The organism is Streptomyces niveiscabiei (genome assembly GCF_001419795.1).
Classification (GTDB): domain Bacteria; phylum Actinomycetota; class Actinomycetes; order Streptomycetales; family Streptomycetaceae; genus Streptomyces; species Streptomyces niveiscabiei.
Genome location: NZ_LIRL01000193.1, coordinates 1 through 57,671 on the forward strand (window position 1 = coordinate 1; position 57,671 = coordinate 57,671).

Here is a 57,671-nt window from a genome sequence, read left to right on the forward strand (position 1 = left end):
GCGCTGGAGCTGAGGGCGGTGCCTGAGGGCGGTGGCGGTTGGCGGCTCGTGGGGGAGAAGTGCTGGATCTCCAACGCCCCCGAGGCCGACTTCTCCACGGTGTTCGCCCGTACCGGGGGCGCGGGCGCGCGGGGCATCACCGCGTTCCTCGTGCCCGCCGACCGGCCCGGGCTCGGCGGTGAGCACCTCGACATGCTGTCCCCGCACCCCATCGGCACGCTCACCTTCGACGGCGTACCCGTCGGGCCCGAGGACGTCATCGGGGAGACCGGCCGGGGGTTCCGGGTCGCGATGGGGACGCTCAACCGGTTCCGGCCGAGCGTCGGCGCCTTCGCCGTCGGGATGGCGCAGGCCGCGCTGGACGCCACCCTCGACTGGACGTCCCGACGGGACGCGTTCGGCGGCAAGCTGAGGGACCTCCAGGCCGTGTCCCACCAGGTCGCCGAGATGGCCGTACAGGTCGAGGCGGCCCGCTCGATGGTCCGCGCGGCGGCCTCCGCGTACGACGCCGGCGGCGCGGACGTGCCCCGGCGCGTGGCGATGGGCAAGCTCTTCGCGACCGAGGCCGCGCAGTACGTCGTCGACAGGGCGGTGCAGTTGCACGGGGCGCGGGCGTTGCGGCGGGGGCATCTGCTGGAGCACCTCTACCGGGAGGTGCGGGCGCCCCGGATCTACGAGGGGGCGAGCGAGGTGCAACGGGGCATCGTGGCGCGGGAGTTGTACGCGGAGTGGGACGAGGCGAGGGCGGCGGAAGGGGCCGGGGGAGGAGGCCGGGTGAGCGGGACCGGCGGCCGGGAAGGACGTACCCCATGAGCCTCGAACGCGTGAACCCCGCCGAACTGTCGCCCCCCTCCGGCTTCTCCCACGCCGTCGTCGCCACCGGCACCCGCCTCGTCCTCCTCGCCGGGCAGACGGCGCTCGACGGGGACGGGAAGGTCGTCGGGGTGACGCTGGCCGAGCAGTTCGAGACGGCGCTGCGCAACCTGCTGGGCGCGCTCACGGCGGCGGGGGGCTCGGCGGCCGACCTCGCGCGGGTGACGGTGTACGTCACGGACGTCGCCGCGTATCGCGCCGCCGCGCCTCGACTGGGCCGGATCTGGCGGGAGTTGGCGGGCCGGGACTATCCGGCGATGGCGGTCGTCGGCATCGTACGGCTGTGGGACGAGGAGGCGCTGATCGAGCTGGACGGGTTCGCCGTGCTGGAGTGAACCCGTCGTGGGTTCAGGCCGCGACCAGCCGCCTGGCCGGTGCCACGACGCTGCCGTCCGGGAGCAGTTCGCCGGAGTCGTCGAAGACGATCGTGCCGTCGCACAGCAGGGTCCAGCCCTGCTCCGGGTGGGCGGCGACGACGTGTGCGGGACCCTCGGCGGTCCCGGAGACGGTGTGGGAACACATGGCGCACCTCCATGACGGGGGGGTCGGCCCGAGCGGGCCGTCCCGCATATACAGACCATGCTCCCGCCGCGAACTCATCGGAACGGCTCCGCCGCGAGCGTGACAACACCAGGACAACTCCGGGACGGTTCCCCGACGCCGGTCACCGGCCGGTGGAGACGCGGTCACGGGCGGTCGCGCGGACACCGCCGTACGGTCGTATCCGCGTCGACCGATGGCATGGACTCACCCCGCGCCCCCGCCCTCCACCCCGAACCGGGTCGCGCACCCCGGTATCGCTGGTCGGGAACATCCCGAACCAGGAGGTACCCCATGTCCTTGCGCTCCGCACTCGGCACGGCAGCCGGCGCCGCGCTGCTCCTGCTGGCCGTCCCCACCGCGCAGGCGGACCCCGCCGAGACCGTGACCGTCGACCCGGTGGGCCGTATCGCCGCCGACGGCACGGTCACCCTGACCGGCACGTACCGCTGCCTCGGCAGCGAGGGCCCCGTCTTCGTGAGCAGCTCCGTGAACCAGGACTCCGGCGACGTCAGCCACGGCATCGGCGGCACCGCCGCGGTGTGCGACGGCGCCGAGCACACCTGGGAGAACACCGGCAGACCAGCCCCCTCCGCCCTCACCCCCGGCACCGCGAGAGTCGAGGCGACGCTGATGGAACTCGCCCCCGAGGGCGGCCTGCCCCTGCCGCGCTTCCACGCCCGCGAGACCGGGGCGGTGACGCTCACACAGGGGTGACCGGCGCGCCGGCGGCGGGGTGACCGGTACGCCGGCGGCCCCGCTCAGCCCGGCCGCGGGCCAGGACAGTTGGGGGAGCGTGCGCTCCTCGCTGCCGGCGTACGCCTCGGGCTCCAGGCGAACGGGTGTTCACCTGGAGCGCCGCGAGTCGGTCAGATGTCCCGGAAGAGACCACTGGGTCCGCTGACCTGGGGTGCTGTGTGCTTGTGGGTCGCTGACCTGTGTAAATGACCTTTCGGCTGTTTCACGGTCGTACCCGGTGATGGAGCCGGAAGTCCCAGGAAAGTCCCAGAGGACTCCCATTGGCAGGAGTCGCTTTTTCGGCTCTAACCATGGCATGCGAGTAGGGCTGGCTGGTGACCGAATGAACCCACCAGGCCATCAGCCGACTACGTCGTTTCGCGCTGGACGACGGCGAGGATATCGTCCGCGCCGGGCGCACTCGGCGCTGCCGGGGCCGGAGCGCCGGCCAGTGAGAGGACGCTTGTGGTGAGGTTGCCGGCCGCCACGGTAAGGTCCATCCGGATGGTGGTCAGGGCCGGGACGGCAAGTGAGCTGACCGGGAGGTCGTCGACGCCGATGAGGGCCAGGTCGTCCGGGACGTCGATGTGCTGCGTGCGGCAGCTCGCCAGGACGGCGAGGGCGATCAGGTCGTTGAAGGCGGCGACCGCTGTGACCGGGTTGGCGCCCTGGGTCCACTGCGTGACGGCCTCCCGGGCACTGGCCCGCGAATAGCGCATGCTGACGACCTGCGGCAACGGCAGACCCAGGTCGACGCAGGCCCGGGTAGCCCCTTCCAGGCGGGGCGGGCAGAAGGGGCGCTCCCGGGGATCGTCCAGCGCGGCGTAACCGATGTGCCGGTGCCCGCGTGACGCGAGGTGCTCGATCTGCATGCGTCCGACCTTTTCCTGGCTCAGCCCGGTCAGGCCGGCACGGCCCGGCGTGAATACATCCTCCAGCAAAGGGATTTCAGCCCGAAGCAGTGACTGCGCATCGGTGGCCGGCAGACCACCGAACGCGACGACCACCGCCGGCTGGACGTGCTGCCAGAGCTCGGCCAGCGGCGTGGTCGTCCCGACGTGGTGCAGGTACACACAGGTGTAGCCCGCCTCGCCCAGCGATCGGCCGAGGGCCAGCTTGAACTGCTCCATAGCCTCGGCGACGGGGAGATCCGGCACCACGCAGAGCACGACGTTGCTGCGGCCCTTGCGCAGTGCACGGCCGGCTCCCGACGGTACGTAGCCGAGACGCTCCGCCGTCTCCAGCACGCGGCGACGGGTCTCCGCAGAGAGACCGTGCTCCTCCCTCCCGTTGAGCACGAAGCTCACGGTGGTCTGTGAGACCCCGGCCTCTCGCGCCACGTCCTTGCTGGTGACCCTCGGCAATGCCCCTCCCGACCTCTTGCCACACCCTCCGGCACAGGCTACGGTACGGCGATCAGCGACCTAATACGTATTAGAGCGTATGGGGACGCCGTTTCGGTAGCCGCAATGGCCTGTAGGGGGACGCCCCGCACCCGCTCTGCCCGAGCCGCCCATCCCCGTCGAACACCGTCCCCACGCGCGCCGACCGGGCGGAATCACACGAAGAGAGATCTGTCATGGACGACACGATCCCCGTCAGCACCGACACGACGCCCGGCCGGGGCGTCGCCTCCCCCGCCGACCCGGTCCGCCTTTCCCGTCTGCTCACCTGCGTGTTCCCAGCCACCACCGCGACGTACGCCCTGTTCAACGCCATCGGGGCGATCCTCCTCCCCGCACAGGTGGCGCGACTCGCGCCCGACTCCAAGGTCGGCGTCCTAGCGCTGCTGACCACGCTGGCCGCGGTGGCCTCGATGATCGCCCTCCCCACCGGAGGAGCGCTGTCGGACCGCACGCGGTCCCGGTTCGGACGACGCGCCCCCTGGCTGATGGTGATGGCCTGCGCCTCCGCGCCTCTGACGATCGCCATGGGCCTGAGCGAATCGCTGGTCGTCCTCGCGACCCTGCTCACGGTCTTGTGGTTCACCATGAACTTCTACGGAGGGGCGCTCGCAGCGATCCTGCCCGACCGCGTGCCCGTGACCCGCCGTGGCATCGCCTCCGCGGTCATCGGCCTGGGCACGCCCGTGGGCATCCTCCTCGGCGTCAACCTGGCCAGCCGGGTCAGCCAGGTCTGGGCGTACACGGCTCTCGGGCTGGTGCTGCTCGTCACCACGCTCGCCCTCGTCGCCGGTGCGCGCGAACCGTCTTCGCTCGACCTGGTCACGGAAAGACCGAAGGACCGGGGCAACGCGGCCGCGGCTGTCCGGGCGTTCTTCCGCGCGTTCGGCCACCGCGACTTCGCGCTGGCCTTCGCCAGCCGGTTCGGCCTGTTCCTGTCCTACTTCACGGTCTCCGGTTACCTGTTCTTCGCCGTCCAGGACTACGTCGGCGCCGAGAACGTCCCCGGCGGCAATGTCGCCGTCGCGGTGAGCACCCTCTCGACGGTGTCGTTCGGCACCTGGATCGGCGTCGCCACGCTCTGCGGCTGGCTCGCCGACAAGCTCGACCGGCGCAAACTGTTCATCGCGATCAGCGCCGTCGGGCTGGGACTGTCCCAGCTCATACCGATCGTCAGCCACAGCTGGGGCGCGATGCTCGCCTACTCCGCGGTTTCTGGTGCCGCCCTGGGCACGTACTTCGCGGTCGACCTCGCCGTCATGTCGCTGGTCCTGCCGGACAAGGAGAGCGAAGGGCGCGACTTCGCCATCCTCAACGTCGCCACCGGTCTGCCCCAACTCGCCGCCCCGGCCATCGCCGGCGCGCTCATCAGCCTCGGCGGCTACGGCTCACTGTTCATCGTCGGCAGCGCGTGCGCCCTGGTCGCCGGTGCGCTGGCCATGTGCATCCGCTCGATCCGCTAGCCGACGGAGGCTTCCATGATCATGATCACCACGCCCGCACGGGTGGCGCTCTGCTACGACACCTTCGGCGATCCCGGCCACCCCCCGCTGCTGCTGATCCAGGGCCTCGGGGCCCACATGCTCGGTTGGCACGCCGCTCTGCGCCGCCAACTCGCCGACGCGGGCTTCCATGTCGTCCGCTTCGACAACCGGGACGTCGGCCTCTCGCAGAAGTTCCCGCAGGGCGGCTACACCGTGGCCGACATGGCGAACGATGCGGCGGGCCTCCTCACCGCCCTCGACATCCCCGCGGCGCACATCGTGGGCCAGTCGATGGGCGGCATGGTCGCCCAGCAGCTCGCCCTCGACCACCCCACCCGGGTGCTGAGCCTCGCCCTGATCTACACAGCGCCCAGCACCGACTTCATCGCCGGCCGCGACCTGGTCGACGAGCGCACCCAGCGCCCCCGTGCCCGCGACGAGGACGAGGCGATCGCGCTCTACCTCGACAACGAAGCGGCCTGCGCCTCACCCGGATTCCCCCAGGACACGGCCTGGCTCCGCGAGCTCGGCGGTCGGATGTATCAGCGGAACTACGACCCCGACGGCGTGGTCCGCCAGGTGGAGGCACTCGACAACTCCCCCGACCGCACGCCCCACCTGCACCGCATCACGGCACCCACCACGATCATGCACGGCGACGGCGACCGCCTGATCGATCCCGGCGCGTCCCGGGCCATGCACGAGCTGATCCCGGATTCGACGCTGACCATCCATCACGGGATGGGCCACGAGCTTCCCCGAGCGCTCTGGCCGCAGATCGTCACCCAGATCCGGGACAACACCGCACGAGGGAGCGCGTGACATGGCCGAGGGAGCACATGTGGGCCGGGCCCGGCCCACGACCCGGCGGATGGTGCTGATGCTCGCTTCGGCACTGGTCCTGTTCGTCGGCGTAGCAGCCCCGAGCCCGGCCTCGGCGGCTGACAGCCCGTTTTGCGTAGTCCGGACCGCCGAGCCCGAGGTCGGACTGACTCTGGTCTCGGTCGAGCGTATCGACGCCCGCACACGGATGTACGCGTTCCGTTCGAAGGCGGTCGGCGACGCCAGGTCCGACGGGCTTGTCCGGGTGCGCGTCATCCTGCCCGCCGACTACGACCGCTCGGCCGGCAAGCGCTACCCGGTCATGATGCACCTGCACGGCACCAACGACTCGCCCACCACCTTCCCCGCCGGCGAGGTGGAGCAGGTGCTGGGCGACAACGATGTGATCTTCGTCGAGCCCGACGGAGGCCCTGCCGGCTTCTACGCCGACTGGTACGGCACTCCCGTCACCGGCCGCGATCTCTTCAACGGACCGGTGCCGTTCCCGCCCCCGGCGTGGGAGACCTTCCACATCCGCGAGCTGCTCCCGTGGCTGGACAAGACCTTCCGCACCACAGGCCGGCGCGCGATCACCGGTACCTCGATGGGCGGCTTCGGCGCGATGGCGTACCCCGCCCGCAACCCGGGAGTCTTCGCCGCCGCCGGCTCCTTCTCGGGCGCCGTGGACCTCGACACGCTGTACCCGATCGGTCCTGCGCTGATCACCCTGGCCTGGGACCCGTGCATCTTCGGCGACCGAACGCTGCAGGCCGAGAACTGGAAGGCGCACAATCCGGTCGACCTGGCTGCCGAGCTGCGCGGAGTGTCCCTGTTCGTCGCCAGCGGCAACGGGCTGCCCGGCCGCTACGACGACCCCGTGAGCGCCATCGCAGGAGCACCCATGGAGATCCTGGTGCGCCAGAGCGCCGAGAACCTCGTCGCCGCACTCGACCGGAACCAGGTGCCCGTCACCACCTGGTTCTACGGCAACGGTGCTCATGGCACGCGGTTCTACATCTACGACGATCTGCGCCGCTTCCTGCCCCAGGCGATGAGCGCACTCAACCGCAGGTAGCCGATGTGAGAAGGCGAGGCGCACGCAGAGCAGTGCCGCTGACTGACCGCTGAGCCCAGGCCCGTGCACGACCTGATCCCGGATGCGACGCCGACAACACCACACGAGGAAGTGCGTGACATGACAGCAGTACAGGTGCAAGGCCGCGTGGACAGCGGCTTCGAACCGATCGCGGACGCCTTCGCCGACAACTTCCGTCGGCGCGGCGACACAGCCGCCTCCTGCGTGGTGTACGCCCAGGGAGCCCCGGTCGTCGACATCTGGGCCGGACGGACCGCCCGGGGCACTTGGACACCCGACACTCGCACCGTCGTGTTCTCGGTGAGCAAGGGTGTCACCACCCTTTGCCTGCTGATGGCCGCCGAGCGCGGACTGATCGAACTCGACGCCCCGGTGGCGAAGTACTGGCCGGAGTTCGCCGAGAAAGGCAAGGAGACGACGACGGTACGGCAACTCCTCTCGCACCAGACCGGCCTGGTGGCGCCCGAGGCGGATGTGACGGTGGAGAACCTGCGCGCCTGGAAGTCTGTGGCGGACGCGCTGGCCCGGCAGGCACCGACCTGGCCTCCGGGAACCGCCTACGCCTACCACACGCTCACGTTCGGCTGGCTGGTCGGCGAGGTGCTGCGCCGGACCACGGGGCTGCGCCCCGGCCAGTGGCTGCGCGAGCACGTCGAGGCTCCCCTGAACCTGACGATGACGTACGGCGCCGACCCCACGGCCGCCGATTTCCACCCCCTGGCAGACCCGCTGCCCCACACCGACCCCGAAGCCGCCGCGTTGATGGCCAACGCTCTCGCCTCACCGTTGATCGAACGCTCGATGAGTCTGGGGGGCGTCTTCGACACCGCCGACCTCATCCAGACCGCCAATGGGGAGGTGTGGCTGTCGGTCGAGATCGCTGCGGGCAATCTCGTGACCAGTGCCCGCAGCCTGGCACGGCTGTACGCGGCCACGGTGGGAGAGGTCGACGGAGTCAGGCTGCTGGGCCCGGACACCGTCCGTGATGCCCGCGTGCCGCGCTGCGAGGGCCGGCCGTTCGTGGGGCCCGACGAGGGCAACCGCTGGGGCACCGGCTTCATGATCAGCTCAGCGCACCGGCCGATGGCCGGCCCGGGCAGCTTCGGCCACGACGGCTTCGGCGGCGGCCTCGCTTTCGCACACCTGGAATCGGAGATCGCCTTCGCCTACCAGACCGCACAGCCCGGGGGCCTTCCCGACGACCGATCCGACGCCCTCTGCCGCGCGCTGCGCGCCTGCCTGTGAACCGACCCCGGCACCTCAGGTCCCGACCCCGCCCATGAAAGAACCGGAAAGCAGGCCATGCCCACCACGCTCCCCCCGCCGGCGCCCCCGAGCCTGACCGCTCGCACGACGGACCGGATCCTGACCCGCCTGATGCGGCTGCCGGGCCCGCGATACGGCTACCGGGTCGAGCGGAACCTGCCAACACCCGCGCGCGATGGCGCCGTTCTGGTCACGGACCACTACGCCCCCGTCACCGACCGGCCGAAGGGCACCGTCCTGCTGCGCACACCGTACGGGCGCGGCTTGCCGCACGACCTGGAGGCCAGGGTCTACGCGGGCCACGGATTTCACGTCGTACTGCAAAGCTGCCGCGGCACGTTCGGCTCCACGGGAGACTTCTACCCGATGGCGAACGAGGCCGACGACGCCCAGGACGCGGTGGCCTGGCTGCGGACCCGGCCGTGGTTCGACGGGCGGCTCGCCACCGCCGGGGGGTCGTATGTGGGGTGGACCCAGTGGGCGCTGCTGATGGACCCGCCCCCCGAGCTGCGCACCTGCCTGATCGCCGTCGCCCCCCACAACATGCACGAGACGGTGTACGGCGCCGGAGCGTTCCAGCTCGGCGACTTCCTGTCCTGGGCGGCGATGATGGCCGGCCAGGAACGATTCACCGGGCTACGCGGTGTGGCCCGTGTGCTGACGATGAACCGGCGCCTGGCCCCGGTCTTCGGCTCTCTTCCGTTGGCCGATGCCGCCGACGCGGCGACAGAGCACCGCACCCCGTGGTTCCGCGAGTGGCTGACGACACCCGACCCCGACGATCCCCTGTGGGACGGCCTCAAACTTGACGACGCCCTTCAGCGGGCGAACGTACCGGTGCGGCTCACCGCCGGCTGGCAGGACCTCTTCCTCGACCAGACCCTCCACCAGTACCGGACGCTGCGTACCCGTGGAGTCGACGTCTCGCTCACCGTCGGACCCTGGACCCACCAGGAACTGAGCCAGAAGGGTATGGGACGCCTGCTCCGCAGTAATCTCGAATGGCTCCGGACACACCTCGCCGACGACGAGACACCGGCACCCCCACGGCCCAACTTGCCAGTAGAGGTGTACGTCACGGGCCAGGGCGCATGGCGACGGCTTGAGGAATGGCCGCCTGCGGCCGCCGAAACCGTGCGCTACCTGCAGCCGGACGGGAAGCTCCTGGCCGATGAGCCGAGTGGCGGCGCGCCGTCCACGTTCGTCTACGACCCGGCGAACCCCACACCGACCCTCGGTGGCCCTCTGCTCACCCTCGACAGTGGCGTCAAGGACAACGCCGACCTGCAGGACCGCCTCGATGTGCTCACCTTCACCACGCCCCCGCTGACCGCACCGCTGGAGATCATCGGTACACCCGTCGTCGAACTGGCGCACACCAGGAGCAACCCGCACGCCGACGTCTTCGTACGGCTCTGCGACGTCGACCCGAAAGGCATCGCCCGCAACTTCGCCGAAGGACTCCTGCGCCTCGATTCCACCTCGCCCATCGACCAGGTGCAGTACGTGCGTGTGCGGCTCGACGCCTGCGCACACGAGGTCAGGCCCGGGCACCGGATACGGTTGCTGACAGCCGGCGGTTCCCACCCGCGTTACGCACGCAACGAGGGCACTGGTGCAGCGCCCGGCACCGGGCACGAGTTGCGGCCGTGTACACACACCATCCACCACGACACCGGCGCGGTCTCCCGCGTGTTCCTTCCCACGCCCGCCCCCAACAGACCCGTCCGGCCCGGCCTCACCGATTCGACGGTGTCGTAGACGCCACCCCGCACACCATCAACCGCATGCCGAGTCATGCACATCAAGCTAAGCCCGGCCAGCCTGGCAGCCCGTGCACTCGGCGACTTGGAGCGCCTGCTCCGCAGGCCACACATGGCGCTGTAGTACCGGGACAGCATTCTCAGCGGACTCTTCGCCAACACCGGCTTCGCACTCGACAGACCGAACGGACCCCAACTCGCAGTCAAGATCCATTGATTGCCTCCTCACTCCTCGATACTGGGCGCATCACATGACTGTCCTGACAGCGGCTCGATCAGCACGGTTCACCACCCTCCTGCACGACATGCGGCGCATCACAGGCGTGGACGCGGTCATGGGGTCTCTGACCGCGGCCGATTCAGACCACTTCGTCATAGATCAGCTGGTCGGCGTCACCACAGAGGGTTTGCGCAACCTCCGCGTCGCCATCGGTACGGGACTGGGCGGCAAAGCGATGGCCCTGAAGCGGCCGATGCAGGTGCCGGACTACTGCCGGGCGGGCGGCATCAGCCACGAGTACGACCCGGTCGTGCGCCGAGAGCAGATCCGTGCCGCGTTCGCCGTCCCGATCCGGGTTCCGGTCCCCGGCGGTCTCCGTGGCGTGGTCTACGGAGCAAGGCGCCACGAGTACGTCTTCGGCGACCGTGTCTTCGGCGATGTCACGGTCCTGGTGCGCGCCCTGGAACGGGAGCTCGCCGAGGATCTGGAATTGGATCGCCGATGGGAACACCTGCGGGTGGCGGCCGGGGGCAGCACCTCTGCCGCGAGCACGGGGATGAGCGCGGCCGAGCGCCGGATGCTCGTCGACGTCTGCTCCGAACTCGTGCACATTGCGGCAGAGATGGCCGACGGCTCTCAGCGACGGCAGATCGAGGCTCTCGTGCGCCGTCTGGCCGGTCGGACGGCAGAACTCCCCGAGGCGGCAGAGGTGACCCGAGGAGCCCTCACGGAGCGCGAACGGGAGATCCTGGCCAAGGTCGCCACGGGTGCGACGAACCGGGAGGTCGCTGCCGCGTTGGGTATCAGCGCCGAGACCGTGAAGTCGAGTCTCACTTCCAGTATGCGCAAGCTCGGCGCGCGCAACCGTGTCGCTCTCGTGGCCGCGGCACGTGCGCAGGGTTGTCTGCGTTGAGGACATGGCAGCACAGGGCGTCCGCACCCCCCGAACGGGGGGCTTACGTCTCGCCGAGACGAGGTCTCGTCACGACCCATCCATACTGACAATCCGATGGTGCGCGCCATTTCCCCCTTTCCCCACTTCTGACGGGACCCGCCGGCCATGCGCAACGACCTCGAAGAACCAGGCCCCGACATGCCCGCCGCGTCCCCCGACGTATCCGCCCCGGCGCCCGACCCGTCGGACGGTGGGGCGGGCACTGGCCCACGCCTCGTGCGCATCGTCCTGCTGGCGGTGACCGTTCTCCTCGGCCTGTTGGCCCTTGTGAACCAGTTGCTGGCTGTGATGCCCGTTGGTTGGATCTCCCCGGTGCTGCATGTCACGTGGCTGCAGGCGGTTGTGCTTGTCATAGGCGGCGTGCGCGACACGGTCGGCGTCTGGAACATCGTCCTCGCGGCCCTCGCCCTGACCACAGCCGTGTACGCCCTGCGCAGAAGTGGCGCACGCAGGCGTACGGCCCGTACCTTCGTGGTTGTGGGCGGCGTGGGCTTGGCGCTGGCCCTGCTCACCACCACGGTCCAGATCCTTGCCGTACACGGAGCCACCGGCAGGTGGTTCCCCTTCGCGCCGACCACTCTCACCGCTGAGCTCGGGCGGGGCCCCGACAAGACCGTCACCTACGCCACGCTCGACGGCGAGAAGATGAAGGCGGACCTGTACCTGCCCGACCACGCTTCCGCTGCTTCGGCCGCCCCTCTGGTCGTCAGCATCCACGGCGGCGGCTTCGTACAGGGCAGCCGAGGCCGCACCCCCTACACGAGCTGGCTGGCCGACCGCGGGTACGTGGTACTGGACGTCGACTACCGCCTGTCCACCGCGACCGAACACCGCTGGAACACCCAGGACGCCGACGTCGCCTGCGCCATGACCTGGGCCACCGCTCACGCCGACGAATACCACTGGGACCTGGACCGGGTCGCCACCTTCGGCGGCTCGGCCGGCGGCAACCTGGCCATCAACGTCGCCTACAAGATCGATGCGGGCACCATGAAGCCCTCGTGCGGCACCGCCGCCGAACTGCCCCGCGTGAAAGCCGTCATCGCCTCGTTTCCCGCTGTCGACGTCACGGCCGGTGAGTCCGACAGTGCGCTGGGGCACCAGGTCGGCCAGTGGCACATAGGCGGTACCCCCGCCCAGCATCCAGACCGCTACCGCGCCACTGACTCCGCGACCCACATCACCGGGAGCGCCCCGCCCACGCTGATCCTCCACGGTGGCGCCGACCACCTCGTCTTCGCAGGGCACTCGAAAGCGTTCGCGGACAAGCTCACCGCTGCGGGCATCACCCACCGGTACGTCCAGTTGCCCTTCATGGAACACGGCTACGGCGGCTCCGTCGCCACCATAGGCATGCAGACCACCCGTGCCCTGGCTCTGCCCTGGCTGCGGGACCACCTCCGCGGCTGACTGCGGGAGGTGGGATGGCCGACGGCCCGACACCCCACCTGGTCCGCAGCCGGCGCCGTACGTCAAGTCGTCGAGCAGTCGAGGGGAGTGCCCCTCGTCGACGTGATGGGCCGCTTCCTGGACCGACTCGTCACCACTTCGACCGCAAGGTGCACCTTGTCGTGGACCGCTACCCGGGGACAGGCCCCGGTGTCCCCCGGCGATCGGTGCCCGTCCACGGCCTGGTGCTGGTGGCCGGTCGCGCGTACGGCCGGGCTCAGAGCGTCGTTCGGGGCGATGCGCAGTGTGCCGGCCCCTGCCTCCAACTGGCGTGGGCCCCGTGCATGTTCTTCACGGCTGGGCATGGCAGGTGATGTCGCCGCTGGGCAGGCGGCCTGTGACCAGGTAGGTGTTGACCGTGTTGGTGGCGCAGGCGGGAGTGCTGGGGATGCCGTACACGCCGTGATCCCGTCCGCCCTGGACCTGGACGAGGCGCGAGCCGCGCAGGGCGCGGTGCATGGCCCGCCCGCTCGCCGCGGGTGTCTGGGAGTCCCACTGGTTCTGCAGGATGAGCGAGCCCACCGTGTTGTTGACCCGGGTGGCCGGTTCGGCGCCGCGCGGCCAGAAGGCGCAGGGTGTGATGTTGGAGGTGAAGTCCCCGTAGAGGGGGAGGCGAGCGCCGTCGCGGAGGGCGTCGTGCCGGTAGCGCGACGGGTCGCTCGGCCATGAGGCGGAGTTGTCGGCGCAGACGACCGCCCAGTGGAGTGCCTGGAAGTTTGCGTCGAAGGGGTCCGCGGGTTCGTCGGAGGGCCGCGGATCCGGGCGGGTGGCCGGCGCCTTGCGGAGGCCGACGACATCGCGCGCGGCCTGGTAGGGGTCGTAGAAGAACATCGGCCGCAGCGACTCGCGGATGTCGGCACCGGTGACGGCGCGGTCCTCGAAGTCGGGGTCGCTGCCGTTGTACTTGAGTGGCGTGCGGTCGGCGCGGGCGAGCAGCCGGAAGAACGCGGCGCGAACCTTCGCGGGAGTGCCACCGAGGTGGTAGGTGCTGTCCCGGCGGGCGACCAGACGGGTCCAGTCCCGGAACGCGGGCTCGACGCCCTCGGCCATGGCCTGGTACACGCCCCGGCCGAAGCGGTTCGGGTCCACCGAACTGTCGAGGACGACGCGGTCGCTGCGGGCCGGGAACATCTGGGTGAAGACGGCGCCGAGGTAGGTGCCGTAGGACACGCCCATGTACGAGATCCGCTTCTCGCCCAGGACGGCGCGGATGACGTCCATGTCCCGTGCGGTGTTACGGGTGGTGAGATGCGGCAGCCGGGTGCGGTCCCGGGCGACGCACTTCGCGGCGAAGCCGCGGGCGAAATCGGTGGTTTGGCGGAAGGACGCCGGCCGGTACACGCGCGGCCAGTCCGTCTCGTTCGTGGTGAGGCCGCAGTTCAGGGGGCTGCTGGCACCCGTACCTCGCGGATCGAAGCCGATGAGGTCGTACCGGTCCAGGACGCTCTTGGGCATGATCTCCTTGTACGCCGAGGGATTCCCCAGCCCTCCGGCCCCCGGCCCTCCCGGGTTGGACAGCAGCACACCGCGCCGTTTGCCGGGCACGCTCGTGCGGAGCCGGGAGATCTCCATGCGCAGTGTGGGTCCGGAGGGCCGTGTGTAGTCGAGAGGTACTTTGAGGGTTGCGCACCGTAGGTCGGCGGGGTACTCGCCCTTGATGCCGCAGCGGTGCCAGGCGGGGCGCTGGTCGTAGTAACGGTCGAGGGCGGGGGCGGGGGAGCGGTCGGCTCCGGCGGCTGTCGCCCGGGCGGTGGGAATGCACAGGCTGACGGTCAGTCCGGCCGCGACGAGGGCGGCCATGCGTGCGGTAGGCATGACAAGGACTCTGCTGGCCCAGCCGACCGGCCCGCCTCGGCCGAACGGCCAGAAGACGAAGGCGATCGCCGGCGGGCCCTCGGCCGAATGACAGCTGGAGCACATACGGGCCGTCATCGCCGGTTGTCGGCCATGGGGTCTTGTCCTCGACCGCTCGGGTCCACGACGAGTCGGCCGCTCCCGCGACCACAGCACGTCTCACCTGTGTGCGGTGATGGTGCTGATCATGCGGGACTGGACCTCGTCCTGTCTGGGTCGTGCACCTGCCGAGACGGCGATGGAGCGGGCCTTGTCGGTATGAGATGCGGCGCGCTGTCATGAGGGGGCAGAGTCCACGGCAGCCTCGTCTCCCAGGCGCTTTCTCCAGGCCGTCAGCCTCAAAGTGGACGCGACGCCATACCTCAGGCTGACAAGGCCGGGCTCGGGCATCAGCCCCAGGGAGTCGGTCATTCGGCTGATCCGCAGGGGCCGCTGCGAATCCGACGATGAAGGAGTTGCCGGCCGGGCACGGATCTGGACCTGCGCCCGGCGCTGTCCGTGCCTTCGATCGGAGCAAGACCTCGTGACCATCCTGCCGTCCGTCTCCCGCACTCCCGCCGTGGCCGCCCGCGCCACCAAGCTCTCCAAGGTCTACGGAGAGGGTGACACCAAGGTGGTGGCGCTCGACCAGGTCAGTGTCGGCTTCGGACAGTCCCAGTTCACCGCGATCATGGGGCCCTCCGGCTCGGGCAAGTCCACGCTGATGCACTGCGTGGCCGGGCTGGACTCCTTCTCCTCCGGCTCGGTCCGCGTCGGTGACATCGAGTTGGGGTCCCTGACGGACAGGCAGCTCACCAAGCTCCGCAGGGACAGGATCGGCTTCATCTTCCAGGCGTTCAACCTGCTGCCGACCCTCACCGCGCTGGAGAACATCACGCTGCCCATCGACATCGCGGGCCGGACGCCGGACCAGGAGTGGCTGGACACCGTCATCCAGATGGTCGGTCTGTCAGGCAGGCTCAGCCACCGCCCCGCCCAGCTCTCCGGCGGTCAGCAGCAGCGGGTCGCCGTCGCCCGGGCCCTCGCCTCCAAGCCCGAGATCGTCTTCGGCGACGAGCCGACCGGGAACCTGGACTCGCGTGCGGGTGCCGAGGTTCTCGCGTTCCTGCGTGACTCAGTACGGGAGTTGGGCCAGACCGTCGTCATGGTCACCCATGATCCGGTCGCCGCCTCCTACGCGGACCGGGTCGTCTTCCTCGCCGACGGACAGATCGTCGACGAGATGTACGACCCCACCGCGGACGGGGTCCTCGACCTCATGAAGACCTTCGACACCAAGTTCCGTACGAGCTGAGCGAAACCAGCCGACACACCCCCAAGTCGCCACCGCCCCGCGACCGTCGCTGTCGCGGACCGACGCCGGCCGGCCCACCCTGCTGCCGCCCTCACCCACCAGGACCACACCGTCATGTTCCGCACAGCCCTGCGCAACGTCCTCGCGCACAAGGCCAGACTGCTGATGACCGTGCTCGCCGTCATGCTCGGCGTCGCGTTCGTCTCCGGCACCCTGATCTTCACGGACACCTACAAGAACGCCTCCGAAAGCCAGACGGCCAAGAGCTACGCCCACGTGGATGTCCAGGTCGCGGAGAACACCGAATACTCCGGCGATTCTCCCGGCATCAGCCGGAAGACGCTCGACGAGGTCGCCCGACTCGACAGCGTCGCCGACGCCGCCGGACGCGTCGACGGGAGCGCCTACGTCGCCGACAGGGACGGCGGGCTCATCGCCGACGGCCTGTTCAACTCGGCCGCCAACTTCGCGCCGGGCAAGGACGGCAAGGACCCGCTCTACGTGTTCACCGACGGCAGCGGGCCCACCGGGCCCGGGCGGATCGCGCTCGACAAGGACACCGCCGACAAGGGGGGCTACCACGTCGGCGACACCGTGCCCGTCGCTCTCACGGGTCCGGCGAAGGCGTACCAACTGTCCGGCATCTTCACGACCGAGAACGAGGACGTGGCCGCAGGCGGCAGCCTGGTGCTGTTCGACACACCGTCCGCGCAGCGGCTCCTCCTCCAGCCGGGGTTCTTCGAGAAGGTCACCGTCACCGCTGCCTCCGGCGTCTCGAACACCGAACTCGTCGCCGCCGTCAGCAAGGTGCTCCCTCACTCCGTGAAGGCCGAGACCGGTCGGCAACTCGCCGCAGCAGATGCCCAGTTGGTGGCGGGAGACGCGATGACCCTCAACGGGATCCTGTTCCCCTTCGTCGGCGTCGCGCTCTTCGTCAGTGTCTTCCTGATCGGCAACACCTTCACCATGCTGGCCGCCCAGCGCACCAGGGAACTCGCTCTGCTACGCGCGGTCGGCGCCTCCCGCGGGCAGGTCACCCGGTCCGTGCTGATCGAGGCGATGATGGTCGGCACCGTCGGCGCGGCCGCCGGGCTCGGTCTCGGCGCCGTTCTGGCCGCCGTAGCGAGTGCCACGGTCGAGTTCGACGGCGGGACACCGGACGGCCCGTTGATCGTCACGTCGACGACCGTCCTGGTCGCGGCCGTCGTCGGTGTCCTGGTCACCATGGTGGCCGCCTGGCTGCCCGCCAGGCGCGCCGCGAAGATCCCGCCCGTCGCGGCCATCGGCAGCGCACACCTGCCCGCCACCACGAAATCCCTGGTCCTGCGGAACGTGCTCGGCGGCATCCTCACGCTGCTCGGCGCGGCGGCCGTCGTCGCGGGTACAGGGGCCGGCAGCTCCAGTGGTGGGGGGATCGTCGGGTTCGGGGCCTTCCTCGCGGTGACGGGTCTGCTCGTGCTGATCCCCCTGCTGTCCCGGCCGGTGATCGCGGTCGTACAGCCGCTGCTGCGGCGCGGCTTCGGCGTTTCCGGCACGCTCGCGGGCCGGAACGCGGTACGCAGCCCGCGCCGTACCGGCGCCACCGCCTCCGCGCTGGCCATCGGACTCACCCTGGTCAGCGCCCTGACCGTGCTCGGCGTCACCCTCGGTGAGTCCATGGACAAGATGACCACGGACATCGTCAAGGCCGACTACATGGTCACGGCAGGCGGCGTGCGCCTGGACGCCTCGGCGGTCGCCGCCCTGCGCAAGGTCCCCGGTGTGAGGGCGGTGTCACAGGAGCAGCAAGGGTGGATGCGACTCGACGGCAGCCAGCAGGACGTCACCGCCGTCATCCCGGCGGACTTCGACAAGGCCCTTCACCTCCCGGTGGTCTCCGGCTCGCAGGACACGCTCGCGAAGGGGCAGGTCGCCGTCGAGGAGAACCTCGCGCGGTCGCACGGCTGGAAGGTCGGGGACAGCCTGCCAGCGGAGTACGGGGACTCCGGCAAGGGCCGCAGGCTGACCGTCGGGGCCGTCTTCGCGTACAACGAGGTCGTCATGCCGGTCGTCGTCTCCGCAGACGTGATCGAAGCGAACGCCACCGCGACGTCCTTCTCGAAGATCTACGTCACCACGGACGGCACCACGAACGAGAGGGCACTCGCCGACGCCCTCCCCGGGCGCCCGGGGACCAAGATCGACGACCGGCAGGCCATCCGCACCGAGCTCGGCGGAACCTTCGCCACCGTGCTGAACGTCCTGTACGCACTGCTCGCTATCGCCCTGGTCATCGCGATCCTGGGAGTGGTGAACACCCTCGCGATGTCGGTCTTCGAACGGCAGCGGGAGGTCGGCATGCTGCGAGCCGTCGGGCTCGACCGGCCGGCCGTGACCCGGATGATCCAGCTGGAGGCCGTTGTCATCTCCCTCTTCGGCGCCGTGATCGGTGTCGGCCTCGGTTCCTTTCTGGGCTGGGCCGTCTGCGAGATCACGAAGGCGGACATCCCCGGCTACGCGCTGGTGCTGCCATGGGGCCGGTTCGCCCTGTTCCTGCTGCTGGCGGCGCTGGTAGGTCTACTGGCCGCCCTGTGGCCTGCCCGCAGCGCGGCCCGGCTGAACCCGCTCACCGCCATCAAGACCGAGTAGCCGGAGCAGGGTGCCGTGAGGCCGCAGACACACCGCGCCTGCGGCCGCACGGTCACGGAGCGAACAGGCGCTCAGCGGCCGGCGCCCACGGCGATCGTGCACGGAACCACCGGCAAGAGGTTCCTTTCGCGCCGACACTCTCACTGCCGAGCTCGGGCGGAGCCCCGACAAGACGGTCACCTACGCCGCGCTCGACGGCGAGAAGACGAAGGCGGACCTGTACCTGCCCGACAGTGCTTCCGCCGCTTCGGCCCCCCTGATCGTCCACGTCCACGCCAGCGGCTTCATGCAGGGCAGCCCAAGCCGCACCCCCTGCACGAGCCGGCCGGCCCCCAGGGGGACGCGGTAGTGGACGTCGACTACCGCTTGTCCAGCGCGAGCCAACACCGCTGGAACACCGAGGACCCCGATACTGCCTGCGAAGAGCCAGGTATACGGGGCTTGGTGCCGAATGAGTACGGAATGGACCGGACGTGACCAGCGCGATTCGTGCGTCGGGTGGCTTGCCCGCTGCCATCACCAGTTTCGTGGGACGACAGCAGGAGACGGCTGAGGTGCGCCGTCTTCTGGGTGTGGCGCGGTTGGTGACCTTGACCGGCGCAGGCGGGGTGGGCAAGACGCGGTTGGCGTTGGAGGTGGCCGCAGCGTCGGCTCGGGCGTTTTCCGGTGGAGTGTGGCTGGTGGACCTGGCGCAGGCGCGGGAGCCGGCCGCGGTGGCCGAGGTGGCTGCGGCGGCGCTGGGGGTGGCGGATCAGGGCATGCGGCCGGTGCTGGAGCTGCTGACGGCGCACGTGGCGGGGCGTCGGATGCTGGTGGTGCTGGACAACTGCGAGCACCTGGTGGAGGCGGGTGCCCAGCTGGCGCAATGTCTGTTGTCTGCCGCTCCGGAGATGCGGATCCTGGCCACGAGCCGGGAGACGCTGGGACTGACCGGTGAGCATGTCTTTGCGGTAGCACCGCTTGCTCGGGTGGAGGCGGTCGAGCTGCTGGTGCAGCGGACGGCCGCGGTGCGGCCGGGTTTCCGGTTGACGGAGGTGAACCGGTCGGCAGTGGACCGGTTGTGCGCCGATCTGGACGGGTTGCCGCTGGCGATCGAGCTGGCCGCCTCCCGGCTGCGCACGTTGTCGGTGGAGCAGGCGGTGGAAAGGTTGGAGGAGCGGTTCGGGCTGCTGACGTCTGGTTCTCGTGGCGCGCGGCCGCACCAGCGGACGCTGCGGGCGGCGCTCGACTGGAGCTGGGAGCTGTGCGGCCCGAAGGAGCGACTGCTGTGGAGTCGGCTCTCGGTGTTCGCCGGTGGCTTCACTCTGGAGGCGGCCGAGGGCGTGTGCGCGGGCGAGGGTTTCATCGTCGGTGAGGTGCTGGACGCGCTGGACCGGCTGGTGGCCCAGTCTCTGGTCGAGCATGCCGGGAGCGAGCGCTTGCCCCGCTACCGGCTGCTGGAGAGCATCCGCCACTACGGGCGGGAGCGGCTGACCGATTCCGGGGAGGTTGAGCGGGCGATGCGGCGGCACCGTGACTTCTATCTTGCGCTGGCCGAGCGTCTCCACCAGGACTGGTTCGGCCCCGCTCAGGTGGAGATCCTGGACCGGTTGCGGGCTGATCACGGCAATCTGCTGGCGGCCCTGGAACACCCGGAAGAAGGCGCGGAAGGGCAGCCGTGTACGGACGACGACCACCGGCCCGAGCCTGACGCGGCCGGGCGCGGGGGGAACGTGCCCGCACCCGGGCAGGTCAGGCTGAGGCTGGCCAGCGCGCTTGTCTACTACTGGATCGCCGGGGGGCTCCTGAGCGAGGGGCGGCGGCAACTGGAGCGGGCCCTGGCAGGGCCCGCGGAGCCCACCAGGGAACGCGCCCGCGCCTTGGTGGAGGCCGCCTACATCACACAAACACAGTGCGACCTGGCGACGGCGGACCGGTTTCTGGAGGGAGCCGAGGAACTGGCCGGGTGGCTCGGTAATCCGGCGCTGCGGGCCCATGCGCAAGGCCATCGCGGTGTGAGCCATATGTACCGGGGCCGACTGGAAGAAGCAGCCTCGTGCATAGAGCAGACCGTGGCCCACTACATCGCGTTCGGCGACCGGTTCGGAGAGGTCACCTGGGGGTGCGCGCTCGGCATCGTGCAGACCCTTGGCGGCGACCCGTGCGCGCAGCGGACCAGCGCGCAGGCGCTGGAGGCCGCCGAGGCGCACGGGGAGCGGTGGGCCCGCGCGCACCTGCTGACGGTGCTGGGCCGCCGTGCCTGGGGGCTGGGCGATCAGGACCAGGCCGCGAAACTGACCGTGGCCGCCTTGGAGAGCCTGCAGGGGTTCAGTGACACCGCCGCCGTGGCGAAGATGGTTGAGCAGCTTGCCTGGATCACCGCCTCGGCAGGACAGCACCAGCGGGCGGCCCGGCTGCTGGGCGCGGCCCGGTCGCTGCGCGAGGACGCCGGCACCCCGGTCAACGCGGGGGACCCGCAGGACGAGGAACACCACGCCCACTGTCACTCCCAGGTTCGCCAAGCCCTGGGCCAAGCAGGGTACGAGCGGGCACTTACCGAGGGCACGGCGGTCGACGGCCCCGGCCAGGCCATCGCCTACGCCCTCGACACGCCCACGCCCACCGGGTCGGCACCCACCGCCCTGTCGGCTGCCGCGAGCCCGCTGACCGCGCGGGAGGAGCAGGTCGCCGCACTGATCGCCCAGGGCATGACCAACCGCAGGATCGCCGCCGAACTGGTCCTGTCGCCGCGCACCGTCGACAACCACGTCGACCGGATCCGGACCAAGCTCGGCTTCTCCTCCCGCGCCCAGGTCGCCGCCTGGTGGGCCGCACATTAGGTAGAGGTTGCGTAGAACTACTCACGACCCGGCGGGCTTCCCTCGCCCAAACTTTTGACACGGCGCCACAATGACGCCGCTCCCCGAGGCAGGTCGCCTCGAGGATGTCGAGACGAGCCAAAGCGATCCATGCCCCGTCTTATCCTCGCCCCGGAACCCGCACCTGATGCGGAGCGCCGCACCAACAAGTCCCGGCTCCGGGGCCGCCGCAGGGTCCTGACGGTCGCGAAAGTTCTGCTGGCCCTGCTGGGCGGCGTGATCGCCTGGCACCAGCCCCGCGTTCGCCCAGACCCCGCCCGGCAGCTGCACCCATACGTAACTCCCAGAAAAGGAAAATCGTGAGCATTTCTGTCATTCGCAGGGCTTTCGGTTCTGCAGTCCTTCCGGCCACGCTCGCCGGCGCCCTCGCTGTCACCACAATGAGCGGACTGGCCACGGCCCACCAAGAAACACCCACCCAGATCGGACTCGTCGCTCAGGACACACCAACCAAGGGCCAGAGCTACGATATGACGCCCACCGACCGCGCAACCTTCGGCGCCAGGTACGACAGCATCATCAGCTGGATCCGCGGCAGGCTCGAGGCTACCCCCCTCTACGGCGGCATCACTCTGACCCAGAACCAAGACGACTACTTCCCCGTCACTCTGCGTATGGGTGCCAGCCGGTCGGTCACCCTGGTGTTCAACGCGAGGAACCTGTACGTCGTCGGCTTCCGGAACGACGCCGAAAACAGGTACTACCGTCTCGGGGCAGGACCAGCCAACTTCAACAATTCACAGGTGACGAATCTGAACTGGCTCAACTACTCCAACATGGAGAGCGCAGCCGGCATCGGCAGGGGAAGCCTGGCCATCAATATGGGAAGCATCCAAGGCTCGATCAGCGACATCACCAACCCGAACATCAGCAACTCAAACGCAGCACGAGCACTGATGATCCTCGTTCAGGCATTTGCGGAGGGTGCTCGCTTCGACTTCTTCTCCTACCGCATTTCCCAATCGATCAGGACTGGCGCAAACAGCTTCTATGCCGGCCAGTCATCGTCGATCTCGAGCAACGGGGCGAATTCGGCCCCCAGCATGATCGAGGTAACGGGCCTGGACTTCGAGAACAACTGGGGAACTCTATCCACCGCCGCACGGAGTGCGACCCAAAACCACACCAGCCCCCACGTCCACTTGGGCAGCGGCTACATCACTACGCTGTCAGCCCTCGATGCTCAGCTGGCCATCGCACTACTGACCTCATAACGTATCCCCCCACCCAGGCATCACAGGGCCGCCGCGTCAATCCACCCTCTCGCCTGACACAGCAGCGGGCACTTGAATCAGTGACCCCGCGATCTGCTCTCCCTCGCAGAGCAGGGGCCCGCGCTCTCCGGTGAACTGGCCGGTGAGTGTCGCCAGTGATGGAAGGGGTCTGGATTGCCTGGGCGCGAGTCGTAGTTCGTCCGGCCGCCGGCACCGAACAACCTCATGCGGTGCAGAACGCGACGCGGGTGTCGACTTTGTCCTGCGTCCAGCCCGTGTTGTCGGGCAGCCGTCCAGCGGCCCGACAACCAGTTCGGCGTAGTCCCGGTCGGCCGCGGGCCCGGGTGGTGGTCGGCGCCGTAATGCCGGCGGCGCAGCAGCTGCTTGTCGTGTCTCCCTTCTCTGCTGCGTCTCATGAGTCCTGTCTACGGCCCGGCACTGGCACGTAGCCGTGGCCAGTCCCTTCCGTCCTGTGCGGTGGCGTTCCGACTTCAAGGGCGGTGCCCCGCCGGGCGGGCGGTCACGGCCGGCCGGTCGTCCTTCCCCTTCTCGCGCCGTCAGAAAGGGAAGGCGCGGCCGTTGGTGCCGGGCTCCCTCCCAGACGCCGTGCCTGGTGTAGCGCTCGTAGTCGCAGACCTCCGTGGCGACGGTCGCTGTCCCCCTCACCGGTCCACCGGCCCGACCGCTGTGATGGTGCGATGGCGGCGGAGATGCCTGTGGGGAGAGATCGGCGGCGACACCGCGAAACACGAGAATCATCAGGCCGGGATCCAGCCCGACCGCACTCACGAAAGTGCTCCGCCTCACCGACCCCGGCTTGCGTGAGCAGCCCGACAGTGTCAGTACTCAGTAGCCGACGGTGACGCGCCGGTTGAGGTGCTGGGGGGCGATCTCGCCAAGGAGAGCGGTGGCGTAGTCCTCGTAGGAGATGCGGGCCTGGCCGTCGTCACCTACAACTGGTTGGTCGAGGCCGGTGCGGTAGTGGCCGGTGCGCTCGCCGGGCGCGAAGTGCACCGGCGGCGGGGAGAGGTACGTCCAGGTGACGTCGTCATCGAGCGCATGGTAGGCGTCAAGGGCCTGGATCTGGCCGATCGCGTAAGGCTTGTACTCCACCGGGAATCCGGGTGCGCCGAAGAAGCGCACGCAGTCCTGGTTCAGAAGGCCGGCCCCGCCGCCCATGTGCACGATACGCGGCCCCTTGGGGCCGAGGACGCGGACAGCGGCGGCGGTGGCAACAGCTTCGGTGTACAGGCGCGCGTCGGGGCCCCGACGGCCAGTACCAGCGCGTCGGCCCCTTCGGCCAGGGAGGCGACTGTCTCGGTGTCGGTGACATCGCCCGCCACCGCACACACACTCTCGGGCGCCGGCCTTTTCCGACGTTGCGCAGCTGCTCCCAGTCGATCTCGGGGTGCGTGCCGGGCAGCGTGTCGAAGGACGTTGTGGTGAGCAGCGAGACCATCACTGACCCGGCCCGCGACGTGCCGAAACGTACCTCACGCCGTTCCGCCGGCCGTACCCACAACAGGTCGCGCATGTAGTCGAAGTCGACCCTCCTCACGCCCAGCCGGGCGGCGGCCTGGCCCGGCCCGAGCGGCGCTTCGGCGGTGAGCCGCTGCGCGAGGTCCTCGATGCCGCAGATCTGCGTCACCTGGTCGGGGTCGATCAGCACGGCTTCCGGGTTCGCCGTCAGGTCGGTCAGCAGACCGCAGGCGATGAGCCGGCGTACCGCGAAGGCGCTCACGACCAGCGGTTCGTCGGGCACGTTCGGTGTGCCCAGGCTTGGGCGATCCGGTCCGCAGCCGCTGCGGCCGGAGATCGGCTCGCGGGGGAGCGAGGCCCGGATCGCGTCCGCGTCCATCGCTTCCACGACGGCCCGCGACCACTGGTAGGAGGAGGCGCCCGGAACCGAGACGAGGCCGGTGTGCCTTGCCCACCGGAATGCTGCGACGGGGACGCTGAGGCGCTTCGCCGCCTGGGCGTCGGTGTAGGGGAGCCGCTACGGCCGTCCGGTCCGCCTGGGTAAGAACCCCACCCGGCCCGGGACCAGATTCCTCGCCGTCGGCGACGACGCCTGCCGACTGTGAGAACACCTCCACCAGCGGCGACGTTGACAGGTGCGAGCCCTCGAAGTCGAGGGCCGAAAGTAAACGGCTAACGCCATTCGGTTTTCATGCAGGGCCCCAGGCGCGGTACGGTCCGACCGTGACCACCGCACGCAGGCCGAGAGGGCCGTACCGCAAGGGACTTGAGCGCCGGGCGCAGATCATGCGCGCCGCACTGGAGGTGTTCGCCGAGCATGGGGACCGGGGGTCGTCGCTGCGGGAGATCGCAGACCGGGTCGGCATGTCGCAGGCCGGGGTGCTGCACTACTTCGACTCCCGCGAGGAGTTGCTGACAGCGGTCCTCGCCGAGCGCGACACCGCGGACGCGGCGGAGCACGCGAGCCCGGAGATCAGCCCGGGTGAGGCGATGGCCCGAACCGCGGAGCACAACACCCGTTCGCCGGGCCTGGTCAGCCTGTTCGTGAACCTGTCGGCCGATGCGACCGATCCGGAGCATCCTGCGCACGGCTTCTTCGCCGAGCGTTACGCCCGTCTGCGCGAGACCGTCGAGGACGGGCTGCGCCAGGGCCAGGCCGACGGGAGCGTACGCACCGACATCCCGGCAGAGCAGCTGGCGCAGCTTCTCATCTCCGTCTCCGACGGCCTGCAGCAGCAGTGGCTGCTGGACCAGGGCGTCGACATGGTGGCCGCGATCGACGCCTTCAACCGCCTGTGCCGGCCGCCGGGTGCGTGATGTCCGGCGCCGGACATCACGCACCCGTTCGCGCTCAGGCAGCCTCCACGTCCGCGTCGGGCTTGAGGCGCGGGATCAGCAGGCCCGCAAGCGTGCCGAGGAACACCGTGCCCGCGGCGAAGTAGAAGGCGTTCTTGTAGCCCTGGTCCAGGTAGAACTGGGTGCCTTCGAGCACCTTGCCATCCTGGGCCAGGATCACGTACGTGAGCGTGGTGACCAGCGTGGTGACGACTCCGATCGACATCCATTGAATGCCGCTGGCAATGGCCTGCTCCTCCGCTGAGACCGCCCGCATGATCAGGATCGGGATCACCGCGACGATCATGCCGAAGCCGATCGCGAAGAGGTTGCCCCACCAGATGAGCTCGGCGTTGGTGTAGTGGTAGGCCGCCTGAGCCAGGTAGCCGACGGTGGAGATCAGGCCGCCGAGGATCAGCGGGAGGCGCGCGTCGACCTTCCGCAGCAGCACCCCTGTGCCGAAGCCGACCGCGAGGATCAGGATGCTCGCCGGCAGGCCGATCACCGCCGCGTGAGTGGCGGTCATGCCCAGGCCGTCCGAGATGGTCGGGATCGCTGGGTAGAGCACCAGCAGCGAGGCGATGATGCCGGTGCCGAACAGTGCGCCGCCGATGAGAGCGGTGGCCAGTATGACGGTCCACACCTTGCGACGGCCCAGCATGTCCAGGTGGACGAGTGGCTGGGCGATGCGCTTCTGGGAGACCACGAACAGGGCGATGGCGGCGAGGCCGCCGATGACGCAGCCGAGCGTGCCGGCGGAGGTCCAGCCCCAGTCGGTCCCCTGGCCGATGCCGTAGGTGAGCGCGGTCAGTCCGCCGCCGAGCAGCAGGCCGCCGATCCAGTCCATCCGGGCGGAGGGGTCGCGGTAGTTGGTCTTCGGCACGGCGAAGAGGATCAGCAGCAGGCCGATGGCGGTGGCCGCGACGATGGACCACAGCACCCCGCGGAAGCCGTAGTCGTCCAGGACCCAGCCGGTCAGGAACGGGCCGCCGATGGCGACGAAGGCGACGCCGCTGCCGACAATGCTGCTGGCCGTGCCGGCCTGCTTCGGCGGGAGGACCTCGCGGATGGTGGCGTAGGTGAGGGCGCCGATCGGCCCGTAGAAGCCGGCGATGCTGCGGCCGATCAGCATCATGGCGTAGTTGCCCGCGGAGGCGGCGATGATGTCGCCGACCAGGCCGATCAGGGTGATGGCGATCATCACCTGGCGCTTGCCGTACAGGTCGGCGGCCTTGATCACGAACGGCGTCAGCAGAGTGGAGACCAGTGCCGTGGACAGGATGAACCAGGCGATGTGAGTGGTCTGGAAGTGGATGGCCACGGACGCCTGCGCGTTGCCCGTCAGCATGCCGACGAGGGAGAGCAGCTGGGTGGGCCACAGCAGTGCGAGCGCGATGAGCGCGAAGCGCGCGCCGCGGACGGGGCTGGTGGCTTCGGCCGCAGGCGCGGCGGGGGCGAGTGAGGATGTCACGGCGGTGTGCCCTCTCGATGGATGGGCTCCGGTCGACGGAGCAACAGTAGGGCGTTGAACCCGTTCAGTCGGCCGACGCCCCACCCCGGAATCCCGGAGGGGGCGGGATCGGGGGCGGTCATGGCGCGTTGCACTGGGTTAACGGAGCAGAAACCTAGCTCTGTTTGGGATTCGGCGCTAGGGTTGCCGCCAAGGAATCTCGCCGGTGTGCCGAGAGCCACCACCGGTAATTGAATCGTTCCATTCCTCAGTCGTCCTCAGTCGCCATCGTGATCGCCGCAACAGGCGTACGACGCCCGCGCACAGCCCCGACAGCAAGGAACAGACGCCGTGCCTGAAGCCCCTCTCCCCGCCCCTGCGGTCGCGCGCCTGCGGTTCGAGCACCACCGCGAGCCGCTCGGCATCGGCGAATCCCGCCCCCGCCTGTCGTGGACCACCCGGACCGAGCTGCCCGGATGGCGGCAGGCGGCCTACGAGATCCAGCGACTGGCCGCCCAGGGCGACGTGGTCGCCACGGCCGAGGCCGAAAGCGACGAGTCGGTCCTGGTCGCCTGGCCTTTCGACGCCCTCGGTTCGCGGGAGCGCGTGGGTGTGCGGGTACGTGTCCGGGGCGCGGACGGAGCCTGGTCGGGCTGGAGCGAACCGGCCTTCGCCGAGACCGGGCTGCTGCACCCCGGCGACTGGCAGGCCCGCTTCGTGAGTGCCGACTGGGACGAGGACGCGCAGCAGGACCAGCCGGCCACCCACCTGCGCCGCCGCTTCACGATCCGCCCCGGTGTCGCAGCCGCCCGTCTGTATGCGACCGCGCACGGCGTCTACGAGGCGGAGCTCAACGGCTCCCCGGTCGGCGACCACGTCCTCGCCCCGGGCTGGACCACGTACGGCAAGCGCCTGCGCTACCAGACCTACGACGTGACCGATCTCCTGCGGGTCGGCGGGAACAATCTGACCGCTCTTCTCGCGGACGGCTGGTACCGCGGCCGCCTCGGCTTCACCGGCGACAAGCGCGCCGTCTACGGCGACCGGCTGGCCTGGCTGGCCCAGCTGGAGATCCGCTACACCGACGGCACCACCGACACCGTGACCACCGACGCGGACGGCCGCTGGCAGGCCGCCCAGGGCCCGATCCGCCGCAGCAGCCTCTACGACGGCGAGACCCACGACGCCCGCGTCGAGCCCACCGACTGGCGGGGCGTGCGCGTCGAGGAGAGTGACCCGGCGACGCTCGTCGCCCCCGTCGGCCCGCCCGTCCGCCGGATCGAGGAGCTGGCACCGATGGCCGTCACCACCTCGCCCTCGGGCAGGACGATCGTCGACTTCGGCCAGAACCTGGTCGGCCGTCTGCGTCTGACGGTGACCGGTGAGGCCGGGCAGGAGGTCGTGCTGCGCCATGCCGAGGTGCTCGAGGACGGCGAGCTGGCCTGCGCACCGCTGCGCAGCGCGCAGGCCACCGACCGCTACATCCTGCGCGGCGGCGCTGCGGAGACCTTCGAGCCGCGGTTCACCTTCCACGGCTTCCGCTACGCCGAGATCACCGGCTGGCCGGGCGAACTGAACCCCGACGACCTGCGTGCCGTGGTGATCCACTCCGATCTGGAGCGCACCGGCACCTTCGAAAGCTCCGACGAGCTGCTCGACCGCCTGCACCAGAACGTCGTCTGGGGCATGCGCGGCAACTTCCTCGACGTCCCGACCGACTGCCCGCAACGCGACGAGCGCCTGGGCTGGACCGGCGACATCCAGGTCTTCGCCCCCACCGCCGCCTACCTGTACGACAGTGCCGGCTTCCTCACCTCGTGGCTCGCCGACCTCGCCGCCGACCAGGGTGAGACCGGCGGGGTCCCGTTCGTGGTGCCCAAGTGCGTCGACGGCGCCGACACCCCGACCGCCGCGTGGGGCGACGCCGCCACGGTCGTGCCCTGGGTGCTCCACCGCGCCTACGGCGACCTCGGCGTGCTCGCGGCCCAGTTCGAGAGCATGCGCGGCTGGGTCGACCACGTCGCCTCGCTGGCCGGGGAGTCACGCCTGTGGGACAGCGGCTTCCAGTTCGGCGACTGGCTGGACCCGAACGCCCCGCCAGGACGCCCGGACCAGGCGCGTACCCCCGGCGAGATCGTGGCCACCGCCTACTTCGCCCGCTCTGCCGAGGTCGTCGCCCGGTCGGCGCGGTTGCTCGGCCGCGAGGCGGACGCCGTCCGCTACGGCGCTCTCGCCGCCGAGGTCCGGCAGGCGTTCGCCTCCGAGTACGTCACCGGCGCGGGCCGGATGATGGCGGACGCCCCGACCGCCTACGCGCTGGCGCTCCAGTTCGCGCTGCTGCCCGACCAGACGCAGCGCGCGCACGCCGGCAAGCGGCTGGCCGGCCTGGTCCGCGCCGGCGGCTACAAGATCAGCACCGGCTTCGTCGGCACGCCCCTGATCTGCGACGCCCTCGCCGAGACCGGCCACCTGGACGCGGCCTACCGACTGCTGCTGCAGACCGAGCAGCCGTCCTGGCTCTACCCCGTCACCCAGGGTGCGACCACCATCTGGGAGCGGTGGGACAGCCTGCTGCCCGACGGCAAGGTCAACCCCAGCGGCATGACCTCGTTCAATCACTATGCGCTCGGCGCCGTCGCCGACTGGCTGCACCGCTCCGTCGCCGGGCTGGCCCCCGCCGAGCCCGGCTACCGGAAACTGCGCCTGGCACCGCGCCCCGGCGGCGGGCTGACCCGAGCGCAGGCGGCGCTGCTCACCCCCTACGGCCGCGCGGAGATCGCCTGGCGTCTGGACGGCGAGGAGCTTCACATCACCGCGCTCGTCCCGCCCAACGCCACCGCCGTGGTGGACCTGCCGGGCCCGGCAGGCTCGCCGTTCGACGTCACCGCAGGTCATCACACCTGGACCGTTCACCTGCCGGCGCCGGCGCAGCCCAGCGGTCCCATCACTCTGGACACCACGCTGGGCGAGCTGATGGACCGTCCGGGGGCCATGGAAATCTTCACCGACACTCTGATCCGCTACTTCCCCGAGGCCGCGGCATACATCGATCAGTCCGACACCGAGTCCGGCGAGACGACGATCCGCGACGCGGCCGCCATGGTGCCCGGCGGTCCCAAGTTCCTCCTCGATCTTGAGGAGCAGTACGCCGCCTTCAACGCCGCTGGACCGAGCGAAAACTGACGTACCAGCAGGTAGATCGCTTGCAGGCAGGGATCGCTTTCCGCCCCCTGCACTCCCCTCTCTCCGCTGACTTGGGGGCCCCATGCCCAGCAAGACCCACGAGTGGCTTTCCGGACTGGTCACAGCCGGTCGGGCCGCCACACAACCCACGCTCGCCCAGGAGCGCGAGAACGCCGTCCGCTTCGCGGCGACGATGCCGAGACCGGCCGGCGTGATCGAGGACGCGTTCCCCGGCCTGACGGGCGCGCTGCTTTTCAGCCCGCCGGAGCCGCGCGAGGACCTGGTCATCCTCCACATCCACGGCGGCGGCTTCCGCACGGGCACCGCGGCCCAGGCGCGGGCCGCGGCCGGCCTCCTGGCGTTGCGTCTGAACACCCGAACCGTGGCGCCCGAGTACCGACTCGCACCTGAACACCCCTTCCCAGCCGGGCTCGACGACTGCGAACACGCCTACGAAGCCGTCCGGGCCACCTATCCGACGGCCCGGATCGTCGTGGTCGGCGAGTCGGCGGGAGCTGGTCTTGCCGCCTCGCTCCTGCTGCGCCGCCGCGACGCAGGCGACGGCGCACCCGTGGCCGGAGCGCTCTGGTCCGGCGTGTTCGACCTGCGCGCGGAAAACCTGGCATCAGGGAGTTGGGCCGCGAACGCCGCCACCGACGCCATGATCACCCCCTGGCTCGGCCCGCAGATGGCCGCCGACTACCTCGCCGGACACAGCCCCGAGGATCCGCAAGCCTGCCCCGCACTCGCCGACCTCACCGGTCTGCCCCCGCTGATGATCCTGGCCTCAGGGTCCGAGTTGCTGCGTGACGACTCGGTCGCCTTGGCCACACGTGCCGCCGGCTGCGGCGTGGAGACAGTGCTGGAACTCTGGCCGCACATGCACCACGCCTGGCCCGTCTTCGGCTCCCTGCTGCCCGAAGCGCTCGAAGCCCTCGACCGCACCGCTGAGTTCATCCGCCGCGTGGACGCGGGCCGCTGCGTGGACGGTTCAGCCCTGACGGACGACCCGGCGATCCTCGCCCTGATGGAGACCTCCCAGGAACAGGCGGAGGTGTGACACATGAGTGAATCCGCTCAGTTCCCGATGGTCCGCACGAGCCACGGGTCAGTGCGAGGAACCCGCTGGGGCGATACAGGCGGAATCTTCGCCGGCATCCCCTTCGCCGCTCCGCCCATCGGCCCCCTGCGACTGCGTCCGCCCGCGCCCGTCGCCGCCTGGACCGGTGTCCGCGACAGTGTCGCCTTCCCCGCAGCCCCGGCACAGCGATATCCCCTGATGGACCCCTCCACTCAAGGAAGCCTCGCCGCGCTCGATCCGCGTGCACGAGCCATCGCTACGGCGCTCGGCGCACAAACCGGCCCATCAGCCGAGGACTGCCTCTACCTGAACCTGTGGACCCCCGAGCTGACCAGCCGACGCCCCGTACTCGTCTGGATCTACGGCGGCGGCTTCGAGACCGGCTCCGCGTCACCCCCGGCCTTCGACGGCGCTGCCCTGTCCCGGCTGACCGGCGCCGTGGTCGTAGCCGTCAACTACCGCGTAGGGGCGCTGGGATGGCTGCTTCCCACAGGGCCGGGCAGCGAGCGGTTCGCCGACAGCGCCAACCTCGGACTCCAGGACCAGGCGGCCGGACTCCGCTGGGTCCGGGACAATGTCGCCGCCTTCGGCGGTGATCCCGACAACGTCACGGTCGCCGGGAACTCGGCCGGGGCCTTCAGCATCGGCGCCCTGCTCAGCCTTCCCGCCGCCGCAGGCACCTTCCACAAGGCGATCCTGCACAGTGGCAGCACCGGTCGCGTCTACCGCCGCGAGGCCGCATCCGCGGTGACCCAGGATCTACTTTCCGCCGTCGGCGTCAGGAACTTCGAAAGTCTGACCGACGTCCCACTCCATCGGATCCTCGACGCGCAGAGCGCTGTCATCCCCTCGGACATCGGCCTGCGCCACCTCCCCGACGGACACGGCTGGGGCATCGTCCACGACGGCCAGGTACTTCCCCACCACCCACACCAGGCAGTCCGGGCAGGGGCGGCGAAGCACATTCCGCTGCTCATCGGCGCCAACGACGACGAGGCACGCATGTACGCCTCCTTCGGCGCCGACTCGTTCCGCCCCACCGACGAGGCAGCCCTCATCGCCGAGATGCGCCGGGCAGAACTCGCCGACCCCCACGGACTGCTGGACGCCTACCGTGCGCGCGGTCTACCGGCCACCGACCAACTCGGCGGGCCCACGGACGATCTCCTGGAGCTGCGCACCCGTTTCCTCGGCGACGCGATCTACCGCGTGCCGTCGGCCCGTCTGGCACGGGCCCAGACCGCGGCGGGCGGTCGCGTCCACACATACCTGATCTCCGCCGAGCCGTTCGGTCCGGGCAGCAGCGCCTTCCACGGGGCGGAACTGATCTACCTGGGCGACAAACTGACAGCACTGGACATCGACACCCCGGGCAATCAAGCGATCCGCGAGGAACTCACCACCGCCTGGAGCCAGTTCCTGGCAACGGGCGAGCCCGGCTGGCCCGCCTTCGACTCCGCCCAGCCCGAGAGCACCCGGCTCATCGGCGGTGCCGTCACCTTCGTGACCGAACCTGCCCACGACATCGCCGGCTACTGGATCCATGACTCCTGACGCCCCACCACGCCGCTTGCCCCCCGCTCGCCGCCCGTCGCCCGCGCAAGGCTGCGAAGGAGGCGCGAGCTCGACGCCGCAATGCGCCGGATCACCGACCAGGCCGACGCCCGGTACGTCGACCTGTGGCAGGCCCTCGCCGACCACCACGGCGGCCTGCGCAGCTAGTACACCCACGACGACCTCACCTGAACGGACCCGGCTACCGCGCCTGGGCCCAGACCTTGCGGCCGCTCCCTGCGGACGCCGCGCGTAGAACAACGAAGGAGAACCCCCCCATGACAACCACCCCCGACACGATTCCGAACGACGCCGGCACCCGGACGACGCAGGACGAGACGCGCTACCGCGACGTCGGCCTCTCCGTCGAGGACCGGGTGAGCGATCTGCTGGCCCGCATGACCCTGGAGGAGAAGGCCGGCCAGCTCACCCAGTTCTTCTACATGGGCACCGGCGAGCCGATCCCCGACGACTTCGACATCGAGTCCCTGCCGCCCGAGCACCGTGCCTTCGTCTCGCAGCCCCACGACGTCGAGGCCGCGGTCTCCCGCGGCGGCGCCGGGTCGCTGTTGTTCGTCAAGGACCCCGCCCTGGGCAACCGACTGCAGCGCCGCGCCGTCGAGGACACCCGGCTGGGCATCCCGCTGCTGTTCGGCAACGACGTGATCCACGGGCTGCGCACGGTCTTTCCCGTGCCGATCGCGATGGCCGCGAGCTGGGACACGGACGCCGCCGAGGCGGCGCAGGTCGTCGCGGCCCGCGAGGCGCGCGCGGTGGGGATCCGCTGGACGTTCGCACCCATGATCGACATCGCCCGCGACCCTCGCTGGGGCCGCATCGTCGAGGGGGCCGGGGAGGACCCGGTGCTCGCCGCGGCCATGGCCGCGGCGCAGGTCCGCGGGTTCCAGGGCGACCTCGGAGCCGAGAGCGTCCTTGCCGGAGCGAAGCACTTCCTGGGGTACGGTGCCGCCCGCGGCGGGCGCGACTACGACGACGCCGACATCTCCGACGCCGAGTTGCGCAACGTGTACCTGCCGCCCTTCCGCGCCGCGATCGAAGCGGGCGCCGCCAACGTCATGAGCGCCTACATGGACCTCAACGGTGTGCCGGCCTCCGCGAACCGGTGGCTGCTGAGCGACCTGCTGCGCGACGAACTGCACTTCGACGGCTGGGTCGTCTCGGACGCCAACGCCGTGCAGTCGCTGGAGATACAGCACTTCGCGAAGGACCAGCAGGACGCCGCCGCTCGGGCGCTGAACGCGGGGCTCGACATGGAGATGTGCACCTTCAGCCCGGCGTTCGACCACCTCCCGCAGGCGGTGCGCGACGGGCTGGTCACCGTGCAGGCGCTGGACACCGCCGTGTCACGGGTGCTCGCGGTGAAGTTCCGGCTCGGCCTGTTCGAGAGCCCCTACACCGACGAGGACGCGGCACCCGCGGTCCTGAACGCCGCGGCGCACCGTGATGTCGCCCGGGACGCGGCCGAGCGCACCCTCGTCCTCCTCAAGAACGACGCGGCCACGCTGCCCCTGCGGCCCGAGCAGCTCACCGGCGTCGCCGTCATCGGCCGGCTCGCCGACTCCCGGCGCGACACGCTCGGACCGTGGGTGCTCGACCACGACACCTCCGAGACGGTCACGATCCTCGACGGGCTGCGGGCCCGGCTCGGGGACGGCATCCGGGTCGAGTATGCGGCCGGGACCGGTGCCCCCGAGCGGCTGCACCCGTCACCGTTCGACGTCCTGGACCCCACGGTCGTCCCGACCCCGCCCGACCTGGACGAGGACGCCGAGATCGAGCGCGCCGTCGCCGCCGCCCGGGACGCCGACGTCGCGATCGTGGTCGTCGGGCAGCCGCAGAACCAGATCGGCGAGAAGGCATCGACCTCCACGCTCGACCTCCCTGGCCGTCAGCTCGAGCAGCTGCAGCGCGTCGCCGCGACCGGCACGCCCGTGGTCCTGGTGGTTCTGTCGGGCCGTCCGCTGGACCTGCGGTGGGCGCACGAGCACGTCCCCGCCATCGTGCAGGCGTGGTATCCGGGGACACGCGGGGGCGAAGCGGTCGCCTCCATGCTGGTGGGTGACGTCTCGCCCGCCGGCCGGCTGCCCTTCACATGGCCCCGCCACGTCGGCCAGGTGCCGCTCGTGTATTCGCACTACCGGACCTTCCTGCCGCAGGAACAGCACGCCCGGTACTACGAGGACGACGGTGCACCCCTGTACCCGTTCGGCCACGGCCTGTCCTACGCCACGTTCACGTACACGAACCTCCGGGTCGACCGGACGTCCATGACCGGCGGCCGCGACACCGCAACCGTGTCGGTCGACGTCACCAATACCTCTGAGCGCGACGCCGACGAGGTCGTGCAGCTCTACGTCCACCAGCGCTACGGCTGGTCGTCGCGGCCCGTGCGGGAGCTCAAGGGCTTCGAGCGAGTCCCGGTCCCCGCGGGCACAACCACCACCGTGAGCTTCGAGCTCGGCCCCGACCAGCTCCGTTACTGGAGCGCCGCGACCCGCACGTACCAGCTCGACGCCACCGTCCTCGACCTCTGGGTCGGCGGCAGTTCCACCGCCGAGCTCACGACCACCCTGGAGGTGACCCGATGACCGGGACCGACGTGCAGCTCGACGCAGACCGCGTCGAGCTTCGTGACTGGACCATGCGTCGCCCGGGCAGTGCCGAGGAGGCCGCCGTACGCCTCCCGCACGACGCGATGATCACCGAGCCCCGGTCGTCCGACGCCTCCGGCAGGTCCGACACCGGATGGTTCCCGGGGGGTCGGTACACCTATCGCACGCGCTGGTACGCCGACCCCGCGCACCGCGGTCGGGACGTCCAGCTCCGCTTCGACGGCATCCAGGGCGAGTCGGTCGTGACCGTGAACGGCCACCAGGTCGGGACCGTACGCAGCGGGTACACCGAGTTCGGCTTCCGGATCGACCACGTCCTGAACTGGGACGACGAGAACGAGATCGCTGTCGACGTCGACAACAGCGCGCAACCCGCAGGCCGCTGGTATCCCGGCTCCGGCCTGTACCGGTCGGTGTCCCTGCGGATCCGCAGTCGTGTGCGCCTGGAGGACGACGGTGTCGGCGTGCGTACGACGCTCCACGGCGCCGACGCGGTCGTCGAGGTCCGGACCGCAGTCGTGAACGACAGCGACACGCCCGTGCACGTCCGCACCGTACTGCACTCCGAGGCAGGGACCGTGGCGCAGGCCATGGCGGGCGACGACGGGATCGCGCACCTGCATGTGCGCGCGGTTCGCCTGTGGTCCGCCGAGGACCCGTTCCGCTACGAACTCGTCACGACGGTCGAGCACGGCGGCGCCGTCGTCGACACCCGTCGTGAGCTCGTGGGGCTACGCACGGTGCACGTCGACGCCCGCCACGGCCTGCGGATCAACAAGCAGCAGGTCAACCTGCGCGGCGCCTGCATCCACCACGACAACGGCATCCTGGGCGCCGCCACCCACCGGGCCGCGGAGTTCCGGCGCATCCGGATCCTCAAGGAGAACGGCTTCAACGCCGTCCGGTCGGCGCACCACCCGATGTCACGTCACCTGCTCGACGCCTGTGACGAACTGGGCATGTACGTGATGGACGAACTCGCCGACTACTGGATCCAGTCCAAGTCCACGCACGACTTCTCGCACAGGTTCCTGGACACCTGGCGCGAGGACGCCGACCGCATGATCGAGAAAGATCGAAACCGGCCCTCCGTCGTCATCTACTCGATCGGCAACGAGATACCCGAGACCGCGCACCCCGACGGCGTCGCGCTCACCCGTGAGATCACCGCATACGTCAAGGCGGCAGACCCGGACCGCCCGGTCACGGTGGCCCTCAACATCTTCCTCAACGTCCTGTCGTCGATGAACAGATCCCCGTACGCCAGTACTTCCCACCCGCCAGAAGGGCCCAGACACAACAAGCAGGGGCCCGGCAGCACGGAAGCCAATCGCCTGGTCAACCAGATCGGGCGCATGATGGACGTTGCCTCGCGGCTCCCCATCGCCGACCGTGCGACACGCGACGCGTTCGCCGAGGTGGACATCGCCGGCTACAACTACGGGCTGGCGCGGTACAAGCACGATGTGAAGGCGTACCCCGACCGCGTGATCGTCGGCAGCGAGACCTTGCCCGGAGACATCGCCCGTGCGTGGGACCTCGTCACGGCGTACCCGTCCGTCATCGGCGACTTCATCTGGGTCGGCTGGGAATACCTGGGAGAGTCGGGGGTCGGGGTGTGGGCGCCCGGCCGCAGGACCGGGCTGGTCAAACCGTATCCCTACCTCATCGCCGGGCCCGGGGTCATCGACCTGACCGGACAGTCGGACTTCTCGCTGCGCCTCGGACAGGTGGCATGGGGAACGCACCCCGGGCCGGCGATCGGTGTGCGGCCTCTCGACCAGGCGGGACAGCCGGTCGCACGGGTCGCGTGGCGCAGCACCGACGCTGTCGAGAGCTGGGCCTGGCGCGGGTGTATGGGCCGCAAGGCCGAGATCGAGGTCTACTCCGCGGACGACGAGGTGGAGCTGTTCGTCAACGGGCGTTCCGCCGGCCGTCGCAGGGCCGGGCAACGACGTCGCTACACCGCTCGGTTCACCACCACGTACACCGCCGGCGAACTCGTCGCCGACCCCATCGAATGGTTCGAGGACGAACGCGAGACGCTCGGCGCACTCGTCGCCCAGGCCGTACGGGAAGGCCGCACCGAGCGCGCCTGGCACCTCGTCGCGGGCGCCGTCCCCTTCTACGAGACCCGCAACTACCTCGACGACTGGTGCCGCACCGCCGAACTCGCCCTCGACGGCGCCCGCCGCACCGGCGACACCCGGGGCGCGGGCACCATGCTCCGCTCCCTGGGCACCCTCGCCATCTACCAGCGCCGCCACCAGGAGGCCCGCGACCTCCTGCGCACCGCCCTCGACCACCTGGAGGACACCGACGACATCCAGGGCCGCGCCATCGTGCGCCGCAACCTCGCCGTGTGCGCCCGCTTCCTCGGCGACCTCGCCGAGGCGGCCCGCTGCTGCGAGGAGTCCCTCGTCCTGTTCCGGCGCGCCGAGGACAACTCCGGCCTCTCCCACGCGCTGGGCCTGCTCGCCCAGATCGAGATCGAACAGGGCAACCCCGAACGCGGGGTGAGCCTCAGCAACCAGGCCATCGAGGTCAGTTACGAGGCCGGGTCGCTGCGCAGCCGCACCCAGAACCTCTACCGGCTCGCCGAAGGACTGCTCGGCGCGGGGCGCTGCGCACAGGCCGAGCGGATCTGCCACGACGTGGTCGGCCTCGCACGCGGCCAGGGCGACCGGCTCGGCGAGGCGTACGGCCTGTGCGCGCTCGGCGAGGCGCAGTGGCGGCAGGACGAACCCTGCAAGGCCCGCGCCGGACTGCTGCGCGCGCTGCGCCTCGCCCAGGAGGTCGGCGACCGGTTCCTCCAGGCCAGGATCGTCGTCCACCTCGCCTGCGCCGAAGCCGTACGCGGCGGCCCCGGCGCGGGCGAGCCCCTGGACTGGGCCCAGCGGGAGTTCCGCACCCTCGGCGCGCCCGCATGGGAGCGGCGGGCGGGACGGCTGCGCGAGGTCCTCGGCGCACAGGACGCGTCCCGCCCGGTCGAGGGGTCGGTCCTGGCCGGACTGCTCGCCGACCGCTGACCCGCCGGCCGTCAGGTCCAGGGCAGGTCGTCCTCGGACACGCTGACGCTGGTCCACGGCAGGTCTCCGGTGGTGTCCGCCGTGATGCCCACGACGAGCAGCAGCGGAAGGAAGATGAGGGCACCCGCGAGTGTTCGGTGCTTACGCATATCTGATTCTCCCCGTTGAGTATTCCTGTTGTGGTGCTCGTGTGACTGTGGTGCTCGTTGATCTGTGGTGCTCGTGAAGCATCCTAGAGGGGCGCGCTTTTGACGCGATTTCGACGCCGTTTCGCCCCTCGAAATCCACTCGATAACGAGGGAAAAGCGGCGGCTCATAGAGTGAGGAGCGCTCAGCAAGTCGTTTCGCGGGGGAGGCTGAACTTTGCTGAACTCCGCTGGAGTGCTCACATTCCGGCTGCTCGGCCCGGTCTCCGTGACCAGGGAGGGCTCGGACGTCCCGCTCTCCGGAGCCAAGATCCACACCGTACTCGCCGTGCTGCTGATGGCACGCGGCACACTCGTCGCCGACAGTCGGCTCAGCGCCGCGCTCTGGGGTGATACACCACCACCGACCTCGAATTCACAGATCTACACCCATGTCTCACGGCTCAGGAAAACCCTGGGGAATTGCGCGCGGATCTTCCGAAAAGGACCCGGATACGTGCTGGAGGTCCGGGAGGCCGACGTCGATCTGTTCTCCTTCGAACGGCTCGACCGGCTCGGCCGCGAGGCCCTTGAGCAGAACCGGCCCGAGGAGGCCGGACGGCTGCTCGGCGGGGCGCTCGACTGCTGGAGCGGCCAGGCCCTGGAGAACGTGACCGAACACCTCCAGCGGTACGAGCGGCCCCGGCTGGAGTTCCGGCGGACACAGGCGCTGGAGCGCCGGATCGAGGCGGACCTCTCGCTCGGCCGGCACCGCGCCCTCGTCCCCGAACTCCTCGCCCTGGTCGCCCGGTTCCCGCTGGACGAGACCCTGCGCGCCCACCTCGTCACCGCCCTGCACCGCTCCGACCGCCAGGCCGAGGCCGTCCAGGTGTACGACGAGGGCCGCCGCGTCCTCGCCGGGCAACTCGGCGTCGTACCCGGCCGCCGGCTCGGCGACGCGTACCTGCGGATGCTGCGCGGCGACACCGCCGAGCCGCCGCCCGTGCTGCTGCCGCCCCGGTGCGCCGCGTTCACCGGCCGAACCGCCGAGGCGGACCGCCTCAGGTCGCTGCTCCTGGGCGCCCGCCTCAGGTCGGCCCTGATCACGGGCCCGCCCGGCACCGGCAAGACGGCCCTCGCGACCGAGGTCGCCCACGGCTGCGCGGAGGCGTTCCCGGACGGCGTCGTCCACGCGAGCCTCCGGCATCCGGACGGCACGGCGCGGACACCTCGCGAGGTCCTCACGGAACTCCTCGGAGTGCTGGGGGAGTTCGGCGAGGGGGACGGACCCGGGCTGGGAGAGCCGGCAGACACCGGAGGGCCAGGGCCGGGGGGACCGGCAGGCATTGGCGGGCCGGGGCTGGCGGGTCCGGCGGACTCCGGCGGGCCGAGGCAGGCGGGACCGGCAGGCACCTGCGCCCCGAGGCCGGAGGAATCGCCGGGTACCAGCGGACCGAGCTCGGGGAAAGCGGTGCACGCCGGCCGCTCCGAACCGGGCGACCTGGTGCGCCGCTACCGCGCTCGCCTCGCCCGCGCCCGGCTCCTCGTCGTCCTCGACGACGCGGTGGACGACGCGCAGCTCACCGCCCTGCTCCCGGCCGGCCCCGACAGTGCCCTGCTTGTCACGGGGCGGGGCCCGCTGGCGGGCGTACCGGCGCCCCACACGCTCACCCTCGGGCCGCTGGACGACGAGGACGCCGTCCGGCTGCTCGCGGAGGCGGCCGGCGCCGACCGGATCGGCGCCGAACCCGACGCCGTCCGCGACCTCGTGCGGCACTGCGCGGGGCTGCCGTCGGCGCTGAGCGGCGCGGGCGCCCGGCTGGCGCGGCGCCCCCGGCTCACGGTGGCCCGGCTGCTCGCCCAGCTCACCGAGCCCGGCACCCGACCGACAAGCACCAGACCGGCAAGCACCCGATCGACAAGCACCCGATCGACAAGTACCAGACAAGGAAGGTGACCGCGATGAACGAAGCGGTGCACGCCCTCCACTCGGCCATCGAGGAAGCGGCCGGGCTCTTGGAGGTGGACTACGAACGCGACGACGTGCTGCGCGTTCTGGACCTGTACGGAGGTGAACTCGCCGACGCCGTGGTCGCGTTCCGCGTGTCGACCGGCGAGGGCCGTGCGGGCGAACTGGACTGCCGGTTCACGATCCCCGACGGCCTCGACCCTTACCGGCTCGCGGTCGACAACGGGCTGCTGGAGAAGGACGAGCACCCCGTCTCCCGGCTCCTCGCCGACCTGAGCGAGCGCTGCCCGGTCGACGGCTACGGCATCGACTTCGGCGTGGTGGGCGGCTTCAAGAAGATCTGGGCCGTCCTGCCCCGCACCCGGCTCCAGGACGTCAGGACGCTCGCCGACCTCCCCTCGATGCCCCGCAGCCTCGCCGCGAGCCTCGGCTTCATCGACCGGCACGGCCTCGGCGACACGGTCGGCCTGCTCGGCGTCGACTACCGCCACCGCACCGTCAACATCTACTTCGGCGAACCCCCCGCCGGAGGCATCGCCCCGGAGTCCGTCCGGGCCATGCTCCGCGAGGTCGACCAGGCGGAACCCAGCGAGCAGATGCTCCGCCTCGGCCGCCAGGCGTTCGGCGTGTACGTGACCCTCGACTGGGACTCCCCGGCGATCACCCGCGTCTGCTTCGCCGTCGCGACGACCGACCCGGCGTCCCTGCCGGTCCAACTCGACGACCGCATAAGGACGTTCGTACGGCACGTCCAGGGTGCCGACCCGGAGACCCGGTTCGTGTACGCCGTCGCCTCCCAGCCCGACGGCGAGTACTACAAGCTCCAGTCCTACTACCGGTGGGGCGCGGGCGTGCCGGACATCATGCAGCTCCCCGACGGCGCCCTCGCGGACCCGGTCTGACCTCCCTCTTTCTCCCTTACCAACTCCCTTCAGAAGGACGTTTCATGAGCACCGTAGAGGTACCTGTCCTGATCGTCGGAGGCGGCGGTTCCGGCCTCTCCGCCTCCGTGTTCCTCTCCGCCCACGGCATCGACCACCTCCTCGTCGAGCGCCGCGCGGACACCTCGCGCCTGCCGAAGGCGCACTACCTCAACCAGCGCACGATGGAGATCTTCCGCCAGTACGGCCTGGCGGACGACGTGACCGAACTCGCCGCCGGGCCCGAGCAGTTCGGCAAGGTCCGCTGGCAGACCACGCTGACCGGACCCGGCCCCCTCGACGGGCGCGTCATCCACGAGATGGACGCCTTCGGCGGCGGCGCGCTGCGCGACGCGTACGAGGCGGCGGGCCCCGTGCTGCCCGCCAAGCTGCCGCAGCTGCGCCTGGAGCCGATCCTGCGCCGCCACGCCGAGCGACAGGGCCCCGGGCGGGTCAGGTTCGGGCACGAGGTGGTCACGCTCACCGAGAACGCCGAGAACGTCACCGCCGAGATCCGCGACACGGAGACCGGCGAGACGACGACGGTCGTCGCGCAGTACGTGATCGCCGCCGACGCGGGCCGTACCGTCGGACCCGCCCTCGGCATCCGCATGGAGGGCCTGCCCGCCCTGTTCGACGCGACCACCGCGTACTTCTCCGCCGACCTGTCGCAGTGGTGGACCGAGGGCTCGGTCATCACCTGGTTCCTCAACCCCTACCGCCCCGACCTGTCGAGCGCCCTCATCGAGATGGGCCCGACCTGGGGCAAGCAGTGCGAGGAGTGGGGCCTGCACCTGCCGCTCGCCGGGATCGACCGCACCGACGAGGCGGCCGTCACCGGCCGGATCCGCGAGGTGCTGGGCCTGCCCGAGCTGGAGCTGACCCTGCACGACGTGACGAGCTGGAGCGTGGAGGCGGTCATCGCCGAGCGCTACCGGCAGGGCAGGGTGTTCCTGGTCGGCGACGCCGCCCACCGGCAGCCCCCGGCCGTCGGGCTCGGGCTCAACAGCGGCATCCAGGACGCGCACAACCTCGCCTGGAAGCTCGCCTCCGTGGTGACGGGCCGCGCGGGAGACGGCCTGCTCGACACGTACGAGGCCGAGCGCCGCCCGGTCGGCCAGTTCAACCTGGGCTGGGCGATGTCCGCCGCCGGACACCACCAGGTCGTCATCGACGCCGCCGTGGGCCTCGGCCCGCACGTGCCGCCGGAGCGCCGTACCGTCGCGTTCTTCTCCTACTTCTCGCCGACCCCCGTCGGGGCGGCGCAGCGGGCCCGCGCGGCGGAGATCTTCGCGACCCACCGGGCCGAGTGCCAGGCCCTGGACGTGGAGACCGGCTTCGCCTACGAGCAGGGCGCGGTCGTCCCCGACGGCAGCGCACCGCCCGCCCGTTCACCGCTCGGCGACGTGTACCGGCCCACCACCCGCCCCGGCCACCTCCTGCCGCACGCCTGGACCGGGCGCGACGGCGAGCGCCGCTCCACCCACGACCTGGTCGGCACCGGCTTCGCGCTGCTCACCGGCCCGGACGCCGCCGCCTGGGCCGAGGCCGCCGAGCAGGTCGCCGGCAAGCTGTCCGTCCCGCTGACCGTGACCCGCCTCGACGAGGCCGCCTGGCAGTCCCTGCCCGGCACCGACCCGGCGGGCGCCGGCGCGGTCCTGGTCCGTCCCGACCAGCACGTGGCCTGGCGTGCGGCAGGCGCCGAGGCGGACCCGGCCGAGGCCCTGGGGGAGGCACTCGCCCTCGTCCTCGGCCACCGCGCCCCGTGACCCGCCGCCCGACCGCACCGCCTCACCAACCCGGAAGAAACACCATGATCGACAGAAGGTCCTTCCTCGCCGTCGGCGCCGCCGCGCTCACCACGACCGCGCTGACCGGCGCCGCGCGGCCCAAGTCCGCCACGGTCAGCGGCCGTTGGGGCAAGCTCGCCGACCGCCTCCAAGGGCGTCTCGTGCTTCCCGCCGACGCCGACTACCAGCGGGCCAAGCAGCTCTACCAGGTCCAGTTCGACAGCGCGGCCCCCCAGGCCGTCGCCTACTGCGCCTCCGCCGCCGACGTCTCCGCCTGCGTCCGCTTCGCCGCCGCCCACGGCATCCCCGTCGCCGCCCGCAGCGGCGGCCACAGCGCGGCCGGCTACTCCACCACGCAGGGCCTGATCATCGACGTCTCCCAGCTCAACTCCATCACCCTGGGCGAGAGTTCGGTGCGGATGGGGCCCGGCGCCCAGCTCGTCGACATCGCCGACACCCTCGCCCCGGCCGGGCTCGGCATCTCCGGCGGCTACTGCCCGACCGTCGCCGCGGGCGGGTTCCTCCAGGGCGGCGGCATGGGCCTGTTCACCCGCAGCATCGGCATCGCCTCCGACAAGGTGACCGCGGCGCAGGTCGTCCTCGCCGACGGACGGACCGTCACCGCGTCCCCGCACTGCAACAGCGACCTGTACTGGGCGCTGCGCGGCGGTGGCGGCGGCAACTTCGGCATCGTCACCTCGTACGACATCACGCCCTCGCCGCTGACGAACGTCGCCGCGATCAACCTCGTGTGGACGTTCGACCAGGCCCTCGACATGCTCGACGGCTGGACCCAGTGGCTGCCCGACGCGCCCTGGACCATCGGCAGCGGCGTCAACGTCACCCTCACCGACGCGGGCCCCGGCGGCGTACCCACCGCGTCCGTGTTCCTCGGCTCGGTCGACACCGGCGCCGGGTTCGACGCCGAGATCGCCCGCCTGATCTCCCTGGTCGGCCGGCCGCCGGTCTACCAGCAGAAGTTCACCGCCCCCTACCGGGCGATCCTCATGCAGCTCTACCAGTGCTCCGAACTGTCCGTGCAGCAGTGCCACCGCACCGACACCTCGCCCGACGGGAAGATCCAGCGCCCCGCGTTCGGCGCCTGGCGCAGCCGCCTCTTCAAGGAGCGCGGCATGCCCCGCGACGGCTGGGCCAAGGCCCTGGAGACGTTCGACGCCAACCGGTTCGCGGGCGGGCAGATGCGCCAGCTCCAGATCTCCGCGCTCGGCGGCCGGGCCAACACCGTCGCCCGCGACGCCACCGCCTACGTCCACCGCGACAGCCTCTTCTCCGTCAGCTACCTCACCTCCAACGCGGCCTCGGTGAGCCAGGAGGCCAAGGCCGCCGCCTGGGAGTTCGTCGACGACGGGTTCGCCGTCATCGACCCCTACTCGCAGGGCGAGACCTACCAGAACTTCATCGACCCCCGGCTGCCCGACTGGCGGCGCTCCTACTACGCCGAGAACTACGCGCGCCTCGCCCGGACCAAGCGGAAGTACGACCCGTACGGGTTCTTCCGGTTCGCCCAGAGCGTCGGCTGACCCGCACCGCCCGGCCCCCCTCGCAGGGGCCGGGCCCGTTCTCCGCCACCCAGGCCGCACCAGACAGGAGCACGACATGAAGATCGCCGACCTCACGCGCCCGGCCCCGCTGCGACTGCCCCAGGGGATCACCCCGGCCGAACTCCGCCGCGCCACCGCCCGCCTGACCGCCCATATCAGCGCCAGAACCGACGACGACGGCGCGATACGCGAACAGTGCGAGAGCCGGGTCCTCGAATCCGCCCTCGCCCTCGCCCTCATGACCCGCACCGGCACCGCCTCCCCGGCCCGCGAACGCCTCCTCGGCTACCTGCGCGGCCACCTGGAGTCCCCGGACGCCCTCGACCGCGTCCTCGCCACCCACGCCGTCGAGGGCGCCGCCGGGCGCACGGCGGGCGGCAACAGCGTCCTCGCCGGGACCCTCGCCGCGAACATCCTGGGCTCGGCGCCCGGCTTCATCTCCACCCGGCGCCGCCTCATGGTCTACGCCGTGCTGTCGGTCCTCGGCTGCCCGCTGCCCGCCGACGCGGAACTCCCCGGCGGCGGACACGTCCCCACCGACCCGCTGCACTCCTGGGCCGCCGTCCAGCAGGCCGCGATCACCCTGATCCTCGCCACCGCCCTCGACGTCCGCAACCAGGCCACCGAAGCGGCCCTCGACACCCTGCTCGCCACCGACCCGGACACCACCGTCTGGGAGGGCTACGCCCTCATGCACCTGCTGGTGCTGCACGCCCTCGCCGGCACCGGCCGCCACGACGACACCGTACGGCGCGGCCTCGCCACCCTCCTGCGCCACCAACGCCCCGACGGCGGCTTCCCGTTCGTCCTGGAGATGCACAACTGGTGCACCTCCACCGGCGGCCTCGCCCTGCACGCGGCCGGCGCCGACCTCGCCCTGCTGCGCCGCATGGCCTCCACGCTCGCCGCCGAACGCGGCGGCGCCCCCCTGCCCTCCCTCTCCCGGGGCACCCCCCTCACCGGCGGCTGGTCCATGTCACCGGCCGTCGCGCAGAACGACGTCGACGACACCTCCTGCGCCCTGGAGTTCCTGCACGCCGTCGACCCCGTCGCCCACGCCGGGACCGTCCGCGCCGGCGTCGCCGCCCTCCTCGCCGTCCAGGGCACCGACGGCGGCTTCCCCACGTACGTCGCCGGCGCCTCCTCCGAACCCTGCATGACGGCCGCCGCCGTCGGCGCCCTCGGCCCGCACCCCGAGACCGCGCCCCAGCGCGCGAAAGCGCTCGGGTTCCTCGCCGAGCACCAGGACGCGGACGGCGGCTTCGAACCCGGCTGGAGCCGCTCCCGGCTGCACAGCCTCTTCCGGGTCCGCCTCGCCGCCTGCACCGCCCACCCCGACGACCTGCGCTCCGGCGCCATGGCCGCCCGCGTGGAGCGCACCGTCCTCGACACCCAGAACGACGACGGCGGCTGGGGCATGCGCCCCGGCGACCCCAGCGACGACATCAGCACCGCCTACGGCATCGTCACCCTCTGCCACGCCGACGACTCCCGCGCCCTCGGCGCCGCTCTCACCTGGCTCCTGGAGCGGCAGAAGGCCGACGGCGGCTACGACGGACCGCCCGACATGGTCGGACCCCGTCCCTTCGCCTACCACTTTCCGCTGCTCACTGATATCCCGGTGCTGCTGGCCCTCGGACACGTCCGGGCCCGCCTCCTGGACACGTGAGACCCGAAGGAACACCCGTCCCCCACAAGAACACTGGAGACCACACGCATGCTGCGAAAACTGGCCGCCCTGCCCAGCGGAAGGGTGGGCAAGTGGGTCGTCATCGCGATCTGGGCCGTGATCCTGGTTCCGGCGCTGATGCTCGCCGGGAAGCTCGGTGACGCGGAGGAGAACGACAACTCGGCCTGGCTGCCGGGCAACGCCGAGTCCACCGCCGTCGTCGAGCGCGCCCAGAAGCTGATGCCCGCCGACACCGTCCCCGCGATCGTCGTCTACGACCGGGCCGCCGGGACCACCCCCGCCGACCTCGCCAAGGCGCGCGCGGACGCCACCGCGTTCAAGTCCATCACCAACGTCGTCGGCGAACCCCAGGGCCCGGTGGTCTCCGAGGACGGCAAGGCCCTCCAGACCGTCGTCCAGGTCCGCAAGGACAAGACCGGCTGGGAAGGGCTCGGCAAGGTCGTCGACGCGATGACCGAGGTCGGCAAGAAGGACGCGCAGGGGCTCGGCTTCCACGTCGCCGGGCCCGCCGGGTACGGGGCCGACTCCATCAAGGCGTTCGGCGGAGGCGGCGCGCTCACCACCATCACCGCGCTGGTCGTCGTGGCGATCCTGCTGCTCACCTACCGCAGCCCGCTGCTGCCCCTGCTGCCGCTGCTCACCGTCGGGGTCGCCCTGATGGCGGCGGAGGCGTTCATCTACCTCCTCGCCGAGAACGCCGGACTGGTCGTCAACAAACAGACCAGCTTCATCCTCGTCGTCCTCCTCTTCGGCGCCGCCACCGACTACGCGCTGCTGCTGATCTCCCGCTACAGAGAGGAACTCGCCCGCCACGAGGACCGGCACGAGGCGATGGCCGAGGCCCTCTACCGCTCCGGGCCCGCGATCGTCGCCAGCGCCGCGACCGTCGCCGTCAGCCTCATGCTCCTCACCCTCGCCGTCCTCAACTCCACCAAGGGCATGGGCCCCGCCTGCGCGATCGGCATCATCGTCGGCCTGCTCGCCATGACGACCCTCATGCCGGCCCTCCTCGTCGCCTGCGGGCGGTGGATCTTCTGGCCGAAGAAACCCGTGTACGGCGCCGAGGCGCAGGCCAAGGAGAGCGTCTGGGACCGGGTCGGGAACGCCATCTCCGGCCGGCCCCGCCTGGTGTGGGCCGGCACGGTCCTCGTGCTCGGCGCGATGGCGCTGGGCGCCCTCGGGCTGAACGCCTCCGGGCTGTCCAACAAGGACCAGTTCACGAACAAGCCGCAGATGGCGGTCGGCGAGGAGATCCGCGCCGAGCACTTCCCGGCCGGCTCCGGCGACCCCGTCTACGTCGTCGCCAAGGCCGACGCCGCCGCGCAGGTGAGGACGGCGCTCGCGGCCGTACCCGGGATCACCGGCGTCGGCGACCCCGTCGTCAAGGACGGCGAAGCGGTCCTGCTCGCCCAGCTCAAGGACGAGCCCAGCAGCGAGGGGGCGATGAGCACCGTCGACCGCGCCCGCACCGCCGTCCACAAGATCGAGGGGGCGGACGCGCAGGTCGGCGGCTCCACCGCGATCATGGTCGACACGGAGAACGCGGCGGCCCGCGACTCGAAGGTGATCATCCCGATCGTCCTCCTCGTCGTCCTGCTCATCCTCGGCCTGCTGCTGCGCGCGGTCGTCGCGCCGCTGCTGCTGATGGCGACCGTCCTGCTGTCGTTCGGCGCCGCCCTCGGCGTGAGCAGTCTCGTCTTCGAGCACGTCTTCGGCCTCGCCGGGGCCGACGCCTCGTTCCCGCTGCTCGCGTTCGTGTTCCTCGTCGCCCTCGGCATCGACTACAACATCTTCCTGGTCACCCGCGTCCGCGAGGACGCCGCCCTGCACGGCACCCGGCGCGCCGCGCTCACCGGCCTCTCCTCCACCGGCGGGGTCATCACCTCGGCGGGCGTCGTCCTCGCGGGCACCTTCGCCGCGATGGCCTCCCTGCCGCTGGTCTTCGCCGTCGAACTCGGCTTCGCCGTCGCCTTCGGCGTCCTCCTCGACACGCTCGTGGTGCGCTCGGTGCTCGTCACCGCGCTCACCCTCGACGTGGGCCGCTGGATGTGGTGGCCCAGCAAGCTGTTCCACCGCCGCGACGACGCCGGCACGGCGACGGGCGACAGCGGCCAGGTACCCGCCTACAGCGGCAGGTGAACCGTCTCTGCCACGGCGACCCCGCCGGGGTCCCGTGGCAGGGGCGACCGCACGCACGGAAACACGGCAACGGGGGCAAGAGATCTATGCACACGGAGACGAGGGACAGAGAACTCCGCCGCGACACCTCGACGGAAGGCACCGGTGCGCGGCGCATCGCCGAGCTCGAACACGAGGTCCGCGAACTCAGACGCGCCAACGAGACACTCAAGCAGTACGTCAGCAAGGCACTCGACCTCGACACCGGCCCCCGCCGCGGGGACCGGCCCCCCGTGCGGTCCGCGGGGCCGGACGACCCGCAACGCCCGCCGCGCCGGCCAGCTCCCGCCACCGGCGTCGAGTTCCGGGTCCTCGGCCCCGTCGAGGCCGCCGTCGACGGCCGCTGGGTCGACCTCGGGGCGCCCAAGCAGCGCGCCGCGCTCGTCCTGCTGGTCAGCCAGGTCGGCCAGCCCGTCTCCGTCGACACGCTCGTCGACGCCCTGTGGGAGGGCCGGCCACCGCAGTCCGCGATCACCTCGCTGCACGCGTACATCGCCAACCTGCGGCGCGCCCTCGAACCCCACCGCGCCCCCCGCACCCCGGCCACCGTCCTGTGCACGCGCGGACGCGGCTACCTCCTCGACAGCCGGGCCGTCGAGGTCGACGCGCACCGGTTCTGGGAGCACGCCACCGCCGGGTGGCAGGCCCTCGACCGGGGCGATCCGCAGCGCGCCCTGTACGCGTTCGAGGCCGGCCTCGGCCTGTGGCGCGGCGAGGCGTACGCGGAGGTCGCGGGCGCACCGCACGTCGCGCCCGAGGCGGTCCGCCTGGAGGAACTGCGGCTGTCGGTGATCGAGGGCAGGTGCGCCACCCTCATCGCCGTCGGCAGCCACGAGATGGCGGTTCCCGAACTGGTCGCCTTCACGCAGGCCCACCCGCTGCGGGAGTACGGCTGCGAGCTGCTCACCCTCGCGCTGTACCGGTCGGGGCGGCAGGCCGACGCGCTGTCGGTGCTGCGCGCCCACCAGAAGAAGATGGTGGAGGGGCTCGGCATCTCACCCAGCCCCGCGCTGCAACACCTCGAACTGGAAATACTGCGGCAGGCACCGGAGCTGGAACGCTCCTGAACCTCTGGCGCGGTGACCCTCCCGGGGGTCACCGCGCCTTGTGTCACCGCGCCAGGACGAGGGTCGTCGGCGACGGCGTCTCCACGAACCGCACCTCCTCGAACCCGGCCGCCGTCAGCCACGCCCGATAGTCGCCGCGCCGCCAGGTCGACCCGTGCCGGCTCTTGAGGAGCATCTCCCCGGCGAAGGTCAGCGCGAACGGCGGGCCGCTGCGCTCGTCGTCGGTGATGTAGTCGGAGACGACGAGCGTGCCGCCCGGCTTCAGGGCCCGGCGGATCCGGGCGAACACCGCCTCATTGTCCGCGGGCCCTTCCTGGTGGGCGATGTTGGAGTACATGACGACGTCGTGCTCCCCGTCCCCGAAGCCGACGGTGTGGAAGTCGCCGTCCACATGCTCGACCCGGTCGCCCACCCCCTGTTCGGCGAGCAGCCGCCGGGCGATGGCGTTGATCGGCGCCCAGTCGATCTGGGTGGCGCGGGCGTCCGGGTTGAGGCCGAGCCACACCGCCGAGCAGACCCCGGAACCGCCGCCGACGTCCAGCACGGAGATCTTCCCGGCGTCGGCCAGCCCCAGCTCCTCGGCGGCGATGTGCGCGACGGGCACGGACTGCGCGGCGATCGCCTGGACCAGGTTCTCCCAGTGCGGGTTGTCGGCGACCTCCACGACCGCGTCCGACACCGGACCGCCCGCCTTCACGACGTCCGGCAGCGCGGCCAGCGACCCCAGGTGGCCCATCTTCAGCCGCGCGAACGCCGCCAGCGACGCGGGCCGGCCCGCGACCAGGAACGCCGACGCCTCACGGGAGTTGCGGTAGCGCCCGCCGGCCACCTCGACCAGCTCCAGCGCGACCAGCCCGTCCAGCAGGGCCCGCGCCCCGCGCACCGCGATCCCGGCCCGCGCCGCCAGCTCCTCGGGGCTGCCGGCGCCGTCCTCCAGGTGCGTGAACAGGTCGTACGTCGCCGCCGTCCCCACCATCCCGGTCGCCCAGTAGCCGTTGATCAGCCGCATCACGCGGTCCGAAGTGGGCGTGGTGTCGTGGTCGTTCATGCGGTCCTCCCCGTGGACTGGTGGTCGTCGACCCAGGTGCCGAGGGCCATCTCTGCGGTGATGCCGGGCCCGAACCCGGCGATCAGGCCGGTCGCCCCGGTGGGCAGCGGGCCTTCCTCGAACCGCCTGCGCAGGGCGTCGAGGACGACGGCGCTGGCGATGTTCCCGTACTCGGTGAGCGTCCCCCAGCTGTGCCGGAAGACCGCGCCGTCGACCCCGAGGTACTTCGCGAGGTCGTCCAGGATGCGCGGGCCGCCCGCGTGGATGACGTAGAAGTCCAGGTCCCCGGCGTCCCAGCCGTGACCGGCCGCGAGGTCCTTGAGGACCGGCGCGAGCGGCTCCATCGTGCCCGGCACCCGGCGGTCGAGCTGGAAGTGGAACCCGGTGTCCTTCACCGCGTACGAGATCCAGTCCTCCGTGTTAGGGATCAAGTACGAGGCGTTGCGGGCCAGTTGGACGCCGGTGACGCCCGGGCCGCCCCGGCCGCGCACGACGGCCGCCGCGACCGCGTCGCCGAACAGGCCGTCCGACAGCAGCGAGCCGATGTCGTCCGCGTCCGGCTGGTAGCACAGCGAGCACAGCTCGCACGACACGATCAGGACGTTGCTGTCCGGGTGCGCCGCGCAGAAGTCGTGGGCCCGGTTGATCGCCGCGCCGCCCGCCGCGCAGCCGAGCTGGGCGATGGGCAGCTGGCGGGTGTCGTAGCGCAGGCCCATCGTGTTGATCAGCCAGGCCGTCAGCGAGGGCATCATGAAGCCGGTGCACGACACGTAGATGATCGCGTCGATGTCCTCGGCCCGCAGCAGCGCGTTCGCCAGCGCCTCCTCGATCGCGTCCGGGCAGCGCTTCTTCGACTCCATCTCGTAGATCCGGTTCCGTTCCTCGAAACCGGGGTGGGACAAGGTCTTCTCGATCGGCTGGACCAGGTGTCGTTTCTTCACCCCGGTGTTCTCTATCAGCCGGAGCGCGAGCGGCAATTGGGGTTTTCCCGCGTGCGCTGTGCGGGCGAAATCCAGGGTCTGTTCCATCGTGATGACGTATTCCGGTACGCGCACCGCGGGCTTGCAGAGAATGGGCATGTCCGGCATTCGCCTCTCAGCAGTATGGGAATTCTCGGAAATTGATCGTTCGGGGGTTCAGTGCCGGATGACGTCGTCGTCGATCAGCAGGGCGGCGGCGCCCGTGTACGCGCCGGGGTCCAGGAGCCGCGAGATGCGGTCCGCCGTCAGACGGGCGGTCACCTCGGGCAGTTCGCCCAGGACGTCACCGAGGGCGCGCCCGCTGCGGTCCGCCTCAGCGGATGCCTCGGTCACCACCGCGCGGGCGCGGGCCTTGCCGAGCTCTTTCGCCAGGGCGGCACAGATCCGCTCCGAGGCGATCCGGCCGCCGGTCAGCTCCAGGTTCGCCCGCATCCGCTCCGGCCGGACCACCAGCCCCTCGGCCAGCTCCACGGCCGTGTGCGCGGCGCCGCCCACCAGGCGCAGGCACTCCCGCAGCAGCAGCCACTCCGCATGCCAGGCCCCGGCGGACCGCTCGTCCTCGGTCACCATGCACTGCGTCAGCCCCGCCGCCAGCACCGGCACCTGGAGCGCGGCGCTGCGCAACAGGGTCGCCAGCACGGGGTTGCTCTTGTGCGGCATCGCGGACGACGCGCCCCGCCCGGCCGGCGAGGGCTCGGCGACCTCACCGACCTCGGTCCGGGCGAGCGACTGCACGTCCACGGCGATCTTCCCGAGCGCGCCGGTGGTGAGGGCGAGGACGGCCGCGAGGTCGGCGACCGGGGTGCGCAGCGCGTGCCAGGGCAGGGGCGGCCGGGCGAGGCCCGTCTCCACGGCGTACGCGTCGAGCAGCGGTCCCACCGGGCCCGCCTCCAGATAACCGGCGAGCGTCCCGGCGGCCCCGCCCAGCGAGAACGGCAGCCCGCCGTCCAGCAGCGCCGCGACCCGATCGCGGGCGTCCAGCACGAGCCGGCGCCAGCCGGCCGCCTTCAGCCCGAACGTGGTGGGCACGGCGTGCAGCGAGAGGGTTCTTCCGGCCATGGCGCTGTCGCGGTGCCGCACGGCGAGTTCGGCGAGGGCGGCGGCGGCGCGTTCCAGGTCGGCGCGGACGAGGGAGAGCACCCGGACGGCGACGAGCATCGCGCCGGTGTCGAAGACGTCCTGGCTGGTCGAGCCGTGGTGGACGTACGCGGCGGCCTCGGGCGAGGTCTTGGCGACGACCCGCGTGAGGGCCGCGACGAGCCCGACGACGGGGTTCGCGGTCTCCCGGGCGGTGAGCGCGAGGGCCGCCACGTCGAACCGCTCGGCGCGGGCGGCCTCGGTGATGGCCTCGGCGGCTTCGACGGGGACCACGCCGATGGCGGCCTGGGCCCGGGCCAGCGTGGCTTCGGCGTCCAGCATGGCCTGGAGCCAGGCGGTGTCGGAGGTGGCCGCTTCGGCGGGGGTGCCGGCGCGGACGGGGGAGAGGAGGCCGAGGTCGTGGTCGGTCATGCGGACGCTCCCAGAGTCGTGACAGCCGGTTCGAGCGCCAGCACCGTCCGCGCCACCGCGTCCGCGTCGCCCAGGATCACCGAGTCCACGCCCGGCCGTATCCCGGCGGCGGTCACCCAGTGCACGCCCTCCGTCGGGACCCCCAGCGCGAACCGGCGCGGATGGGCCCGCCCGGTCGCGTCGATCACCCGGTACGGGCGTTCCGTGACGGCCAGCCCCCGCGTCGCGACCTGCGTCCCGCAGGACCCGGCGATCGTGAACCGCCGCGCCCGACCGGTATCCAGCAGCCCCCGCAGCAACGGGTCCGCCGTACGCGCGAGGTCCGGCTCCGGCAACCGTGCCTCGATCAGCGAAGTCGCCCGTACCGGCGGCCCCGGCACGACACCGGAGACGGCGGTGAAGCCGTCGCCGGCCGTCACCCGGACCCGTGGCCCGAGGATGGCCACCACGCCCGCCTCGATCAGCGCGATCAGCTCCGCGACCCGCGAGACGGGCGGCCCGATCGACAGGAACGCGTTCAGCGGCGTGTACCAGCCCTGCACGTCGTCCCGGTACGAACCGCCCTCCAGACGCCCGTGGTCGACGGCGGCGCGGATCTCGTTGCGGAGGTCGCGCAGCACGTCGAGGGCGGCCTTGAGCGGCCCGCGCACGTTGCCCGCCCTGGCCGCGCGGACGTCGTCCGCGAGGTGCGCCAGGAGCCACGCCCGGTACGCGTCCGGGGAGCTCACGTCCTGCCCGAGCCACGGCCGGGCCACCCGCTCCCAGTCCCACCGCTCACCGGGCGCGACCCCGGCGGCGTCCAGGAGCCGGGCCTCGGCGGCACGGTCCGGGGCCGCCAGGAACTCCCGTACGAACGAGTCACGCGCGGACAGCAGCGTGCCGTAGTAGACGCTCTCGACCTCCTTGGCGATCAGTGGCCACAGATCCGCGGCGAACGACAGCCGCTCCCCGTTCTCGGCCCGCCGGTGCAGCCGGGCGACGGCCGCCAGGGTCAGGACCCGGGGCTCGTGACGCCCGTACGCCCCCTTCTGGTTCTCGCCGCGCGCGTGGTACGGCACCCCGCGCCGCGACCCGGCGACGATGCGCGGCTCCCGCCCCGAGGGCTCGTACCGCAGCCGCCCGGCATCCCGCACGAACCTGCCGCCCCGCTCCTCCGTGAGCAGCGCGAGCACGTCGAAGAAGTTCAGCCCGAGCCCGCGTACGAAGACGGTCTCGCCCGGAGCGATCCCGGACAGGTCGAGGTCGGCGGGGTTCGCGGGGGCGAAGTACCCGGCGCCGCGAGGCTCACCGGGCGCCGGGCGGACGGGAAGGTGCCCCTGCGCGAGGACCACCGCGTCCAGCCCGCCCAGCCGTGTGCCGTCGGCCAGCAGCAGGGACTGCGTGCCGTCCGCCGAGTCGTCGAGCGCGACCGCGGACGTGCGGTGCTCCACGACGGTGACGTGCGCCGGCGCCGAGTCCCGCACCGTACGGAACACGTCCTCCAGGTACGCCCCGTACAGAGCCCGCGTCGGATAGTCGTCAGGACCGAGCCGCCCCGCGGCCCACTCATGCAGGCTCGGCCCCTCCTCCACCGGCCCGTCCATCGTCACCGTGTGGTCCGTGAACATCGTGACCTGCGAGGCGACCGTGTTCATCAGCAGCCGCCGCGACTGGTCCGTACGCCACACCTTCCCGGCGCCCGGCGCGTACGGGTCGACGACGTGCACGGTCACCGCCCCGTGCGCGGGCGACTTCCGCTCGTTTGCGCACAGCCGCTCCAGGACGGACAGCCCACGCGGCCCCGCCCCGACAAGACAGACGACAAGCACGGGCTCTCCCGTCAGGACGTGCGGACGTTGTTCTTGAGCTCCGCCCGCAGCACGTCCACGACCCGCTCGACCTGGTCGTCACGGAGCTCGGCGTGCATGGGCAGGGCGAGGTTGCGGTGGAAGAGGTCCGCCGAGACGGGGCAGCTCTGCACGGCGTCGTAGACCGGCTGGAGATGGCTCGCCCAGGTGCCGTGCCCGCAGCCGATGCCCTGCGCGCGCAGCGAGGCGGCGAGGGCGGAGCGGTCGACGAGCGGGGAGAGGGTGACGAGGTACGACTGCCAGGCGTGGGTGCGGTCGCCGGGGACGTACGGCAGCGTCAGCAGCTCCTCGTCGGCGAGGAGTTCGGCGTACCGGGCGGCGACCGTGCTGCGGCGGGCGAGGAGTTCGTCCACCCGGTCCAGCTGGACCTCGAGGATCGCGGCGGCGATGTCGGAGAGCTTGTAGTTGTAGCCGATGTCGGTGAACGTCGGGATCGGCAGCCCGACCACCTGCGCCTGGTCGTAGATGCTGCCGATGCCGAACGACGACCGCAGCCGCGCGTCCGCGCCGATCACCGGATCGGCGGCGAGCAGCGCCCCGCCCTCCCCGCTGCTGGCGCCCTTGCGGCCGTGGAAGGAGAGACAGGCGACCGGCGCGAGCGCGCCCGCCGGCCGCCCCCGGTAGCTCGCGCCGACCGCGCAGGCCGCGTCCTCGACGACGAACAGCCCGTGCCGGTCGGCGAGCGCCATCAGCTCGTCGTAGTCGGCGGGCAGGCCGACCGTGTCGACGGCGATCACCCCGACCGTGCGCGGCCCGATCAGCGCGGCCACCGCCTCCGGGTCGACCGTGCCGGTGTCGGCCCGCACGTCCGCGAAGACGGGCGTGGCACCGACGTAGCGCACCGCGTGCGCCGGGGCCGGGAACGTGTAGTCGGCGACGATCACCTCGTCGCCCGGCTCGACGCCGAGCGCCAGCATCGCCAGGTGCAGCGCCGCGCCGCAGTTGCTCAGCGCGACCGCGTCGCCGACGCCGTACCGCTGCTTCAGCTGCGCCTCGAACGCCTTGCCCCGCGGGCCCTGCCCGGCCGGCCAGCCGGAGGCGAACACCTCGGCGACGGCGGCGAGTTCACGGGCGCCGAGGCTCGCGTGGACGAGGGGGACGCTGTCGTTGGTGGTCACGGGGCCACCGTCCTTTCTGCGGGCGGGGTGAAGCGGAGCGGGGTGATCTGCTGGACGTCGTAGCGCCGGCGCATCCGCTCGACCGCCTCCGGGTCCACCGAGGGGCCGGCCGCGAAGATCTCGACGATCTCCTCGAAGTACCGCTCGTGGTCGGGCGAGGGGGAGCTCTGGAAGAGCATCCGGGCCGGGGCGTCCGAGGCGTTGCGGAAGGCGTGCGGGGTGCCCGGCGGCACGAACATGCAGCTGCCGGTCACCGCCCGGACCGGGCGCTCGCCCTTCGGGGACTCCCAGCCGTGCCAGGTCTCCTCGGTACGCTCGGCCGGCTCGAACGCGAACAGCTCCAGCTCGCCCTCCAGGACGTAGAAGAACTCCTGGGACGCGCTGTGCGCGTGCGCGCCGACGTCGAAGCCCGGCGGTACGACCACCTCGAACACGGACGAGGAGGAGCCGTCCGCCGCGGTGACTTTGAACGTCACGTCCTGCGCTTTCGTGACGAGTTTCCTGCCGTGGCCGGGAGGGACGATCAGACCGCTCATGGAGTGTCGCTCTCTGGTGGAATTTCCCTGCGGAATGCGGGCGGTGCGGAGAAAGCGAGAATGCCAGCGCCGACTTGGTGGCCACTGGGTCCGCGATTGGCGCCCGCTTGCCGCCAAGCCGGGGCCAACTCGCCGCGTATTCCCCGGCAAGGGGCCGTGACGAAGATGCGGTTGCGCACGGGTTCCAGAATCCGGTTCCGACCATCCCGAGGGGGAAACCATGCAGTCCGCCACACCGCGAGTGCTGCTCGCCGCGCCACGGGGGGCCTGTGCCGGAGTGCACCGGGCCATCGAGACCGTGGAACGCGCGCTGGAGATCCACGGCGCGCCCGTGTACGTCCGCAAGCAGATCGTCCACAACGAGCACGTCGTGCGGGAACTGGAGGGCAAGGGCGCCCGGTTCGTCGACTCGGAGGAGGAGGTGCCGGCCGGCGCGGTGTGCGTGTTCTCCGCGCACGGCGTCTCCCCGCAGGTCCGCGAGAACGCGCGGGGCCGCGAGCTGACGGTCGTCGACGCGACGTGCCCGCTGGTCGCCAAGGTCCACCAGGAGGCGATCCGGTACGCCCGCACCAAGGACACGCTGATCCTCATCGGGCACGCCGACCACGAGGAGATCGAGGGGACATATGGGGAGGTGCCGGAGCGGACGGTCGTCGTCGCCGACGTGGCGCAGGCGCGGAAGCTCGAACTGGCTCCGGGGGCACGGGCCGCCTACCTGACGCAGACCACGCTGTCCGTCGACGACACGGCCGAGATCGTCGCCGTGCTCAAGGAACGGTTCCCCGGCATCACCGGGCCCGGGGCCGCCGACATCTGTTACGCCAGCCAGAACCGGCAGAACGCGGTCAAGGCGATCGCCGGGCGCAGTGACCTGGTGCTGGTCGTGGGGTCGGCGAACTCCAGCAACTCGCTGCGGCTGGTGGAGGTTTCGCGGGCCGCCGGTACACCCGCGCGGCTCCTCACGGACCCGGTGCTGCTGGACGCCGGGTGGCTGAGGGACGTCCGCACGGTCGGGCTGACGGCCGGGGCGAGCGTGCCGGAGGCGCTGGTGGTACAGGCGCTGGGGCGGCTCGCGGAGCTGGGATTCGAGGACGTCGAGGTCGAGGAGACGGTTGTGGAGAACGTGACCTT

The 57,671-nt window shown here is 71.2% G+C and carries 41 protein-coding genes (1 of these 41 running past the window's edge); 29 read left to right on the plus strand and 12 right to left on the minus strand.

All coding sequences use genetic code 11. The features are described from left to right. The coding region (locus tag AOK24_RS10810; protein ID WP_167376823.1) for an acyl-CoA dehydrogenase family protein at positions 1 to 813 on the plus strand (813 nt) is incomplete at its 5' end. Further along, a complete protein-coding gene (locus AOK24_RS10815) occupies positions 810 to 1,208 on the plus strand; it encodes a RidA family protein (protein ID WP_055719848.1) in 399 nt (132 codons plus the stop codon). The genes AOK24_RS10810 and AOK24_RS10815, both read left to right, overlap by 4 nt. A 13-nt stretch (positions 1,209 to 1,221) precedes the next feature. On the opposite strand, the gene AOK24_RS49175 is transcribed toward AOK24_RS10815, so the two are convergent. Then, the gene (locus AOK24_RS49175; RefSeq protein ID WP_165854406.1) at positions 1,222 to 1,395 is read right to left on the minus strand and encodes a DUF5999 family protein; all 174 of its coding nucleotides are present in this window, start codon (positions 1,393 to 1,395) and stop codon (positions 1,222 to 1,224) included. Between the two features lie 312 nt (positions 1,396 to 1,707). Between AOK24_RS49175 and AOK24_RS10820 the strand changes: the two genes are divergently transcribed. Next, positions 1,708 to 2,130 carry a DUF6299 family protein gene (locus AOK24_RS10820; RefSeq protein ID WP_055719849.1) on the plus strand — a complete coding sequence of 141 codons (423 nt, stop codon included), beginning with the start codon at positions 1,708 to 1,710 and terminating at the stop codon, positions 2,128 to 2,130. A gap of 389 nt (positions 2,131 to 2,519) precedes the next feature. Here the strand turns inward: AOK24_RS10820 and AOK24_RS10825 are convergent, their stop codons facing one another. Further along, on the minus strand, positions 2,520 to 3,458 hold the full coding sequence (locus AOK24_RS10825; RefSeq protein ID WP_240553797.1) for a LacI family DNA-binding transcriptional regulator: 939 nt from the start codon (positions 3,456 to 3,458) through the stop codon (positions 2,520 to 2,522). A gap of 272 nt (positions 3,459 to 3,730) precedes the next feature. Here AOK24_RS10825 and AOK24_RS10830 point away from each other — a divergent pair, with 272 nt between their 5' ends. The 7 genes from AOK24_RS10830 (at position 3,731) to AOK24_RS10860 (ending at position 12,570) form a co-directional block, all read left to right on the plus strand. Next, complete coding sequence (locus AOK24_RS10830) at positions 3,731 to 5,017, plus strand: MFS transporter (RefSeq protein ID WP_055719851.1); 1,287 nt, start codon at positions 3,731 to 3,733, stop codon at positions 5,015 to 5,017. A gap of 15 nt (positions 5,018 to 5,032) precedes the next feature. Continuing rightward, positions 5,033 to 5,860, plus strand: coding sequence for an alpha/beta fold hydrolase (locus AOK24_RS10835; RefSeq protein ID WP_055719852.1), 828 nt, complete (start codon positions 5,033 to 5,035; stop codon positions 5,858 to 5,860). 1 nt (position 5,861) lies between these two features. Further along, positions 5,862 to 6,935, plus strand: coding sequence for an alpha/beta hydrolase (locus tag AOK24_RS10840; RefSeq protein ID WP_240553798.1), 1,074 nt, complete (start codon positions 5,862 to 5,864; stop codon positions 6,933 to 6,935). Between the two features lie 120 nt (positions 6,936 to 7,055). Beyond that, entirely contained in the window at positions 7,056 to 8,201 is a 1,146-nt protein-coding gene (locus AOK24_RS10845; RefSeq protein ID WP_055719853.1) for a serine hydrolase domain-containing protein, read from the plus strand. Between the two features lie 57 nt (positions 8,202 to 8,258). After that, entirely contained in the window at positions 8,259 to 9,983 is a 1,725-nt protein-coding gene (locus AOK24_RS10850) for a CocE/NonD family hydrolase (protein ID WP_055719854.1), read from the plus strand. A gap of 253 nt (positions 9,984 to 10,236) precedes the next feature. Beyond that, positions 10,237 to 11,118 carry a LuxR C-terminal-related transcriptional regulator gene (locus AOK24_RS10855; RefSeq protein ID WP_055719855.1) on the plus strand — a complete coding sequence of 294 codons (882 nt, stop codon included), beginning with the start codon at positions 10,237 to 10,239 and terminating at the stop codon, positions 11,116 to 11,118. A gap of 147 nt (positions 11,119 to 11,265) precedes the next feature. Next, on the plus strand, positions 11,266 to 12,570 hold the full coding sequence (locus tag AOK24_RS10860; protein ID WP_055719856.1) for an alpha/beta hydrolase: 1,305 nt from the start codon (positions 11,266 to 11,268) through the stop codon (positions 12,568 to 12,570). A 330-nt stretch (positions 12,571 to 12,900) separates the two neighbouring features. On the opposite strand, the gene AOK24_RS10865 is transcribed toward AOK24_RS10860, so the two are convergent. Continuing rightward, positions 12,901 to 14,424, minus strand: coding sequence for an alpha/beta hydrolase (locus tag AOK24_RS10865; RefSeq protein WP_055719881.1), 1,524 nt, complete (start codon positions 14,422 to 14,424; stop codon positions 12,901 to 12,903). 562 nt (positions 14,425 to 14,986) lie between these two features. Here AOK24_RS10865 and AOK24_RS10870 point away from each other — a divergent pair. The 4 genes from AOK24_RS10870 (at position 14,987) to AOK24_RS10890 (ending at position 22,457) form a co-directional block, all read left to right on the plus strand. Then, positions 14,987 to 15,757, plus strand: coding sequence for an ABC transporter ATP-binding protein (locus tag AOK24_RS10870; protein WP_055719857.1), 771 nt, complete (start codon positions 14,987 to 14,989; stop codon positions 15,755 to 15,757). A 114-nt stretch (positions 15,758 to 15,871) separates the two neighbouring features. Next, entirely contained in the window at positions 15,872 to 18,385 is a 2,514-nt protein-coding gene (locus tag AOK24_RS10875) for an ABC transporter permease (RefSeq protein WP_055719858.1), read from the plus strand. Between the two features lie 473 nt (positions 18,386 to 18,858). Next, positions 18,859 to 21,204: an ATP-binding protein gene (locus AOK24_RS10885; protein ID WP_063799422.1), complete on the plus strand. Its 2,346-nt coding sequence runs from the start codon at positions 18,859 to 18,861 to the stop codon at positions 21,202 to 21,204. A gap of 338 nt (positions 21,205 to 21,542) precedes the next feature. Then, entirely contained in the window at positions 21,543 to 22,457 is a 915-nt protein-coding gene (locus AOK24_RS10890; protein ID WP_055719860.1) for a ribosome-inactivating family protein, read from the plus strand. Positions 22,458 to 23,303: 846 nt separating this feature from the next. Here AOK24_RS10890 and AOK24_RS10895 read toward each other — a convergent pair. Further along, on the minus strand, positions 23,304 to 23,642 hold the full coding sequence (locus AOK24_RS10895) for an NAD(P)-dependent oxidoreductase (RefSeq protein WP_240553803.1): 339 nt from the start codon (positions 23,640 to 23,642) through the stop codon (positions 23,304 to 23,306). Between the two features lie 443 nt (positions 23,643 to 24,085). On the opposite strand from AOK24_RS10895, the gene AOK24_RS49620 reads away from it, so the two are divergent. Both AOK24_RS49620 and AOK24_RS10905 read left to right on the plus strand, forming a co-directional pair. Next, positions 24,086 to 24,346 carry a hypothetical protein gene (locus AOK24_RS49620; RefSeq protein ID WP_055719861.1) on the plus strand — a complete coding sequence of 87 codons (261 nt, stop codon included), beginning with the start codon at positions 24,086 to 24,088 and terminating at the stop codon, positions 24,344 to 24,346. A gap of 313 nt (positions 24,347 to 24,659) precedes the next feature. Beyond that, positions 24,660 to 25,253 carry a TetR/AcrR family transcriptional regulator gene (locus AOK24_RS10905; protein WP_055719862.1) on the plus strand — a complete coding sequence of 198 codons (594 nt, stop codon included), beginning with the start codon at positions 24,660 to 24,662 and terminating at the stop codon, positions 25,251 to 25,253. 34 nt (positions 25,254 to 25,287) lie between these two features. On the opposite strand, the gene AOK24_RS10910 is transcribed toward AOK24_RS10905, so the two are convergent. Continuing rightward, the gene (locus tag AOK24_RS10910) at positions 25,288 to 26,742 is read right to left on the minus strand and encodes an MFS transporter (RefSeq protein WP_055719863.1); all 1,455 of its coding nucleotides are present in this window, start codon (positions 26,740 to 26,742) and stop codon (positions 25,288 to 25,290) included. Positions 26,743 to 27,072: 330 nt separating this feature from the next. Here AOK24_RS10910 and AOK24_RS10915 point away from each other — a divergent pair, with 330 nt between their 5' ends. The 5 genes from AOK24_RS10915 (at position 27,073) to AOK24_RS10940 (ending at position 38,201) form a co-directional block, all read left to right on the plus strand. After that, positions 27,073 to 29,904 (plus strand): alpha-L-rhamnosidase, encoded by a 2,832-nt coding sequence (locus AOK24_RS10915; RefSeq protein WP_055719864.1) that lies wholly within the window; start codon positions 27,073 to 27,075, stop codon positions 29,902 to 29,904. A gap of 82 nt (positions 29,905 to 29,986) precedes the next feature. Continuing rightward, positions 29,987 to 30,964, plus strand: a complete 978-nt coding sequence (locus AOK24_RS10920) for an alpha/beta hydrolase (protein ID WP_055719865.1) — start codon at positions 29,987 to 29,989, stop codon at positions 30,962 to 30,964. A gap of 3 nt (positions 30,965 to 30,967) precedes the next feature. Beyond that, a complete protein-coding gene (locus AOK24_RS10925; RefSeq protein ID WP_240553805.1) occupies positions 30,968 to 32,539 on the plus strand; it encodes a carboxylesterase/lipase family protein in 1,572 nt (523 codons plus the stop codon). 278 nt (positions 32,540 to 32,817) lie between these two features. Next, complete coding sequence (locus AOK24_RS10935; protein WP_055719867.1) at positions 32,818 to 35,148, plus strand: glycoside hydrolase family 3 N-terminal domain-containing protein; 2,331 nt, start codon at positions 32,818 to 32,820, stop codon at positions 35,146 to 35,148. Continuing rightward, positions 35,145 to 38,201, plus strand: coding sequence for a glycoside hydrolase family 2 TIM barrel-domain containing protein (locus tag AOK24_RS10940; RefSeq protein ID WP_055719868.1), 3,057 nt, complete (start codon positions 35,145 to 35,147; stop codon positions 38,199 to 38,201). The genes AOK24_RS10935 and AOK24_RS10940 overlap by 4 nt, the downstream gene beginning before the upstream one ends. An 11-nt stretch (positions 38,202 to 38,212) precedes the next feature. On the opposite strand, the gene AOK24_RS48425 is transcribed toward AOK24_RS10940, so the two are convergent. Then, positions 38,213 to 38,350, minus strand: coding sequence for a hypothetical protein (locus tag AOK24_RS48425; protein WP_159051838.1), 138 nt, complete (start codon positions 38,348 to 38,350; stop codon positions 38,213 to 38,215). A 214-nt stretch (positions 38,351 to 38,564) separates the two neighbouring features. Between AOK24_RS48425 and AOK24_RS10945 the strand changes: the two genes are divergently transcribed. From AOK24_RS10945 to AOK24_RS10975, 7 genes are all read left to right on the plus strand, one after another. Next, positions 38,565 to 40,283, plus strand: a complete 1,719-nt coding sequence (locus tag AOK24_RS10945; RefSeq protein WP_159051839.1) for a BTAD domain-containing putative transcriptional regulator — start codon at positions 38,565 to 38,567, stop codon at positions 40,281 to 40,283. A gap of 5 nt (positions 40,284 to 40,288) precedes the next feature. Further along, positions 40,289 to 41,197 carry an aromatic prenyltransferase gene (locus AOK24_RS10950; RefSeq protein ID WP_055719883.1) on the plus strand — a complete coding sequence of 303 codons (909 nt, stop codon included), beginning with the start codon at positions 40,289 to 40,291 and terminating at the stop codon, positions 41,195 to 41,197. A 44-nt stretch (positions 41,198 to 41,241) separates the two neighbouring features. Next, positions 41,242 to 42,984, plus strand: coding sequence for an FAD-dependent monooxygenase (locus AOK24_RS10955; protein WP_055719870.1), 1,743 nt, complete (start codon positions 41,242 to 41,244; stop codon positions 42,982 to 42,984). Positions 42,985 to 43,028: 44 nt separating this feature from the next. Further along, positions 43,029 to 44,546, plus strand: coding sequence for an FAD-binding oxidoreductase (locus AOK24_RS10960; RefSeq protein ID WP_055719871.1), 1,518 nt, complete (start codon positions 43,029 to 43,031; stop codon positions 44,544 to 44,546). A gap of 76 nt (positions 44,547 to 44,622) precedes the next feature. Continuing rightward, a complete protein-coding gene (locus tag AOK24_RS10965) occupies positions 44,623 to 46,236 on the plus strand; it encodes a prenyltransferase/squalene oxidase repeat-containing protein (protein WP_055719872.1) in 1,614 nt (537 codons plus the stop codon). A gap of 48 nt (positions 46,237 to 46,284) precedes the next feature. Continuing rightward, a complete protein-coding gene (locus tag AOK24_RS10970) occupies positions 46,285 to 48,396 on the plus strand; it encodes an MMPL family transporter (RefSeq protein WP_055719873.1) in 2,112 nt (703 codons plus the stop codon). An 86-nt stretch (positions 48,397 to 48,482) separates the two neighbouring features. After that, on the plus strand, positions 48,483 to 49,502 hold the full coding sequence (locus AOK24_RS10975; protein WP_055719874.1) for an AfsR/SARP family transcriptional regulator: 1,020 nt from the start codon (positions 48,483 to 48,485) through the stop codon (positions 49,500 to 49,502). 43 nt (positions 49,503 to 49,545) lie between these two features. Here AOK24_RS10975 and AOK24_RS10980 read toward each other — a convergent pair whose 3' ends face one another. Genes AOK24_RS10980 through AOK24_RS11005 form a run of 6 tightly spaced genes read right to left on the minus strand, consistent with a single transcriptional unit; the run spans position 49,546 to position 56,540 of the window. Further along, positions 49,546 to 50,550, minus strand: coding sequence for a class I SAM-dependent methyltransferase (locus tag AOK24_RS10980; protein WP_055719875.1), 1,005 nt, complete (start codon positions 50,548 to 50,550; stop codon positions 49,546 to 49,548). Further along, complete coding sequence (locus AOK24_RS10985) at positions 50,547 to 51,629, minus strand: type III polyketide synthase (protein ID WP_193555228.1); 1,083 nt, start codon at positions 51,627 to 51,629, stop codon at positions 50,547 to 50,549. The genes AOK24_RS10980 and AOK24_RS10985 overlap by 4 nt, the downstream gene beginning before the upstream one ends. 57 nt (positions 51,630 to 51,686) lie before the next feature. Next, positions 51,687 to 53,039, minus strand: a complete 1,353-nt coding sequence (locus AOK24_RS10990) for a nitrosuccinate lyase (RefSeq protein WP_055719876.1) — start codon at positions 53,037 to 53,039, stop codon at positions 51,687 to 51,689. After that, entirely contained in the window at positions 53,036 to 54,847 is a 1,812-nt protein-coding gene (locus AOK24_RS10995) for an FAD/NAD(P)-binding protein (protein WP_055719877.1), read from the minus strand. The genes AOK24_RS10990 and AOK24_RS10995 overlap by 4 nt, the downstream gene beginning before the upstream one ends. Before the next feature lie 11 nt (positions 54,848 to 54,858). Next, positions 54,859 to 56,004, minus strand: a complete 1,146-nt coding sequence (locus AOK24_RS11000; protein ID WP_055719878.1) for a DegT/DnrJ/EryC1/StrS family aminotransferase — start codon at positions 56,002 to 56,004, stop codon at positions 54,859 to 54,861. Continuing rightward, positions 56,001 to 56,540 carry a cupin domain-containing protein gene (locus AOK24_RS11005; protein ID WP_055719879.1) on the minus strand — a complete coding sequence of 180 codons (540 nt, stop codon included), beginning with the start codon at positions 56,538 to 56,540 and terminating at the stop codon, positions 56,001 to 56,003. The genes AOK24_RS11000 and AOK24_RS11005 overlap by 4 nt, the downstream gene beginning before the upstream one ends. Positions 56,541 to 56,760: 220 nt before the next feature. Here AOK24_RS11005 and ispH point away from each other — a divergent pair. Further along, on the plus strand, positions 56,761 to 57,671 hold part of the coding region annotated (ispH, locus tag AOK24_RS11010; protein ID WP_055719885.1) for a 4-hydroxy-3-methylbut-2-enyl diphosphate reductase (this coding region is incomplete at its 3' end). The annotated region continues 33 nt past the right edge of the window; 911 of 944 annotated nt are visible.

What these genes read in the sequence shown, in the direction of transcription:
- AOK24_RS10950 (WP_055719883.1), top strand. Translation starts at nt 40,289, where the DNA reads ATGAACGAAGCGGTGCACGCCCTCCACTCGGCCATCGAGGAAGCGGCC.
- AOK24_RS10985 (WP_193555228.1), bottom strand. Translation starts at nt 51,629, where the DNA reads ATGCCCATTCTCTGCAAGCCCGCGGTGCGCGTACCGGAATACGTCATC.
- AOK24_RS10965 (WP_055719872.1), top strand. Translation starts at nt 44,623, where the DNA reads ATGAAGATCGCCGACCTCACGCGCCCGGCCCCGCTGCGACTGCCCCAG.
- AOK24_RS10845 (WP_055719853.1), top strand. Translation starts at nt 7,056, where the DNA reads ATGACAGCAGTACAGGTGCAAGGCCGCGTGGACAGCGGCTTCGAACCG.
- AOK24_RS11005 (WP_055719879.1), bottom strand. Translation starts at nt 56,540, where the DNA reads ATGAGCGGTCTGATCGTCCCTCCCGGCCACGGCAGGAAACTCGTCACG.
- AOK24_RS10960 (WP_055719871.1), top strand. Translation starts at nt 43,029, where the DNA reads ATGATCGACAGAAGGTCCTTCCTCGCCGTCGGCGCCGCCGCGCTCACC.
- AOK24_RS10955 (WP_055719870.1), top strand. Translation starts at nt 41,242, where the DNA reads ATGAGCACCGTAGAGGTACCTGTCCTGATCGTCGGAGGCGGCGGTTCC.
- AOK24_RS10920 (WP_055719865.1), top strand. Translation starts at nt 29,987, where the DNA reads ATGCCCAGCAAGACCCACGAGTGGCTTTCCGGACTGGTCACAGCCGGT.
- AOK24_RS10940 (WP_055719868.1), top strand. Translation starts at nt 35,145, where the DNA reads ATGACCGGGACCGACGTGCAGCTCGACGCAGACCGCGTCGAGCTTCGT.
- AOK24_RS10865 (WP_055719881.1), bottom strand. Translation starts at nt 14,424, where the DNA reads ATGCCTACCGCACGCATGGCCGCCCTCGTCGCGGCCGGACTGACCGTC.
- AOK24_RS10855 (WP_055719855.1), top strand. Translation starts at nt 10,237, where the DNA reads ATGACTGTCCTGACAGCGGCTCGATCAGCACGGTTCACCACCCTCCTG.
- AOK24_RS10820 (WP_055719849.1), top strand. Translation starts at nt 1,708, where the DNA reads ATGTCCTTGCGCTCCGCACTCGGCACGGCAGCCGGCGCCGCGCTGCTC.
- AOK24_RS10990 (WP_055719876.1), bottom strand. Translation starts at nt 53,039, where the DNA reads ATGACCGACCACGACCTCGGCCTCCTCTCCCCCGTCCGCGCCGGCACC.
- AOK24_RS10975 (WP_055719874.1), top strand. Translation starts at nt 48,483, where the DNA reads ATGCACACGGAGACGAGGGACAGAGAACTCCGCCGCGACACCTCGACG.
- AOK24_RS48425 (WP_159051838.1), bottom strand. Translation starts at nt 38,350, where the DNA reads ATGCGTAAGCACCGAACACTCGCGGGTGCCCTCATCTTCCTTCCGCTG.
- AOK24_RS10850 (WP_055719854.1), top strand. Translation starts at nt 8,259, where the DNA reads ATGCCCACCACGCTCCCCCCGCCGGCGCCCCCGAGCCTGACCGCTCGC.
- AOK24_RS10925 (WP_240553805.1), top strand. Translation starts at nt 30,968, where the DNA reads ATGAGTGAATCCGCTCAGTTCCCGATGGTCCGCACGAGCCACGGGTCA.
- AOK24_RS10835 (WP_055719852.1), top strand. Translation starts at nt 5,033, where the DNA reads ATGATCATGATCACCACGCCCGCACGGGTGGCGCTCTGCTACGACACC.
- AOK24_RS49175 (WP_165854406.1), bottom strand. Translation starts at nt 1,395, where the DNA reads ATGTGTTCCCACACCGTCTCCGGGACCGCCGAGGGTCCCGCACACGTC.
- AOK24_RS10860 (WP_055719856.1), top strand. Translation starts at nt 11,266, where the DNA reads ATGCGCAACGACCTCGAAGAACCAGGCCCCGACATGCCCGCCGCGTCC.
- AOK24_RS10980 (WP_055719875.1), bottom strand. Translation starts at nt 50,550, where the DNA reads ATGAACGACCACGACACCACGCCCACTTCGGACCGCGTGATGCGGCTG.
- AOK24_RS10815 (WP_055719848.1), top strand. Translation starts at nt 810, where the DNA reads ATGAGCCTCGAACGCGTGAACCCCGCCGAACTGTCGCCCCCCTCCGGC.
- AOK24_RS49620 (WP_055719861.1), top strand. Translation starts at nt 24,086, where the DNA reads ATGCCGCAGATCTGCGTCACCTGGTCGGGGTCGATCAGCACGGCTTCC.
- AOK24_RS10875 (WP_055719858.1), top strand. Translation starts at nt 15,872, where the DNA reads ATGTTCCGCACAGCCCTGCGCAACGTCCTCGCGCACAAGGCCAGACTG.
- AOK24_RS10830 (WP_055719851.1), top strand. Translation starts at nt 3,731, where the DNA reads ATGGACGACACGATCCCCGTCAGCACCGACACGACGCCCGGCCGGGGC.
- AOK24_RS10840 (WP_240553798.1), top strand. Translation starts at nt 5,862, where the DNA reads ATGGCCGAGGGAGCACATGTGGGCCGGGCCCGGCCCACGACCCGGCGG.
- AOK24_RS10935 (WP_055719867.1), top strand. Translation starts at nt 32,818, where the DNA reads ATGACAACCACCCCCGACACGATTCCGAACGACGCCGGCACCCGGACG.
- AOK24_RS10970 (WP_055719873.1), top strand. Translation starts at nt 46,285, where the DNA reads ATGCTGCGAAAACTGGCCGCCCTGCCCAGCGGAAGGGTGGGCAAGTGG.